The organism is Xenorhabdus poinarii G6 (genome assembly GCF_000968175.1).
Lineage (GTDB): Bacteria > Pseudomonadota > Gammaproteobacteria > Enterobacterales > Enterobacteriaceae > Xenorhabdus > Xenorhabdus poinarii.
Window position 1 is genome coordinate 2,940,677 of the sequence record NZ_FO704551.1, and the last position, 57,671, is coordinate 2,998,347.

Annotated in this window: 45 protein-coding genes, 2 tRNA genes and 3 rRNA genes (2 of these 50 running past the window's edge); 17 read left to right on the forward strand and 33 right to left on the reverse strand. The window is 45.8% G+C overall.

The window, feature by feature from the left end; all coding sequences use genetic code 11:
- Positions 1–1,551, reverse strand: the 5' portion of a protein-coding gene (gene ftsY / locus XPG1_RS13665; RefSeq protein WP_045959542.1) for a signal recognition particle-docking protein FtsY. The gene continues 225 nt to the left of window position 1, outside the view; the window shows 1,551 of its 1,776 coding nt (coding positions 1–1,551); the start codon lies at positions 1,549–1,551; its stop codon lies off the left edge, out of view.
- Between the two features lie 262 nt (positions 1,552–1,813).
- Between ftsY and rsmD the strand changes: the two genes are divergently transcribed.
- The 3 genes from rsmD (at position 1,814) to XPG1_RS13680 (ending at position 5,310) form a co-directional block, all read left to right on the forward strand.
- Positions 1,814–2,392 (forward strand): 16S rRNA (guanine(966)-N(2))-methyltransferase, encoded by a 579-nt coding sequence (gene rsmD, locus XPG1_RS13670; RefSeq protein ID WP_045959543.1) that lies wholly within the window; start codon positions 1,814–1,816, stop codon positions 2,390–2,392.
- Between the two features lie 41 nt (positions 2,393–2,433).
- Positions 2,434–2,715 (forward strand): DUF1145 family protein, encoded by a 282-nt coding sequence (locus XPG1_RS13675; RefSeq protein ID WP_045959544.1) that lies wholly within the window; start codon positions 2,434–2,436, stop codon positions 2,713–2,715.
- Between the two features lie 270 nt (positions 2,716–2,985).
- Positions 2,986–5,310, forward strand: coding sequence for a zinc/cadmium/mercury/lead-transporting ATPase (locus XPG1_RS13680; protein WP_045959545.1), 2,325 nt, complete (start codon positions 2,986–2,988; stop codon positions 5,308–5,310).
- Positions 5,311–5,559: 249 nt separating this feature from the next.
- Here XPG1_RS13680 and tusA read toward each other — a convergent pair whose 3' ends face one another.
- Positions 5,560–5,814 (reverse strand): sulfurtransferase TusA, encoded by a 255-nt coding sequence (gene tusA, locus XPG1_RS13685; RefSeq protein ID WP_045959546.1) that lies wholly within the window; start codon positions 5,812–5,814, stop codon positions 5,560–5,562.
- 186 nt (positions 5,815–6,000) lie between these two features.
- Here tusA and XPG1_RS13690 point away from each other — a divergent pair, with 186 nt between their 5' ends.
- Positions 6,001–6,666 (forward strand): 7-cyano-7-deazaguanine/7-aminomethyl-7-deazaguanine transporter, encoded by a 666-nt coding sequence (locus XPG1_RS13690; protein WP_045959547.1) that lies wholly within the window; start codon positions 6,001–6,003, stop codon positions 6,664–6,666.
- A gap of 269 nt (positions 6,667–6,935) precedes the next feature.
- Positions 6,936–8,036 (forward strand): glycerol dehydrogenase, encoded by a 1,101-nt coding sequence (locus XPG1_RS13700; protein WP_045959549.1) that lies wholly within the window; start codon positions 6,936–6,938, stop codon positions 8,034–8,036.
- An 88-nt stretch (positions 8,037–8,124) separates the two neighbouring features.
- Here the strand turns inward: XPG1_RS13700 and XPG1_RS13705 are convergent, their stop codons facing one another.
- Complete coding sequence (locus tag XPG1_RS13705) at positions 8,125–11,292, reverse strand: amino acid adenylation domain-containing protein (protein ID WP_084717361.1); 3,168 nt, start codon at positions 11,290–11,292, stop codon at positions 8,125–8,127.
- Between the two features lie 949 nt (positions 11,293–12,241).
- Here XPG1_RS13705 and glpT point away from each other — a divergent pair.
- Entirely contained in the window at positions 12,242–13,591 is a 1,350-nt protein-coding gene (gene glpT, locus XPG1_RS13710; RefSeq protein WP_045959551.1) for a glycerol-3-phosphate transporter, read from the forward strand.
- Between the two features lie 263 nt (positions 13,592–13,854).
- Positions 13,855–14,934, forward strand: a complete 1,080-nt coding sequence (gene glpQ / locus XPG1_RS13715; protein WP_045959552.1) for a glycerophosphodiester phosphodiesterase — start codon at positions 13,855–13,857, stop codon at positions 14,932–14,934.
- 77 nt (positions 14,935–15,011) lie between these two features.
- Here the strand turns inward: glpQ and epmA are convergent, their stop codons facing one another.
- Positions 15,012–15,989, reverse strand: a complete 978-nt coding sequence (epmA, locus tag XPG1_RS13720) for an elongation factor P--(R)-beta-lysine ligase (protein WP_045959553.1) — start codon at positions 15,987–15,989, stop codon at positions 15,012–15,014.
- 568 nt (positions 15,990–16,557) lie between these two features.
- Between epmA and frdA the strand changes: the two genes are divergently transcribed.
- The 4 genes from frdA to frdD are packed head-to-tail and all read left to right on the forward strand — an operon-like array spanning position 16,558 to position 19,861.
- Positions 16,558–18,354, forward strand: a complete 1,797-nt coding sequence (gene frdA, locus XPG1_RS13725) for a fumarate reductase (quinol) flavoprotein subunit (protein WP_045959554.1) — start codon at positions 16,558–16,560, stop codon at positions 18,352–18,354.
- Positions 18,347–19,081, forward strand: a complete 735-nt coding sequence (locus XPG1_RS13730; RefSeq protein WP_045959555.1) for a succinate dehydrogenase/fumarate reductase iron-sulfur subunit — start codon at positions 18,347–18,349, stop codon at positions 19,079–19,081. The genes frdA and XPG1_RS13730 overlap by 8 nt, the downstream gene beginning before the upstream one ends.
- A 14-nt stretch (positions 19,082–19,095) precedes the next feature.
- The gene (frdC, locus tag XPG1_RS13735; protein WP_045959556.1) at positions 19,096–19,491 is read left to right on the forward strand and encodes a fumarate reductase subunit FrdC; all 396 of its coding nucleotides are present in this window, start codon (positions 19,096–19,098) and stop codon (positions 19,489–19,491) included.
- Between the two features lie 13 nt (positions 19,492–19,504).
- The gene (gene frdD, locus XPG1_RS13740) at positions 19,505–19,861 is read left to right on the forward strand and encodes a fumarate reductase subunit FrdD (protein ID WP_231853098.1); all 357 of its coding nucleotides are present in this window, start codon (positions 19,505–19,507) and stop codon (positions 19,859–19,861) included.
- Positions 19,862–19,956: 95 nt separating this feature from the next.
- Here the strand turns inward: frdD and XPG1_RS13745 are convergent, their stop codons facing one another.
- The 5 genes from XPG1_RS13745 to XPG1_RS13765 all read right to left on the reverse strand — a co-directional run bounded on the left by XPG1_RS13745 (position 19,957) and on the right by XPG1_RS13765 (position 27,655).
- Positions 19,957–22,029: a TonB-dependent receptor domain-containing protein gene (locus XPG1_RS13745; RefSeq protein WP_045959558.1), complete on the reverse strand. Its 2,073-nt coding sequence runs from the start codon at positions 22,027–22,029 to the stop codon at positions 19,957–19,959.
- A 160-nt stretch (positions 22,030–22,189) separates the two neighbouring features.
- Positions 22,190–23,974, reverse strand: coding sequence for an ATP-binding protein (locus XPG1_RS13750; protein ID WP_045960770.1), 1,785 nt, complete (start codon positions 23,972–23,974; stop codon positions 22,190–22,192).
- Positions 23,955–25,583, reverse strand: coding sequence for a 5-oxoprolinase subunit B/C family protein (locus XPG1_RS13755; RefSeq protein WP_045959559.1), 1,629 nt, complete (start codon positions 25,581–25,583; stop codon positions 23,955–23,957). The genes XPG1_RS13750 and XPG1_RS13755 overlap by 20 nt, the downstream gene beginning before the upstream one ends.
- A 43-nt stretch (positions 25,584–25,626) precedes the next feature.
- Entirely contained in the window at positions 25,627–26,394 is a 768-nt protein-coding gene (locus XPG1_RS13760; protein WP_045959560.1) for a LamB/YcsF family protein, read from the reverse strand.
- A gap of 10 nt (positions 26,395–26,404) precedes the next feature.
- A complete protein-coding gene (locus tag XPG1_RS13765; RefSeq protein WP_045959561.1) occupies positions 26,405–27,655 on the reverse strand; it encodes an NRAMP family divalent metal transporter in 1,251 nt (416 codons plus the stop codon).
- A 371-nt stretch (positions 27,656–28,026) separates the two neighbouring features.
- On the opposite strand from XPG1_RS13765, the gene XPG1_RS13770 reads away from it, so the two are divergent.
- Complete coding sequence (locus tag XPG1_RS13770) at positions 28,027–28,692, forward strand: GntR family transcriptional regulator (protein ID WP_045959562.1); 666 nt, start codon at positions 28,027–28,029, stop codon at positions 28,690–28,692.
- A gap of 106 nt (positions 28,693–28,798) precedes the next feature.
- On the opposite strand, the gene rrf is transcribed toward XPG1_RS13770, so the two are convergent.
- The 9 genes from rrf to pepQ all read right to left on the reverse strand — a co-directional run bounded on the left by rrf (position 28,799) and on the right by pepQ (position 38,296).
- Positions 28,799–28,914: ribosomal RNA gene (gene rrf / locus XPG1_RS13775) — 5S ribosomal RNA — on the reverse strand.
- A 79-nt stretch (positions 28,915–28,993) separates the two neighbouring features.
- A 23S ribosomal RNA gene (locus XPG1_RS13780) occupies positions 28,994–31,900 on the reverse strand.
- A gap of 168 nt (positions 31,901–32,068) precedes the next feature.
- Positions 32,069–32,144, reverse strand: a tRNA-Ala gene (locus tag XPG1_RS13785).
- A 42-nt stretch (positions 32,145–32,186) separates the two neighbouring features.
- A tRNA-Ile gene (locus XPG1_RS13790) sits at positions 32,187–32,263 on the reverse strand.
- A 71-nt stretch (positions 32,264–32,334) separates the two neighbouring features.
- Positions 32,335–33,877: ribosomal RNA gene (locus XPG1_RS13795) — 16S ribosomal RNA — on the reverse strand.
- The 16S, 23S and 5S rRNA genes sit together here with 2 tRNA genes alongside, the layout of an rRNA operon.
- Positions 33,878–34,262: 385 nt before the next feature.
- On the reverse strand, positions 34,263–34,811 hold the full coding sequence (gene hemG, locus XPG1_RS13800; protein ID WP_045959563.1) for a menaquinone-dependent protoporphyrinogen IX dehydrogenase: 549 nt from the start codon (positions 34,809–34,811) through the stop codon (positions 34,263–34,265).
- Positions 34,812–34,861: 50 nt separating this feature from the next.
- Positions 34,862–36,313 carry a Trk system potassium transporter TrkH gene (gene trkH, locus XPG1_RS13805; RefSeq protein ID WP_045959564.1) on the reverse strand — a complete coding sequence of 484 codons (1,452 nt, stop codon included), beginning with the start codon at positions 36,311–36,313 and terminating at the stop codon, positions 34,862–34,864.
- A gap of 34 nt (positions 36,314–36,347) precedes the next feature.
- Positions 36,348–36,962: an IMPACT family protein gene (locus tag XPG1_RS13810; RefSeq protein WP_045959565.1), complete on the reverse strand. Its 615-nt coding sequence runs from the start codon at positions 36,960–36,962 to the stop codon at positions 36,348–36,350.
- Positions 36,962–38,296 carry a Xaa-Pro dipeptidase gene (gene pepQ, locus XPG1_RS13815; protein ID WP_045959566.1) on the reverse strand — a complete coding sequence of 445 codons (1,335 nt, stop codon included), beginning with the start codon at positions 38,294–38,296 and terminating at the stop codon, positions 36,962–36,964. The genes XPG1_RS13810 and pepQ overlap by 1 nt, the downstream gene beginning before the upstream one ends.
- Positions 38,297–38,568: 272 nt before the next feature.
- On the opposite strand from pepQ, the gene fadB reads away from it, so the two are divergent.
- Both fadB and fadA read left to right on the forward strand, forming a co-directional pair.
- On the forward strand, positions 38,569–40,755 hold the full coding sequence (fadB, locus tag XPG1_RS13820; RefSeq protein WP_045959567.1) for a fatty acid oxidation complex subunit alpha FadB: 2,187 nt from the start codon (positions 38,569–38,571) through the stop codon (positions 40,753–40,755).
- Between the two features lie 11 nt (positions 40,756–40,766).
- Positions 40,767–41,930 (forward strand): acetyl-CoA C-acyltransferase FadA, encoded by a 1,164-nt coding sequence (fadA, locus tag XPG1_RS13825; RefSeq protein ID WP_045960771.1) that lies wholly within the window; start codon positions 40,767–40,769, stop codon positions 41,928–41,930.
- Between the two features lie 73 nt (positions 41,931–42,003).
- Here fadA and fre read toward each other — a convergent pair whose 3' ends face one another.
- A complete protein-coding gene (gene fre / locus XPG1_RS13830) occupies positions 42,004–42,705 on the reverse strand; it encodes an NAD(P)H-flavin reductase (RefSeq protein ID WP_045959568.1) in 702 nt (233 codons plus the stop codon).
- A 10-nt stretch (positions 42,706–42,715) separates the two neighbouring features.
- Positions 42,716–44,188 carry a 4-hydroxy-3-polyprenylbenzoate decarboxylase gene (gene ubiD / locus XPG1_RS13835; protein WP_045959569.1) on the reverse strand — a complete coding sequence of 491 codons (1,473 nt, stop codon included), beginning with the start codon at positions 44,186–44,188 and terminating at the stop codon, positions 42,716–42,718.
- 430 nt (positions 44,189–44,618) lie between these two features.
- On the opposite strand from ubiD, the gene rfaH reads away from it, so the two are divergent.
- Entirely contained in the window at positions 44,619–45,107 is a 489-nt protein-coding gene (rfaH, locus tag XPG1_RS13840; RefSeq protein ID WP_045959570.1) for a transcription/translation regulatory transformer protein RfaH, read from the forward strand.
- Positions 45,108–45,221: 114 nt separating this feature from the next.
- Here rfaH and hemB read toward each other — a convergent pair whose 3' ends face one another.
- The 12 genes from hemB to XPG1_RS13900 all read right to left on the reverse strand — a co-directional run bounded on the left by hemB (position 45,222) and on the right by XPG1_RS13900 (position 56,691).
- Entirely contained in the window at positions 45,222–46,238 is a 1,017-nt protein-coding gene (gene hemB, locus XPG1_RS13845) for a porphobilinogen synthase (RefSeq protein ID WP_045959571.1), read from the reverse strand.
- 124 nt (positions 46,239–46,362) lie between these two features.
- Positions 46,363–47,148 carry a Sec-independent protein translocase subunit TatC gene (gene tatC / locus XPG1_RS13850; RefSeq protein ID WP_045959572.1) on the reverse strand — a complete coding sequence of 262 codons (786 nt, stop codon included), beginning with the start codon at positions 47,146–47,148 and terminating at the stop codon, positions 46,363–46,365.
- A gap of 3 nt (positions 47,149–47,151) precedes the next feature.
- Complete coding sequence (gene tatB / locus XPG1_RS13855) at positions 47,152–47,640, reverse strand: Sec-independent protein translocase protein TatB (RefSeq protein WP_045959573.1); 489 nt, start codon at positions 47,638–47,640, stop codon at positions 47,152–47,154.
- 3 nt (positions 47,641–47,643) lie between these two features.
- Positions 47,644–47,907 carry a Sec-independent protein translocase subunit TatA gene (gene tatA / locus XPG1_RS13860; protein ID WP_045959574.1) on the reverse strand — a complete coding sequence of 88 codons (264 nt, stop codon included), beginning with the start codon at positions 47,905–47,907 and terminating at the stop codon, positions 47,644–47,646.
- A gap of 124 nt (positions 47,908–48,031) precedes the next feature.
- Positions 48,032–49,666, reverse strand: a complete 1,635-nt coding sequence (ubiB, locus tag XPG1_RS13865) for a ubiquinone biosynthesis regulatory protein kinase UbiB (protein ID WP_045959575.1) — start codon at positions 49,664–49,666, stop codon at positions 48,032–48,034.
- A complete protein-coding gene (locus tag XPG1_RS13870) occupies positions 49,653–50,327 on the reverse strand; it encodes a ubiquinone biosynthesis accessory factor UbiJ (RefSeq protein WP_084717319.1) in 675 nt (224 codons plus the stop codon). The genes ubiB and XPG1_RS13870 overlap by 14 nt, the downstream gene beginning before the upstream one ends.
- A 1-nt stretch (position 50,328) precedes the next feature.
- Entirely contained in the window at positions 50,329–51,084 is a 756-nt protein-coding gene (ubiE, locus tag XPG1_RS13875) for a bifunctional demethylmenaquinone methyltransferase/2-methoxy-6-polyprenyl-1,4-benzoquinol methylase UbiE (RefSeq protein ID WP_045959576.1), read from the reverse strand.
- Between the two features lie 75 nt (positions 51,085–51,159).
- Positions 51,160–52,515, reverse strand: coding sequence for a DNA recombination protein RmuC (gene rmuC / locus XPG1_RS13880; protein ID WP_173425876.1), 1,356 nt, complete (start codon positions 52,513–52,515; stop codon positions 51,160–51,162).
- 154 nt (positions 52,516–52,669) lie between these two features.
- Positions 52,670–53,206: a DedA family protein gene (locus XPG1_RS13885; protein WP_436286832.1), complete on the reverse strand. Its 537-nt coding sequence runs from the start codon at positions 53,204–53,206 to the stop codon at positions 52,670–52,672.
- 69 nt (positions 53,207–53,275) lie between these two features.
- Positions 53,276–54,058 carry a tyrosine-protein phosphatase gene (locus XPG1_RS13890; RefSeq protein ID WP_045959577.1) on the reverse strand — a complete coding sequence of 261 codons (783 nt, stop codon included), beginning with the start codon at positions 54,056–54,058 and terminating at the stop codon, positions 53,276–53,278.
- 234 nt (positions 54,059–54,292) lie between these two features.
- Positions 54,293–55,048 carry a uridine phosphorylase gene (gene udp, locus XPG1_RS13895; RefSeq protein ID WP_045959578.1) on the reverse strand — a complete coding sequence of 252 codons (756 nt, stop codon included), beginning with the start codon at positions 55,046–55,048 and terminating at the stop codon, positions 54,293–54,295.
- 257 nt (positions 55,049–55,305) lie between these two features.
- Positions 55,306–56,691, reverse strand: coding sequence for a GntP family permease (locus XPG1_RS13900; RefSeq protein WP_045960776.1), 1,386 nt, complete (start codon positions 56,689–56,691; stop codon positions 55,306–55,308).
- 252 nt (positions 56,692–56,943) lie between these two features.
- Here XPG1_RS13900 and XPG1_RS19035 point away from each other — a divergent pair, with 252 nt between their 5' ends.
- Entirely contained in the window at positions 56,944–57,204 is a 261-nt protein-coding gene (locus XPG1_RS19035; protein WP_045959579.1) for a hypothetical protein, read from the forward strand.
- Positions 57,182–57,538, forward strand: coding sequence for a hypothetical protein (locus XPG1_RS13910; RefSeq protein WP_045959580.1), 357 nt, complete (start codon positions 57,182–57,184; stop codon positions 57,536–57,538). The genes XPG1_RS19035 and XPG1_RS13910 overlap by 23 nt, the downstream gene beginning before the upstream one ends.
- Positions 57,539–57,553: 15 nt before the next feature.
- On the opposite strand, the gene XPG1_RS13915 is transcribed toward XPG1_RS13910, so the two are convergent.
- Positions 57,554–57,671, reverse strand: partial view of a type II toxin-antitoxin system RelE/ParE family toxin gene (locus XPG1_RS13915; RefSeq protein ID WP_045959581.1) — the 3' portion only. 179 nt of this gene lie beyond the right edge of the window; 118 of the gene's 297 nt are visible here — the last part of the coding sequence; its start codon lies beyond the right edge, outside the window — the gene reads right to left on this strand; its stop codon occupies positions 57,554–57,556.

Consider the following 57,671-nt stretch of genomic DNA (forward strand, 5'->3'; position numbering starts at 1 on the left):
TGTACTTGCATCCAGCGTCAGCATAATTTCATGAGGGGCTTCTTCGTCCAGTTTTTTCATCACCCGAACGATTTTTTTCAACTCTTCCATAAGATGGGATTTATTCTGCAAACGTCCGGCAGTATCTGCGATCAAAATATCAACACCTTTCGCCTTAGCTGACTGGATGGCATCAAAAATCACTGAGGCCGGATCTGCCCCCGTATGTTGCGCAATGACAGGGATTTTGTTGCGATCGCCCCAAACCTGTAGTTGTTCTACCGCTGCCGCACGGAAAGTATCCCCGGCTGCCAGCATGACGGATTTACCCTGAGATTGATATTGACGTGCCAATTTACCAATTGTGGTGGTTTTACCAACGCCATTGACGCCCACCATCAGAATGACATAAGGGGATTTACCTTCAATTTCCAGTGGCTTGTCAACTTTCGCCAAAATGCCCGACATCTCTTCTTTCAGTTTAGCGTAAAGCGCTTCTGCATCTTTTAATTCCTTACGGCTGGCATGAGCGGTCAGGTTAGTAATGATCTTACGGGTTGTTTCAACACCGACATCTGCAATCAGTAACTGTTCTTCCAGTTCTTCAAACAGGTCATCATCAATTTTCTTACCACGAAACAGCCCTAAAAAGCCGGAGCCAAGATTTTGGCGGGTTTTCCCCAAGCTACGTTTCAGACGAGCAAAAAAACCTTCTTTAGTCGGTCGTTCTTGCTCCTTCGTCGGAACTGCTTGTGCCTCTGCCTGACGAGCCGCTTCTTCCGCTAAACGTTGCTGTTCTGCCTCTTCTGCGGCGCGACGAGCCACTTCTTCCGCTAAACGCTGCTGTTCTGCCTCTTCCGCGGCACGACGAGCGGCTTGTTCCACCAAACGTTGCTGTTCTGCTTCTTCTGCGGCACGACGGGCTGCTTCTTCCGCCAAACGTTGCTGTTCTGCCTCTTCTGCGACGCGATGAGCCGCTTCTTCCGCCAAACGCTGCTGTTCTGCCTCTTCCGCGGCACGACGAGCGGCTTGTTCCACCAAACGTTGCTGTTCTGCTTCTTCTGCGGCGCGACGAGCCGTTTCTTCCGCTAAACGCTGCTGTTCTGCCTCTTCTGCGGCACGACGAGCCGTTTCTTCCGCTAAACGCTGCTGTTCTGCCTCTTCTGCGACACGACAAGCCGTTTCTTCTGCTAAACGTTGCTGCTCTTCCTCTTCTGCGGCACGACGAGCCGCTTCTTCCGCCAGACGTTGCTGCTCTGCCTCTTCTGCGGCACGACGAGCCGCTTCTTCCGCTAAACGTTGCTGTTCTGCTTCTTCTGCGGCACGACGGGCTGCTTCTTCCGCCAAACGTTGCTGTTCTGCTTCTTCTGCGACGCGACGAGCCGCTTCTTCCGCTAAACGTTGCTGTTCTGCCTCTTCCGCGGCGCGACGAGCCGTTTCTTCCGCTAAACGCTGCTGTTCTGCCTCTTCTGCAACGATCTTCTCTTGTTCGGCTTGTTCTTCTTGCTGTTTCTTATCTTGACGACCAAGTCCAAACCAAGAGAAGAAACCTTTTTTTTTCTCTTTTGCCATCGGCCACTACACTCCTCGCGGTTAATTATGGCGTTACAACAGCCTATCCCAATGACGACCTTGCTCTCCAACAAATATATCCACTGAAACAGGTTCTAACGGTGATAAAATCCAGTCTAACATTTTCATCACATCACAACACATATCTATAGCGGATTTCATGGTAAATTAATCAATGGATTTCTTCATTTTCACTCACTTTTTGTCTCCGCCAGATATTATCGAATCGCACTGGATGACAAATGCTTAAGTTATGTAAATTATGACCAAAAAACCACAACGCGCGTCTTTGGGACAAATCCGTATTATTGGCGGAAAATGGCGCGGCAGAAAATTACCTGTTCTTGATCGTGACGGCCTGCGCCCAACAACCGATCGCGTCCGGGAGACGCTTTTTAACTGGCTTATGCCGAAAATCCAGGGAGCCCGTTGTCTGGATTGTTTTTCTGGCAGCGGGGCACTCGGATTTGAGGCGCTATCACGTTATGCAAGTCACGCGACCTTAATTGAATACGATCGCCATGTGGCAAAACAGCTGTCGACTAACCTCACCTTACTGAATGCTGAAAATGTCGATGTCGTACAAGGTAATGCACTACAATACCTTAACAGCACCGGCACCCCCTTTGATGTGGTTTTCCTCGATCCACCATTCCGTAAGGGCATGTTGGCGGAAACAATCCATTTATTGGAAACGCATAGCTGGCTGGCTGAAGAAAGTTGGATTTATGTTGAGGCAGAAGCAGAATCGGCTGCGGCAGAGGTGCCTCATCATTGGCAGCTACACCGGGAAAAAATCGCCGGTCAAGTCGCTTACCGGTTATATATTCGTCAACAATAATCGCGCAACAGAACAGCTTAAACACAATTTTGGAGTCAATGATGTTTATTCAGTTAGGAAGGGGGCTCATGATCTTAGTTTGGAGTATCATGATCTTCAATGTGTTTCACCCATTCCCAAAACCATTGAAATATTTTATGGATATCGCAATGGTGTTTACGATAATCATGCATGCTTTTCAGTTGCTGCTACTAAAAAGCTCCCAACCTAAAGATCAGAAATTATCTGCCCTGCTACAGACCAAAATTTTCTTTTTCGGCGTCTTTGAGCTATTGGCCTGGCAGAAAAAACAACAAAAAGAAAGAAAACAAGCGCAAAAGTAACGTCCCATACCCGATATTCCATTCTGTTTTCTTTCTGTTAGAGAGACACCGGCAATCGTCAATGAGTCATTTGCGTAATCACTCATTGACGCTCTTTGTGTTTGATCAAGACGAATACCTATTGATGATGAAAATTCACACTAAATAGCACAAATCATCAAAAAAATGCGACTTATTGGATTTGACTCTGGAGTTAACTCCAAAGTGTAGAGTGAATGTAAACGCATTTTGCATTAACTCGTTGCATTAACTCTGTCTGAGAGGACGCCTATGTTACCCACGTCTAAAAAACATAAGCAGCTACAGCATAATGCCTTAGCTTCCCAAAAGGAAAAGCATCAAGGTATTGCTAATGATGAACATCTTCATGCACATCAATGTCATGACCATTCCCATCGCGGCCATGAACATTCTCATCAACATGCATCTGAGCATAGCGATGCACACTGTGCACATGATCATGCACATACTACACAGGATAGCTCTCTCGTCGAATTAACTGCAGGACAACGTTTTCACTGGATTATCCAAGGCATGGATTGCCCAAGCTGCGCCGGAAAAATCGAAAATGCCGTCAAGAAGCTCCCCGCCGTCAGACAGGTCAAAGTTCTGTTTACGACGGAAAAGCTGGTCGTTGATGCTGATATTGATATTCGTGCCTCCGTAGAACAAGCCGTAAAACAGGCCGGTTTTGCAATCAAAGAGGTGGATTCAGCATCCAAACGACTCCCGACAGACAATCATTGGAAGACCTTCGCCCCAATTCTGATTCTGGCGGCCTTCATGCTCGTCAGTTGGGGAGTCGCAAAAATTAACGCTCCCGCAGGGCAGATTGCTTTTATCATCACGACACTCATTGGGTTATATCCGGTGGCAACCAAAGCGCTCAAACTGATCCGTTCTGGCACGCCCTTCGCCATTGAGACGTTGATGAGTGTTGCGGCCATTGGTGCCCTATTCATTGATGCCACAGCAGAAGCGGCGATGGTTATCCTCCTGTTCAAACTCGGGGAGATCCTGGAATCTTACGCGGCCGGACGCGCACGCCGTGGCGTTAGTGCCCTGATGGCCTTAGTACCCGATCAAGCCTTGCTGATCAAAGAGGGAAAAAAGAAAACGATACCCGCAGCGGATTTACGACCGGGAGATATCATTGAAATCGCACCGGGGGCGCGTTTACCCACCGATGCCGAGCTACTCAGTCCATTTGCCAGTTTCGATGAAAGTGCGCTGACCGGTGAATCTGTTCCGGTTGAACGGCAACAAGGGGAAAAAGTTGCCGCTGGCTGCCTTTCTGTCGATCGTGCTGTACAGATGAAAGTCATCTCTGAACCCGGCCACAACGCCATTGATCGCATTCTTCAACTGATTGAAGAAGCTGAAGAACGCCGTGCGCCGATTGAACGCTTTATTGATCGGTTCAGCCGCATCTACACACCGTTAATTATCTTATTCTCAGCGCTGGTTGTCCTGATCCCACCGCTCTTTTTGGCCGGTTCATGGGAAACGTGGATTTACCGTGGACTTACCCTGCTGTTGATTGGCTGCCCTTGTGCACTGGTCATCTCAACGCCTGCCGCAATAACTTCCGCGCTGGCCGCCGCTACTCGTCGTGGCGCCCTCATCAAAGGTGGTGCAGCATTGGAACAACTTGGTGCTGTGACCACAATTGCGCTGGATAAAACCGGGACATTAACCGAAGGAAAACCACAGGTGACGGAAATTGAGCCCGTGGAAAATATCAGTACAGAAACCCTGCTGACACTGGCAGGGGCAGTAGAAAGTGGCTCTCATCATCCATTAGCAAAAGCGATTTTGCAGGCGGCAGAAAGCAAAAACGTGACCGTTGTCGAAGCTGAACATCGCAAGGCACTGGCAGGAATCGGCGTTGAAGGGCAATTGGCAGGCCAAAAAATTCTCGTCGCAGCCCCGGGAAGATTACCGGAAAATACGCTGTCCGAGAAATGGATACAGCGAGTGACTGAACTGGAAGAGGCAGGAAAAACAGCGGTAGCCGTCACTCAGAATGGGCAATTTATCGGATTGATTGCGATGCAAGATACATTGCGTCAGGACGCTATAGCCGCTATCCGTCTCCTGAAAAAACAAGGCGTCGACGCCGTGATGCTGACCGGTGATAATCCGCGCGCCGCAGCCGCCATTGCCGGACAGTTAGGCATTGATTACCGCGCGAGTTTACTGCCTGAAGATAAAGTCACCGCCGTGACCGCATTGAATAAAAAGCATTGCACCATGATGGTCGGCGATGGCATCAACGATGCCCCGGCGATGAAAGCCGCCAGCATCGGTGTTGCTATGGGCAGTGGTACTGACGTCGCACTAGAAACTGCCGATGCCGCTCTGACACATAATCGATTGACAGGCTTAGCGGAAATTATCGCCCTGTCCCGAACAACTCATTATAACATCCGACAAAATATCACGATTGCGTTGGGTCTGAAGGCGATATTTCTTATCACCAGCCTATTGGGGATCACCGGGCTATGGATGGCGGTTCTGGCCGATTCAGGCGCTACTGCGCTAGTCACAGCGAACGCAGTTCGGTTATTGCGCGTCAAATCGCAGAAGCCATAATGAAATGTCACAAAAGGAATAAATAAACGAAAAGGTGCAGGTTAATACGATGCACCTTTTCAAAATGACCACTGCATAAGCAATGCCAAATGCTATTAAAGGAAAAAGGAAGTATGGCATCCAGCGAGGTGATAATGAACTCAATGCCATATTTCAAGCGTAGCACAGTTTCTTTTTTCTGCCAGCAAGTCCACCCCCATTCTTGAGAAGCGGTCAAAATGACGTCTTTCTATCGGTTAAACGGCGCGATTAGGCAGACGCTTCATTTTTTCTGAGCAGGTAGCGATAAGGGGCTTGCCCTGTTTCCTTAGCGATCAGGGCATGATCCATAAAACGACAAAACCCCGGAATATCACGGGTTGTTGCCGGATCATCGGCAATAATCAACAATGTCTGACCAGCAGCCATATGGCGGACGGTTTTGCGCACCATCATTACTGGCTCCGGGCAGCGTAGCCCCAACGTATCAAGCGTTTTGTCAGGGTTGGCAAAAACATCGGACATAACAATCTCTGTAGCTTCAAACAATACGATGGGGATGAATTATATTACAAACTATCGCCAATCACTGTACTTTACTTTTATTCATCAACGCGCGTATGATCTAACCATCTGATTTTCAGGTGCATTAATCGTTTAACTACGTTGATTTTTTGGGTTCCCTCACCCCATCCACCAAAAAGGTACAATATGTTTCAATTGACTGCGCAACAGCGAGCGGCAGCCTTAATTTGGCTTTCACTTTTCCATATTCTGATCATCACTTCCAGTAACTATTTGGTGCAACTCCCCATCTCCATTTTTGGTTTTCATACCACTTGGGGAGCATTTACATTTCCCTTTATCTTTTTAGCTACTGATCTGACGGTGCGTATTTATGGTGCGCCTTTGGCTCGCCGGATCATCCTTTCTGTTATGCTACCCGCATTGTTGATCTCTTATCTGATTTCGGCGCTGTTTTTCCAGGGGACATGGCAGGGGTTCGCAATATTGGCAACCTTTAATGTCTTTGTCGCCCGGATTGCGACCGCCAGTTTTATGGCTTACGTGCTCGGCCAGATATTGGATGTCGGTGTCTTCAATCGTCTGCGCCAAAAAAGCCGCTGGTGGATAGCACCGGCTGCCGCCATGTTTTTTGGCAACATGCTTGATACGATGGCTTTTTTCTTTATCGCGTTTTATCACAGCACTGATGTCTTCATGGCGACGCATTGGGTAGAAATTGCTTGTGTGGATTATGCTTTCAAGTTATTCATCTGCATGCTTTTCTTCCTGCCTGCTTATGGCATTCTGCTGAATTTAATTCTGAAATTTTTTTTCCATCAGACAACAGCGAAAACGCTGGCCAAAATTTAATGCTGATTCCCCCTGCTTAGGGGGAATTTTCTCTCTCTTGTCCTTTCACTGACCAATTTGGCACCATTTGTGCTACTTCCTGATCTTTCCCTTCTCGAATCACCTAATTCCTGCTTTTGCTCATAATTTATCAACCTATTTTGCCGTATAGTGTTGACGGGCAGGTAGGCACAGACTTGAGTATGAAAACGGTCTGTCACCTGCGCCATGCCAGTATCCAGTATTGTGACACTCCATGCCTAGTATCCAGTGAAGAAGGAATATCTCTTATGCTAAAAGTGATCCAGTCTCCATCCAAATATATTCAGGGGCCCGGTGCGTTATCTCACATTGGCCAATATACCAAAATGCTTGCGGACCATGTCTTCGTGATCGCTGATAATTTTGTCATGAACCTGATTGGGGATACCGTTAGTAAAAGCTTAGACGAGCACGATGTGACGAGTTATTTTGAACTGTTCAACGGTGAATGCAGCCGCAATGAGATCCATCGCTTATCGGCCATTCTATTGGAGCATCAATGCCAGGCCGTTATCGGGATCGGAGGCGGAAAAACACTTGATACGGCCAAAGCTGTTGCACACGATGCCAAAATCCCGGTGATTATTTCACCTACCCTCGCCTCAACAGATGCACCAATCAGTGCCCTGTCTGTCCTCTACACTGAACTCGGTGAATTCGACAGTTATCAATTTTTCCCGCAAAACCCCGATATCGTGCTGATGGATACCAATATCATTGCCAAGGCGCCGGTTCGTCTGTTTGTCGCAGGTATGGGGGATGCCCTCGCGACCTATTTTGAAGCACGGGCTAGCAGTATCGCTCATAAACCTACCATGGCTGGCGGGGCAACCTCCACCACCGGTTTAGCGCTGGCAAAACTGTGTTATGAGACTTTACTGGCAGAAGGTTACAAAGCAAAACTGGCCGTCGAAGCGGACGTCAGTACACCCGCAGTGGAAAATATTGTTGAGGCAAATACTTATCTCAGTGGTATCGGTTTTGAAAGTGCGGGCTTGGCGGCAGCCCACGCCATCCACAATGGCTTTACCGTACTGGAAGAGTGCCATCACCTCTACCATGGTGAAAAAGTGGCCTTTGGGACGCTGGCACAATTGATCTTGGAAAATAGCGCCAGTGAAGAATTGGAAACGGTGCTCGATTTCTGTGTCCAAGTCGGTTTGCCTGTCACACTGGAGCAATTGGGTTTACGTGATAATGAAAAACTGAATCAAAAAATCATGCAAGTTGCCATCGCAAGCTGTGCCGAAGGTGAAACCATACATAATATGCCATTTGCTGTCACACCTGAGCAAGTTTACGCCGCCATTTTAGCCGCCGATCGCATAGGCAAAGATTGGCTGTATTAAACAGCCGAAAGATGGGCATGTCCCACCGGAACATGCCCAGCATTTACTTGACAATATCAGCCAGCAATCTCTCGCTGGTTGGTTTCAGTTAGCTGTTCCAGCCTACCACCTGCTGCTTAAAACGTTCTGAAAGCGCAGCCGGTAAGAACCCGGTCCGAATCAGATAGCGTAATACCTGATGAATATACTCAGCGGTCATTGCCGGGCAACGGATACCGCTTCCCGCTAATCCCGCCAGCGTATTTTTCAGTTCCAGTTCAGGCTGGATTTCATCAAGATAAGCCGGATCGAGCGCACGATAAGGTCTTTCTGTCATCTCCCTGATCAGGGGGCTCAAGGGATACAATGGATGCGTATCATCCAGCGCCAGGATCTTATCTTTCCCCTCATCGAAGGGGACAGGATCAAGGATATAACCAAAATCCCGTACCCAGTCGAAAAATTGCCGGATAGTGATTGGCTCAGGGTTAAACAGGTTAAAGTATTTTCCATTGGACGCCGGTTGCTTAGAGAGATGCACCAGTGAAGCCGCCACATAATCAACCGGTGTAATATCAAGTAATAGCGCATGGTCAGGGTAAAACCCCATGGCTAAATACCCCTTAAGGGAGGCAAGCAGATAATCATTCCTCTGTGCCGCACCTGTTCGGGTATGCCCGAGGATCAACCCTGGCCGATAAATGCTCACGGGCACACCTCTGTGACGGGCAAGATTAATGATCCCCTCCGAAACCCATTTGCTGCCCGAATAACCGGAAGGATCACGTATCGGCTCACTCATGGCGCGATCATCTTCCAGATAGGGACGAGGTGATTCGGTAGCAAACAGCGCGTTCACGGAAGAGACATAGTGAACATGTTTCAAACGCGCAGTACACGCCAGCGCCAGAACGGTCCGAGTTCCCTCAACGTTAGTGCGTTTCAGGGCGCTATAAGGATAGATGAAATTAACCCATGCCCCATTGTGGTAAATAACATCAATCTGTTCGGCCAATTGTGCCCACGCGCCCGGCAATAACCCAAAATGCGGTTGTCCCAAATCACCAATAACAAAATCGACGCGATCAAGGCGGTTACCGACGTCAATCTGGTAATGTTTAAGTCCGGCCTTGATCCTTTCACGAGCATGCTCTTCATCCGGTGCACGGCATAAGCAAATCACTCTGGCGGACGTTTGTTTCAATAATTGCTCCAGTAAATGCAACCCAAGATATCCCGTCGCACCTGTCAGTAATACGTTGTCTGGCTGATACCAATGGGCATGAGCTAACCCATCAGAACGTATCTCATCTTGCAGATAAACCTCTTTTCTGAGTGTCTCAGCATGCTGACGAATTAAGACTTCACTGTGATATGTGCCTACCGGCTGCGCAGAGTTTGCCGGGCTTACAGTCATCATTTCATCCAAAATGGCGGCGATTCTGGCCACTGTCGGCTCTACATAGATAGCAGAAATCGGCAGCCTCATTGCAAACGCGTTTTCAATCTGTTCTACCATACGAGTCACCAGAAGAGAGTGCCCCCCGATGTGGAAGAAATCGTCCGTGATACCAAATGCATCCGTCGCCAGTAAACCACACCAAATCTGATAAACGCATTTTTCTGTTTCAGTGTGTGGGTGTACCACGGCGTAGCTGGCCTTTAATCGTTCCGCCACGTCTTCCAATCGCTTTTTATCTCTTTTGCCACTGCTTGTCTGCGGAATATAAGGAATACGGTAATATTCAGTCGGTATCCAGGCTTCATGCAGGACGTCCCTGAGAGCAATCCGAGTCTGATGCACCCAATCCTCCGGCACCACCCGATTTGGATTAAACAAGACAAATGCTTGGATCTTGGCAACATCACCACGGCCAGCAACCCGGGTAATGGCATCCTGTACACCATTTTGTTTTCTCAATGCAATTTCTATCTCACCTAATTCGATGCGATATCCCCGCACTTTCACCTGATCATCTTGTCTCCCCATGTAAATAAGGGAGCCGTCTTCAAGCATACACCCCATATCCCCTGTCAGATAAGCTCTTTTCCCTTTTTGCGTCACATCGGGGACGTACCTTTTGGCGGTTTCCGTTGGGTTATTACGATAACCGGCGGTGACCCCCAATCCACCGATGAGAATTTCTCCCACGGTTCCTTTGGAAACCGGCTTCAGATGTTTATCCACAATCGTAATACTGGTGCCTGGAATTGGCTCACCCAACTGGACCTTATCGCCTTTTTTCATGCGGAAGGCGGTTGACCAGATAGTCGTTTCCGTTGGGCCATAGACATTCCATAGTGTGCTGCCCGTGGCGGTCAGTCGGTCTGCCAAATCCTGTGACAACGCTTCACCTCCGCACAGCATGACCAGCGTTGGACGTGGCGTCCAGCCAGCGTTCAGTGCCATTGACCAGGTCACCGGTGTTGCCTGGACGTAAGTGAATTGTGGATCGTCCAGGATTTCAGACAATGCCATTGCGTCACGCTGAGTATCAATTGAAGCAATGTAGATACTTCCGCCATGAACGATGGTCAGCAGCAGTTCCAAAACAGAGATATCAAACGAGAACGTCGTCAACGCCAACATATGGTCACGCTGACGGATTGACAACAACTGGCCAAACGCGCACAGACAAGCGGTTAGATTATCATGCTGTACTTGTACCGCTTTCGGCAATCCTGTGGAGCCTGATGTAAACATCACATAAGCAGGGTGATCCCCCAACGCCGGGATATCAATATCTTCTGCGACTTCCACCTGAACGGCCTGATTCAGGAGCGTCCCCATAGGAATGTATGTTGATGCCTGTAGCCTCGCCGACACAGTATCATCAGAAACCAAAATACTTTCCGGCAGGCTGGCGAGAATATCATTCAGCCGTTTTTCCGGCATCAGGGTATTCAAAGGGATATATACCGCGCCAATTCGCCAGATTGCCTGCATAGTGACAAACCATGAGATACCCCGCTGAGCCGCAATCGCCACATTGCTGCCCATTGTGACTCCGTGATGGCGTAAAACCTGTGCCGCACGCTTTATGCGCTGATCCAATTCACCAAACGTCAACGTCTCATATGGATCAGAGACAGCAACGTCATTGGGTATACTTTTTGCCACCTCCGATAGCCGGGCCGGGACGTTCTTAAACCACGGTTCTAACGTTGCTGTTATCTGACTGATATGACTATTAAATTCAGTGTCCACAGTCGGAGAGTTTTTTTGCCCAGTCGTCAATGCTGTGTGTAATATTGCCTTGTGTGTGTCAGTATTCATAATGATGTTCTCATTCTGAGCCTGATGTATTTCATCACTTTTTATGATGAATAGAGGCATCAGTGCGGGTAGTCGTTATCTTTCAGTTGTTGCCTACACGCAGTATGTTCAAATACCTTATGTTGACATTCACTGAATCAGAAAAGTAAATTGCAGAAAAATTGCGAATTTAATAAAGATATTAATGAGTAATTTTTTATTAATTAAACGTTCAACTTATATAATATATTGAGTTATTCATTGGAAGACAGAGAGTATTACGCCAATACAATCCACAACAAAAACTCAATATACTGATATTATTGTATTTTTTAGCAAAATGGTCATCCATCCTACTTGAAGACTGCGGTCAGAGCACGAATAACCATTTGTAGTAAAATCTATTATTTTTAAATTTAATTTCAAACACTTTATTTATAGCTTCGTTATAAAAAACGCCAAGCAGGTAAATAAAAATAAATTCATATTAATAACTTTAAATATTATTTTCAATAATACTATCAGAGAAATGACACAACCTGTTGAAAATAGCGGGCAGCAAGCCATCCCACCATTGGTTAAATTATATTTAATATATTAATATTTATATCAGTCACATTTATATCGCGCTATAGTAACGATATCAGCCAAATATCCCCAAAATGAATGCGCTTTTGTTCGTTAAAAAACATAAAGTAAATTTAAATAAACGACAGGCAAAGACAGTTATTGTGATATATATCACATTAATACCATCAAATTATATTTTAAAAAAGCCCCGGATCACTCAGAATCACCGACCTAAGAGATTATCGCTATTATGCCGGCGATATTGCTCAATAATATAAGGCTGTTTTAGCCGATTCTATATAAAAAATAAACAATCCATTCTTTTCGTTAATTACACGTACATTCACTGTGTAATCTCAGTGATGTACTCATACAGACAGAAGTCACGTGGAGAAAAAACATGTTAAGCATTTTTAAGCCGTCGCCTCATCAGGCTCGGTTGCCCGCACCAGAAATAGATCCACTCTATCGTCGTTTACGCTGGCAAATTTTTATGGGGATATTCTTTGGCTACGCAGCTTACTACCTGGTCAGAAAAAACTTTGCGCTGGCTATCCCGGCTCTAATCGATCAGGGGTTTTCTAAAGGGGATCTTGGTTTCGCGCTATCCGGTATTTCAATTGCTTACGGATTTTCGAAATTCATTATGGGGTCCGTTTCTGATCGCTCGAATCCACGCGTTTTCTTGCCCGCGGGTTTGCTGATGGCAGCGGCAGTGATGCTATTTATGGGGTTTGTGCCGTGGGCTACGTCCAGCATTGCCATTATGTTTGTTATGCTGTTCCTCTGCGGTTGGTTTCAGGGAATGGGCTGGCCTCCTTGTGGCCGAACCATGGTTCACTGGTGGTCACAGAAAGAACGCGGTCAAATTGTCTCTATCTGGAACTGTGCCCATAACGTTGGCGGAGGCGTTCCTCCATTACTGTTCATGTTGGGGATGGCCTGGTTCAATGACTGGAAAGCCGCGTTCTATATGCCGGCATTTGCCGCGATCCTGGTGGCCATCATCGTTTTCGCCTTAATGCGTGATACACCTCAATCGTGTGGTTTACCGCCAATTGAAGAATACAAAAATGACTATCCACCTGATTATTCGGAAAAAAATGAAAAAGAACTGACGGCAAAAGAAATTTTCATGCAGTACATTTTGCCCAATAAATTGCTGTGGATGATCGCTCTTGCCAACGTATTTGTCTACTTGCTGCGCTACGGTATTCTTGATTGGTCACCCACTTACCTGAAAGAAGTCAAACACTTTGCCATAAATAAATCGTCCTGGGCTTACTTCCTCTATGAATATGCCGGTATTCCGGGCACGCTATTGTGCGGCTGGATGTCTGACAAAGTGTTCAAAGGCAATCGTGGTGCAACCGGCGTATTCTTTATGGTACTCGTCACTATCGCAACGATTGTCTTCTGGTTGAACCCGGCGGGTAACCCGAATATCGATATGCTCTGTATGCTGGTCATCGGTTTCCTGATTTATGGTCCAGTTATGCTGATTGGCCTGCATGCTCTGGAGCTGGCACCGAAAAAAGCGGCAGGCACAGCAGCAGGTTTTACCGGGCTGTTCGGCTATCTGGGCGGCTCGGTGGCGGCCAGCATTATTGTCGGTTACACCGTTGACTTTTTGGGTTGGGATGGCGGTTTTGCGGTCATGATCGGCGGTAGTATCCTCTCGGTTATTTTGCTTCTGTTTGTTATGTTAAGTGAAAAGAAACACAAGCAAAAAATGATTCATTCAAGCTAATAATGATCTGAAAACGTCATTAAAAAACCTATTAATTGCAGTGTAATAACAGTTGCACTGCAATTCATTAATATGATTTTCAATCGCGATCTGGATTTTTTAAAAGCTGAATCATCAACGCGATTTAATTATTTTATTCATTTAATCACCGAGCGTATTAAACGAAGTATAGATAGCGTTTAAAGAAAAATATTTATGTCATAAAACTGTGATATATCACTGGTAAAATTCATTTCCAAGATTGAATTACATGGAGAATCCCAATGCAGCCCCCCATTAAAGCAATGATGGCCGGTATTCTGTTAGCATCATCAATGTCAGGAATTGCCCAGGCAGCTGAGAATAAAATTGACATCGCACATCGTGGCGCCAGCGGTTATTTGCCTGAACATACCTTACCGGCTAAAGCAATGGCCTATGCACAAGGTGCTGATTATCTTGAGCAAGACTTGGTCATGACGAAAGACGACCAGCTTATTGTCTTGCACGATCACTATCTCGATCGCGTCACCGATGTCGCAGAACGTTTTCCAGACCGCGCCCGTCGTGACGGTCGCTATTATGCCATCGATTTTACCTTACCTGAAATTAAGTCACTGAAATTCACCGAAGGTTTTGATATCAAGGATGGCAAAAAAGTCCAAAGCTACCCCGGCCGTTTTCCAATGGGACAATCAGATTTCCACATTCATACCTTTCAGGAAGAGATTGAATTTATACAAGGGATGAATAAATCCACAGGTAAAAACATAGGGATCTATCCTGAAATTAAAGCGCCGTGGTTTCATCGTCAGGAAGGCAAAGATATCACAAGCAAGGTGCTGGAAGTCCTGAAAAAATATGGCTATACCAAAAAGAGCGATAACGTTTATCTGCAATGTTTTGATGCCAATGAACTCAAACGCATCAAAAATGAGTTAGAACCGAAACTGGGCATGGATCTGAAACTGGTTCAGCTTATCGCTTACACTGACTGGCAGGAAACTTACGAACAAAAACCAGACGGTCAATGGCAGAATTACAGCTATGAATGGATGTTTAAACCAGGTGCGATGAAAGAAGTGGCAAAATATGCCGATGGCATTGGCCCTGATTATCACATGCTTATCGCCAGTAATTCTACCCCAAACCACATCAAGTTGACCGGGATGGTCAAAGAAGCTCACGCTAACCATCTGGTGGTTCATCCCTATACGATCCGTATCGATCAATTACCCCAATATGCCACCAGCGGCGACCAATTGTTCGATATTGTTTTCGACAAAGCGAATGTCGATGGCGCATTCACCGATTTCCCTGATTTGGCTGTGAAGTTCCTGAAAAAACATCACGAGCACAAATAGTCAGGACGGATATTGACAAAAATAAAGGGGCAGTCCGAGACGACCCCTTTATTGCTAACGGCATTGAGTATAAATTGTCATGCATTCCCGACCGGAAACGCGATGACTTCACTAATCCGCTGCGCCTTCAACGCCAGCATAACCAGACGATCCACGCCCATTGCGACCCCCGAACATTCGGGTATCCCGTCAGCAAGGGCAGCAAGCAGGTGTTCATCAATAGGCAGAACAGGCATTCCCTTCGCTTCACGTTTACGGTTATCCTGTTCGAAACGGAGACGCTGTTCATGGCTGTCAGTCAGTTCACGAAAGCCATTCGCCAGCTCCATGCCTTTAAAATAGACCTCAAAACGCTCTGCTACCCGGTGATCTTCCTTGCTAATCTCGGCCAATGAAGCCTGAGAAGCAGGAAAATGATAAATAAATGCCGGTTTTTCAAGGCCAATCTGGGTTTCTACTCCCACGGCAAAAAGCAGTTGCAATAACGTATCTCGATCCTCTTCCTGATCAGCGATATTACTGAGATCCAGTTTTGCCGCCACTTCACGTAATTTTTCTTTACTCGCGGTCAGCGGATCGATATCCAGATACCGAATGAAAGCCTGTTGGTAAGAAAGCGATTCCGCACTCTCGCAATCCAAGATCTGTTGCAACAAATCATCCACTTCATTCATTAAACAATACATATCGTAGTGCGGCCGATACCACTCCAGCATGGTGAACTCAGGATTATGATGACGACCGGCTTCTTCATTACGGAAACTTTTCCCCATCTGAAAAATGGGGCCACTTCCGGCGGCTAACAGTCGCTTCATATGAAATTCAGGGCTGGTTATCAGATACAACGTCAAGCCATCTGCCGCGCCTGGCCCAACGAACTGTGTCTGAAAAGAGGCCAAATGAGCGTCGGTGATCGTTGCCTGACTCATCGCCGGCGTTTCGACTTCCAATACGCCCCGCTCTGAGAAAAAGCGCCGTATTTCTGTTAGAATTTCCGCCCTTTTCAATAAATTGGCGATAGGTGCACTTGGCTGCCAATTCGCGACTTCATTCATATTGCTATGACTCCAAATAAAACAAAAGGCGCAGTTTACTCATATCAACGCCGCCAGACAAATTTTCAACATTAAATGGGGGAAAACCGCTATTTTCCACAATAACAGCAACAGCCTCTTTCCCTCTATTTATGGAAAATAGTCAGACATAAAAAATAAATTTTTGGGCAAAATTCTCTCTCAGTGAGATAATGATTTTTGATATGTTAAAAAGCGTTAAAATCACGGCGTATTCATTCAATCACACAATGCATATTAACAAAATAAAATATCCCACACATTTTACTTTATATTCTCGTTTACCAACTTCACCGATGATATTTAACCACGGTATATCCTCAGAATATAAATTTGCTAAATGATTTGTTACGAACGATGGCATATAGCACGCCAGATAGATAAAAAAAACCTCTCAAATCCCGTTTTAGCGGAAAAATCCCACAAAATACGCATTCATATCAAATTTACCTCCGATACTCTTCGCTATAATTAAACCTGATAAAAAGTAACGAAGAGTAAATCATCACGCAACTTCGATTGCCCCCCACTTGAACAATGGAGAAGAGCAGTGCAAACCTTCAATGTTGACCTCGCGATTATCGGTGCCGGTGGCGCAGGGCTACGCGCAGCCATCGCCGCTGCGGAAGCCAATCCCCAATGCAAAATCGCTTTGCTCTCAAAAGTTTATCCTATGCGCAGCCATACTGTCGCCGCCGAAGGTGGATCAGCCGCAGTCACTCAGTCGCACGATTCCTACGACTTTCACTTCAAAGACACCGTATCCGGTGGTGACTGGTTGTGTGAACAAGATGTGGTTGAGTATTTCGTCAAACATTGTCCGACAGAAATGATCCAACTGGAACAATGGGGCTGCCCGTGGAGTCGCAAGGACGATGGCTCTGTCAATGTGCGTCGTTTTGGCGGTATGAACATTGAACGCACCTGGTTTGCTGCCGATAAAACCGGCTTTCATATGCTCCATACATTGTTCCAAACTTCACTCAAGTACCCACAAATCCAGCGTTTTGATGAACATTTTGTCCTCGATATTTTGGTTGATGAAGGACACGCACGCGGATTGGTTGCGCTAAATATGATGGAGGGTACCAAAGTTCAGATCCGTGCCGATGCGGTCATTATGGCGACTGGCGGAGCCGGGCGCGTATACCGTTATAACACGAATGGCGGTATTGTCACTGGTGATGGAATGGGGATCGCCTACCGTCACGGTGTGCCATTGCGTGATATGGAATTTGTGCAGTATCACCCAACGGGTCTGCCCGGTTCCGGTATTTTGATGACCGAAGGCTGCCGCGGTGAAGGTGGAATTTTGGTGAATAAAGATGGCTATCGTTATCTACAGGATTATGGTTTAGGGCCAGAAACGCCCCTCGGACAACCTGAAAATAAATATATGGAATTAGGCCCACGCGATAAAGTCTCCCAGGCCTTCTGGCATGAATGGCGAGCTGGCCGCACCATTACTACCTCGCGCGGGGATGTGGTACATCTGGATTTACGCCATTTGGGTGAAAAGAAATTGCTCGAACGTCTGCCGTTTATCTGTGAGCTGGCAAAAGCCTATGTCGGCGTTGATCCGGTCAAAGAGCCGATCCCTGTCCGCCCAACCGCCCATTACACCATGGGAGGAATCGAAACGAATCAACAGTGTGAAACCCGCATCAAAGGACTATTTGCAATTGGAGAATGTGCGTCTGTTGGTTTACACGGTGCCAACCGCCTCGGTTCCAATTCACTGGCTGAACTGGTCGTATTTGGTCGTCTGGCAGGTGAAAACGCGATCAAACATATTCAGGCTGTGAAACCCGCCAACCATCGTATGCTGGATGCCCAAGCTCGTGATGTGGAAGAAAAACTCAATAAACTGCTGAACCAGAAAGGCAGTGAAAACTGGGCGCAAATCCGTGATGAGCTGGGGGAGTCAATGGAAGAGGGATGCGGAATTTACCGTACACCCGCATTGATGCAAAAAACCATCGATAAAATTGCGGCATTGAAAGAACGTTTTAAACAGATCAGCATTCGCGATCACAGCAGCGTCTTTAATACCGACCTGCTCTATACCATTGAGTTAGGATTTGGTTTGGATGTCGCTGAATGTATGGCTCATTCCGCCATTAACCGCAAAGAATCACGGGGTGCCCACCAGCGTCTTGATGACGGTTGCACTGAACGTGACGATAAGAATTTCTTGAAACATACGCTGGCCTTCTACAACCCCGAAGGTGCTCCTCGTCTGGCATACAGTGATGTGAAAATCACTCAATCTCAGCCGCAGAAGCGGGTCTATGGCGGTGAAGCAGCGGCACAAGAGAAAAAACAGAAGGAGCAAGCGAATGGCTGAGATGAAACGCCTGAAAATGGCGGTCATGCGCTATAACCCGGAGACGGACAGCGAACCTCACTTCGTCACTTATGACGTGCCTTATGATGAGCAAACTTCATTGCTGGATGCGTTGGGTTACATCAAAGACAATCTGGCACCTGACCTTTCCTATCGCTGGTCTTGCCGTATGGCCATTTGTGGTTCCTGCGGCATGATGGTAAACCGTGTACCGAAATTAGCCTGTAAGACGTTCCTGCGCGATTACGCCTCGGGAATGAAAGTCGAGGCGTTAGGTAATTTCCCAATTGAACGGGACTTGGTTGTGGATATGACTCACTTTATTGAGAGTCTGGAAGCCATCAAACCCTATATTATCGGTAATGATCGCCAACCCGCGGATGGCCCGCATATGCAGACGCCGGCTCAGATGGCGAAATACCACCAATTTTCAGGCTGTATCAACTGTGGCCTGTGCTATGCGGCCTGCCCCCAATTTGGCCTAAATCCTGAGTTTATTGGACCTGCTGCGATCACATTGGCACACCGCTATAACCTGGATAACCGTGACCACGGCAAGAAAGAACGTATGCCACATATCAACAGTGACCATGGTGTCTGGTCCTGTACTTTCGTGGGTTACTGTTCTGAAGTGTGCCCGAAACAGGTTGATCCCGCGGGTGCTATCCAACAAAGCAAAGCCGAAAGTGCTAAAGATTTCATTATCTCTATGCTGAAACCACAATAAGGGAGGAAAGAGTGATGACAACAAAACGTAAACCTTATGTGCGGGGTATGGACACACATTGGTGGCAGAAGCTGGGATTTTATCGCTTTTATATGTTGCGCGAAGGCACATCTGTTCCGACGGTTTGGTTCAGCTTACTAGTGCTGCACGGCGTGTTCGCCCTGAAAAATGGCCCGGAAAATTGGGCGGAATTTGTCTCTTTCTTGCAGCATCCGGCGGTGTTGCTGATTAACATCATCACCCTGCTGGCAACGCTATTGCATACAAAAACGTGGTTTGAGCTGGCGCCAAAAGCGCTCAACATCATTGTCAGAAATGAGAAAATGTCCCCGGGGCCGATTATCACACTGCTGTGGACAACCACCATTATTGCTACCGCCGTGATCCTCGGCGCGGCGCTATTTTTCTGACCCTAAGGAGGATCTGATGAATCAAGTACCTAAGCGTTCCGATGAACCGATTTTCTGGGGGTTGTTTGGTGCCGGCGGCATGTGGAGTGCTATTATCAGCCCGGCCATGATCCTACTGTTGGGTATTCTGATACCCCTCGGTCTGGCATCAGAGGCACTTTCTTATGAGCGTATTCTGGCTTTCTGCCAGAGTGTTATTGGTCGCACATTTTTGCTATTGATGATCTGTCTGCCGTTGTGGTGCGGAATGCACCGTATCCATCACGGTATGCATGATCTGCAAATCCCTATTCCCGCCAGTAAATGGGTATTTTATGGCGCGGCAGCTATTTTTAGTGTGGTTGCTTTGATTGGCGTTGCGACGCTGTAATCGCGATAATTGACAATTTATATCAGTAACAAGTCTGCGGATAAACCGCAGACTGATTACTCAGATTATATCTTGAAATATTTAAGATATCTTGATTAGAACTTATAAGAAATTGTCGCTTTATATGTGCGACCTCTTTCGTCTTGTCCCGGAGAAGTCTTCAAATAGTAAGAGTGTTCGTTATAACGTTTATCGAAGATATTATCGATACCAAGCTGGATTTCCGTATTTTTAAATGAGCCCGCTTTCGGTGCCCAAGAAATATACATATTGCTTACACCATATCCAGGTTTGTGGATACCGACAATATTTCCGCCGTCTACTCCCTTAGAATCTTTTGCCAGCGCAAATCGAGAATTCCAGCCGAATTCAATGTCAGATTTGTCGAACAGGTAACTCCCTCCCACAGTGATGGTATCACCTACTGATGGCATAAACTCTGTGCCTTTATCAAATAACGTACTACCTTTAATAATCTTGTCATTGACTTTGGCATAGCTGGCTTTTAAAGATAAGTTATCTAGTTTATAGCCAGTCGCTAATTCAAACCCTTCTAGTCTTGATTTTGGAATATTGTTTAACTCTCCCTTAGCCAAGGTTGTAGCCAGGTTTTTGAAATGAGTTTGGAATACCTTACCTGAGACAATCAAAGTGTCATTTTTAGCAAAAATGCTAGGATAAGAACCTACCAATCCTGTTTCTAAGTTGTAACCCGTTGTGGCTTGTAAGTTATTGCTATGCCCAGATAGTCCCATAGCAATCTCTTTACCCAATGGGCCTCTAAAGAGTTCGGTGTAATTAGCAAATAATGTTGTGGATGCCCCAAGCTCGTATTTCAAGCCGAGTGCTTTAGAGAGCTGAGCATAGGTTCGCTCAAAGGGTGCTTTTTGTTTATTAATCGTATGGTATTTATAATGATCCCATCTAATACCCGGTATAACATGGAAATCAGCGAATTGAATATCATCTTCTAAATAAACAGATGAAGCATTTGCTTTCTCTATTTCGCTATTATATTTATTTTCTGATACATCAGTATATCTCATATTAGTATCAAAATATTCATATCCATAGGTTAAATCATGAGCTAATTTCTGAGTATCAAAACTAGAGGTATTACGAACCTTAATACCCTGAGTTTCAACAATACTATCAAATCCTTTCCCACTTCCATTTGCAGGTTTCATATGGGTAGAGGTTTGTTCAGTATGATAAGCGGATATTTTTAGATCAATAAGGTCATTATTAGCAGGTGCATACCCATAAATAACATTATGGGCGTTGCGATCAATGACATATTTCGCTTTTTTCCCGTTATTTACTTGAAGACTTATATTGTTACCAAAGTTTAATCTATGGTTAGTTACCGCATCATTTTTATAATGTTCTTTTGATACATTAATATACTGCTCATCGGTCAGATTAAATTTAGCTTTTAATAAGTAATTAAATAATCTTCCATCTGTCGGGATTGAATCCCGCCCGCGATTATCTCTGCCCGATTCAGAATCGTGCATATTGCGATGGGTAAAATAACCTAATAAATCGGCAGCACCCAATCTACCATATGCCGCTAAAGATTGTTGGAATTCAGAACCATTACTTGAGTAGTTTAATTTTCCCTTGGCACCAAATAATTGCCCTGGTGACAACAAATCACCTGCATCAACTGTCTCAAATTTTAAGGCACCACCAATAGCACCAGTATCATAAGTGATGCTGTTACTACCAACCTTGATATCAACTTGCTTTAACATTTCAGGATCGATACCGTAACTTCCTGAATGGTGGAAGTGATACCCTTCTTGCCTTGCTCCATCGATCGTCACGTTGATGAATTGATCATCCATACCACGAATTTTGAAGCGCTGTCCTAAAGCGCTAGGATGACCCGCTTGGACACCCGGTACATTCTTCAAAATCTCACCGACACTTTGTGCCTGTCTGACTTTTATTTCGTGACGGTTGACTTCGCCGCTATCTTGTTTTGCATTGTTATCTGCAATAACCACAAGTGTATCGCGAGTATCAGTCGATTTTTTAGTTGTATTTTCAGCACTTGCAAATGCGCTGGTAGAGATAGCGACTGTCAGCATAGATGCGGACATCAGAGGAACACACAGGCCACTTTTAGCCAGGCTAGCGTAAATTTTGGTAATTTTAGTCATGTTTATTCAAAGATAGATACTGTTGAGAATTGTTATTATTTACATTTCTATAGTAAATGTAAATAACTTTAAAGCCGAATGGGGGATATATCTGGATGTGAAAGGCAGGATCAACAGATCCTGCTGGTTTAAGTAATATCACTACTCTATCTTTACGACACTACGCTATATTAGCCAGAATCGTCTCGGCATTCTGATAATCCCCGACTTGGACACAGAATGTGATTTTTCCTGAACGATGAGCATGGATCTGCACTTCCATTTTCATAGCTTCCATAACGGCAATCACATCACCTTCATTGACTTGCTCACCTTCTTTCACCATCCAGGCATGCAGGATACCGGAAATAGGCGCTTTGACCTGACGAGGATCTTCCGGCTGTTTTTTCTTTACGGCAGGTACAACAGACGAAGATAATTGTTGTTCACCCATCGGGGTTAAGTGCGCCAATCCCGCCAATAAATCCGATGGCAATCCTAATTCATGCCGACGGCCATCGATCTCAATAAAAGTGCGGGTAATCTTGTTATCCTCCATCGGAAATTGGCGTAGCGAAGCCGCGAGTTCATTCACAAAATCCGTTTCAATCCAGCGAGTATGGACATTGAATTTATCACCAGAAATAAAATCAGGATGCGTCATGACTGCCTGATGGAAGGGCAAAACGGAGGCGACACCACTAATCTTAAACTCTTTCAATGCCCGCCGGGCACGAATAATGGCCTGTTCCCGGTTCGCCCCCGTGACAATTAATTTTGCCATGAGTGAATCAAAGGTGGCCGGAATAATAGAGCCACTGGTTACACCAGAGTCGAAGCGAATACCGGGGCCAGAAGGTGGGAGAAATTCGGTGATGGTACCGGATGTTGGTAGGAAACCTTTCGCGGCGTCTTCCGCATTAATGCGAAATTCAAACGCATGCCCTCTTGGTACTGGTGTTTCCTGAATGCTTAACGGATAACCTTCGGCTACTCGCAACTGCTCAATCACCAGATCAATGCCCGTTGTCTCCTCTGTGACCGGATGTTCTACTTGTAAGCGAGTATTTACTTCTAAGAAAGAAAGTGAGCCATCTGCACTGAGTAAAAATTCGACTGTACCGGCTCCCACATAATTAGCTTCTGCACAAATGGCTTTTGCGGATTGATGAATATGTTCTCGTTGTTCTGGCGTTAAAAATGGTGCGGGTGCTTCTTCGACCAACTTCTGGTTACGCCGCTGTAAGGAACAATCTCTGGTTCCTAAAACCACAACATTACCATGCTTGTCTGCTATCACTTGCGCTTCTATATGTCGGGGTTTATCCAAAAATTGTTCAATAAAACACTCACCCCGGCCAAAAGCAGCTATCGCCTCACGGACTGCCGAATGGTAAAGCTCGGCCACTTCATCCAGCCGCCAGGCGACTTTCAGCCCTCGACCACCGCCACCGAATGCAGCTTTGATAGCAATCGGTAAGCCATATTGTTCCGCAAACGCAATCACTTCCTGCACATCTTTGACAGGTTCTGATGTCCCGACAACTAAAGGCGCGCCCACTTTCTGAGCGATTTTACGCGCTTTAACCTTATCCCCCAGTTCATCAATCGTATCAGGATTAGGGCCAATCCAAATGAAACCCGCATCAATCACTGCTCTGGCAAATTCCGCCCGTTCAGACAAGAAACCATAACCAGGGTGCACCATTGTTGCCTCGGATTGTTTTGCCACATCCAGTAAACGAGGAATATTGAGATAAGTTTCTGCCGGGTTATTTCCCCCCAAAGCATAAGCCTCATCAGCCAATTGAACATGCTGTGCATTAATATCAACATCCGCATAAACAGCCACTGTCGGTATTCCATAATCACGGCAAGCCCGGATAATTCGAACAGCAATCTCACCACGGTTAGCAATCAGCACTTTCTTCAGCTGGTTATTAAAATTATCTACAGTTTGATTCATGGCAATCATGACTCCCTTGAATTTCATGGAATTGACCGATGGGATTAAAGCGGATTCTGGCTGTCACGGGGATCTGCCCAGCGAGATCGAGGTGATACTCTGCGACTGAAGCAATCACGGGATATCCTCCTGTCACTGGATGATCAGCCAAGAAGAGCACAGGTTGCCCACTGGCAGGAATTTGTATCGCTCCTGCACATGTTCCTTCGCTGGGTAATTCTTGTGGCTGACTTCTCGATAGTGAGCACTCACCATTTAGTCTTAACCCAATTCGGTTAGACTGAGGAGTCACCTGCCAAAGCTGCTTACTCAATAAATCGACGGACTCTGCTGTGAACCAATCGGTGCGAGGGCCAAAGATAATATCCAATACCACGATGTCATCTTTCTTTGGCATATCAAAAGCAGATGTTTCAGAAAAAGAGACTGCTGCGCAATGAGATGTTTCACCGACAACTAATTTATCATTTATTTTCAACGGAACAGGGCCGATATTGGACAGAGTATCGAACGCATAGCTGGACAGGACGGCCGGAATAATGAAACCCCCGCGCACGGCTAAATAAGAACGCATACCCGCGACAGGCATACCCAATGAAATTTCGTCACCCTCGTTTAAATCAATAGGTTTGTAAGTGCTTACATGGAATATTTCACCCGATGAAGTTTTTATTTCTATTGGGCATGACGCCCCCGTAATGGCAATCAGTACTTGTCCATGTGCGATTGCTTTAAATCCTCCCTGCACAATTTCCAGACAAGCCTGGTCAGAGGCATTCCCAACAAGACGGTTTGCACTGCGTAAAGCACTTTTGTCCATTGCCCCCGATTCCGGTATCCCTAATTTTGCCTGACCAACACGTCCTAAATCTTGAAATAAGGTTTGTAGTCCTACGGACAAGATTTCCAGATCATAAGCAGCCGCTGAGGCAGGCACTTTGTTATTGATAGCTGTTTCAGGCAAACTCTTTTCAGGCAAATGGATAGTGGCAGGCTGATATCCTGCATCACGAAAGTTAACACGGTAACCCGGTTGTAATAAGGCGGGAGAGGGTCGGGAAAGATCCCACATCCGTTCGGTTGTAATACCGATAATTTGCCATCCTCCGGGACTGACCTGCGGATAAATGCTACTGAATTCCCCCGCCAGAGCTACAGCTCCTGCCGGAATGCGTGTTCTAGGGGTTTTTCGGCGGGGTATATTCCATCGCAAGGTTTTCGAGACCATATATGCAAAGCCAGGTGAAAACCCCGTGAAAGCAACGGTATATTCATTTTCAGTGTGTTGACGAATAACTTCCTGAACAGTACACCCTAATATTTCTGCAACCAGTGCAAGATCTTCGCCATTGTAATGCACCGGAATGGTTATCTGTTTTCCCGTTGCATGACCACGTTCCCGTAAATCCCGCTGACTGATTGCTGTCGCCAATTGTTGAGGTGCTATTTTTGTCGGCCGGAAACGAATCATCAACGTTTTCGCAGCCGGTATCACTTCTTCAACACCAAAAATGGGTGACATTGCCAGTGAATCAAGTAAGGCCAGTGTTTCTGTCAATCCACTCAATTCAACCATGATGGTATTGCAATTAACAGGTAAAAAACGCAAGGCTATCTCCCTAAATCATTAACCGTATCAACGCGATCCAGGCTCATGAATGAATAAATGGTCGAATAGTTATTCCCGCCTGTTGCAAAATTGCTTTGATCCGTTTTGCCATTTCCAGTGCTCCCGGGCTATCACCATGCACGCAAATCGAATCAGCTTGGATAGGGGTGAATTTGCCATCAATTGACGCAATTCCCCCTTCTGTTACGAGTTGCAACATCCGTTGCGCCACACGATCTGCATCATGCAAAACAGAACCAATTTCACGCCGGGAAACTAATTCGCCTTGTGAGGTATATGCACGATCAGCAAATGCTTCTGCTATCGTCCGCAACCCTTTTTCCTGAGCTAACTTGAGAATATTTGATCCTGCTAAACCAACCAATGCCAGGTTAGGATCTATGGCGAGAATGCCTTCAATAACAGCAAGTCCTTGATATTCATCATTCGCAATGGTGTTATAAAGCGCACCATGAGGTTTGACGTAACTCACTTTACTGCCTGCTGCGGCAGCTAATCCTTGCAAGGCACCAATCTGGTAAATCACATCTGCTGTCAGTTCATGATTGGCTATCTCCATTTTACGTCGTCCAAAGCCAACCAAATCGGGATAAGAAACATGAGCACCTATCGCTACATCATTTTTCTGCGCCAATTTCAATGTCTGCAAAATCCCTACCGGGTCTCCCGCATGAAAACCACAGGCAATATTCGCGCTACTGATAACGCCTAATATTTCTTCATCTTCTCCCATGCGCCACTGACCAAAACTCTCACCGAGATCACTATTTAAATCGATCGTGTTTATCATGCTGGTTTCCTTAAGCTGCCTTCAAAAACTCAAAGATTGAATTGATAGACATGGCACCCATGTACCATGTCAGAACACAAGTCATCATCCCTGACCACAGTAACCAACGTGGATAGCGATATCCCTCCATCAAATCAGCGCGTTTCCAGCCAACATAAACAAAAATAGTCAACCCAAGAGGAAGGATAAGCCCGTTAAATCCGCCGGCAAAAACCAATAATGCGGCGGGTGGTGTGGCCATTAATAGATAAACGGCCAAAGATACGGCGATAAAAAATAACGTTGCAATATTGCGCTGACGCTCAGGAAAGTGTTTTCGAAAGACACTACAAAAGGAAATAGAAGTATAGGCAGCCCCAATAATACTGGTCATTGCAGCTGCCCACATGATTAAACCAAAAATACGCAATCCAAATTCACCGACCGAGATCTGAAAGGCTTGCGAGGCAGGGTTTGCTGTTTTACTGGCAACATCCAGTGTTACGCCACTGGCAACAACACCTAATATGGCAAGAAATAACAGATATCGCATCAAGCCGACGACCAAGATCCCCTTGGTCGCTGCACGGGAAACCACGTTGATATTTTCAATGCCCACTGCCCCCTTATCCAGCAAACGATGGGCGCCCGCATAGCAGATATATCCCCCCACCGTTCCCCCCACAATCGTCGTTATCGTTGCAAAATTAATTTCATCAGGCAATACGGTTTGTTGTAAGGCTTCTCCCACCGGGGGATTAGAAACTATCGCAACAAATAAGGTCATTCCTATCATGATTAACCCTAATATCACGATAACACGATCAAGAGCGACACCGGCTTTACGGGAGGTAAAGAGACAAATAGCCATCAATGCACTGAATAATCCGCCCCATTTTGGGTCGAGTCCCATCAAAGAATTAAGTCCCAATCCAGCTCCCGCAATATTACCGACGTTAAAGACTAATCCACCCAAAATCACCAAAATAGCTAACAAATAACCACTTCCAGGGATCGCAGCATTAGCAATATCGGCTGATTGCATTCGGGTTAATGTGACAATTTGCCAAATATTCTGCTGAACCACAAAATCAATCAAAACAGAGGCTAAAATGCCAAAAGCAAAAGTTGCTCCCATTGTTGCCGTGAAAGTCGCAGTCTGAGTGATAAAGCCTGGCCCAATCGCTGATGTCGCCATCAAAAAAACCGCTGCAATCAAAGAAGAACGCCGATTTGATACAAAATTTACGGCGTCTTGTTTGACTGTTTTTTGCATAGCCATAGCTATTCTCCCCTGTCATCTTTATATTGTATTTACTGTTTTCTAAGCAAGACCCATACCATTGTGGAACCAAATAAATAAACTGTTTGGCTAAAGTGAATTCATTGTTGAACAATAAATAAGATTTGATGAGAAAATAAGCAACCAAAATTGTGTTATCGATCCTTAAAATCCAATAAAGATCACTTTATTTACATTTTTCATTCAATCGATCATAAAAATGCACAATTTAGATGCAATAGGCGTAATGAGAATGCCTCATATTGGTTCAAGAGTTGTAATTTGCTGGTTATCGGGGAATATGTGAAGATTCGTTCTTATGTGTTTCGAAAATCTTTGTTATCAGCCTTTAAAGCTAACGACGGATGACTATGAAAAAAAACCATTCGCCCCAGATTTTGAGCAAAAAAATTGCCGAAATCATCAGAAATAAAGTGGTTGTTGGGGAGTTGTTGCCTGGACAGCGGCTATCAGAAGCAACGCTCAGTGAACAACTTGAGATATCACGAAATACGCTACGTGAAGTGTTCCGCCTTTTAACACAAGAGGGATTACTGAAACATGAACCTAATCGAGGTGTATTTGTCGCCACCCCCGATATTGCATCCATTATGGATATCTATCGAGTTCGACAACTCATTGAATGCCAGGCTTTGGCTCAGGCTTATCCGATGCATCCCAGTATTAGCAAAATGAAACAAGCTGTTGAAGCCGCCCGACAATGCCGCGAGAAACAAGATTGGGTTGGCGCTGGCACGGAAAATATGCGCTTTCATGCCGCAATTGTGGAATTAACTGATAGCGAAAGGTTAATTGCTTTCTATTACAATATTTCCGCAGAACTCCGTCTGGCTTTTGGCATTTTAAATGATCCTAAACTTTTATATGCGCCTTATATTGATAAAAACGCACATATTCTGGAATTACTTAATTCAGGAGAAAATGAACTCGCGGTTAAAAAAATGAAGGATTATTTAGCCTTATCAGAAAGAGCGATACTGGCCGCTTATACACGTAAAAATAACCCCATACTATAAAAAATGTAACGTGGGCCTAATTTCGTTGATATTTTACCCTAAAAAATAAAAATCCCCCAACGCAAAAAAGCCATCCGGTGACGGATGGCTTCTCTGACTAATGAATGTCTGGCAGTGTCCTACTCTCACATGGGGAGACCCCACACTACCATCGGCGCTACGGCGTTTCACTGCTGAGTTCGGCATGGGGTCAGGTGGGACCACCGCGCTATTGCCGCCAGACAAATCCGGTTTTCAATCTCGAACAAGCTATTTCTCTCTGAAACTCTCTCTCTGCCCACTAAAACACCTTCGGTGTTGTCAGGTTAAGCCTCTCGGTTCATTAGTACTGGTTAGCTCAACGTATCGCTACGCTTACACACCCAGCCTATCCACGTCTTCGTCTTAAACGTTCCTTCAGGACCCTCTAAGGGTCAGGGAAGACTCATCTTAAGGCAAGTTTCCCGCTTAGATGCTTTCAGCGGTTATCTCTTCCGCACTTAGCTACCGGGCAATGCCATTGGCATGACAACCCGAACACCAGTGGTGCGTCCACTCCGGTCCTCTCGTACTAGGAGCAGCCCCTTGCAATCTTCCAACGCCCACGGCAGATAGGGACCGAACTGTCTCACGACGTTCTAAACCCAGCTCGCGTACCACTTTAAATGGCGAACAGCCATACCCTTGGGACCTACTTCAGCCCCAGGATGTGATGAGCCGACATCGAGGTGCCAAACACCGCCGTCGATATGAACTCTTGGGCGGTATCAGCCTGTTATCCCCGGAGTACCTTTTATCCGTTGAGCGATGGCCCTTCCATGCAGAACCACCGGATCACTAAGACCTACTTTCGTACCTGCTCGCGCCGTCACGCTCGCAGTCAAGCTAGCTTATGCCTTTGCACTAACCTCACGATGTCCGACCGTGATTAGCTAACCTTCGTGCTCCTCCGTTACGCTTTGGGAGGAGACCGCCCCAGTCAAACTACCCACCAGACACTGTCCGCAACCCGGATGACGGGTCCACGTTAGAACATCAAACATTCAAGGGTGGTATTTCAAGGATGGCTCCATGCAGACTGGCGTCCACACTTCTAAGCCTCCCACCTATCCTACACATCAAGGCTCCATGTTCAGTGTCAAGCTATAGTAAAGGTTCACGGGGTCTTTCCGTCTTGCCGCGGGTACACTGCATCTTCACAGCGAGTTCAATTTCACTGAGTCTCGGGTGGAGACAGCCTGGCCATCATTACGCCATTCGTGCAGGTCGGAACTTACCCGACAAGGAATTTCGCTACCTTAGGACCGTTATAGTTACGGCCGCCGTTTACTGGGGCTTCGATCAAGAGCTTCGCCTTGCGGCTAACCCCATCAATTAACCTTCCAGCACCGGGCAGGCGTCACACCGTATACGTCCACTTACGTGTTTGCACAGTGCTGTGTTTTTATTAAACAGTTGCAGCCAGCTGGTCTCTGCGACTGGCCTCAGCTCCGGACGCGCGGTCCTTCACCTAGCGCCAGCGTGCCTTCTCCCGAAGTTACGGCACCATTTTGCCTAGTTCCTTCACCCGAGTTCTCTCAAGCGCCTGAGTATTCTCTACCTGACCACCTGTGTCGGTTTGGGGTACGATTAATGATAATCTGGAGCTTAGAGGCTTTTCCTGGAAGCAGGGCATCAGCAACTTCGCCACCGTAGTGACTCGTCATCAGACCTCAGTGTCATGGTCAGCCGGATTTACCTGGCTCACCCACCTACATCCTTAAACCGGGACAACCGTCGCCCGGCCTGCCTAGCCTTCTCCGTCCCCCCATCGCAATTATCACCAGTACAGGAATATTAACCTGTTGCCCATCGACTACGCTTTTCAGCCTCGCCTTAGGGGTCGACTCACCCTGCCCCGATTAACGTTGGACAGGAACCCTTGGTCTTCCGGCGAGCGGGTTTTTCACCCGCTTTATCGTTACTTATGTCAGCATTCGCACTTCTGATACCTCCAGCAGACCTCACAGTCCCCCTTCAACGGCTTACAGAACGCTCCCCTACCCAACAACACCTAAATGTCGCTGCCGCAGCTTCGGTGCATGGTTTAGCCCCGTTACATCTTCCGCGCAGGCCGACTCGACCAGTGAGCTATTACGCTTTCTTTAAATGATGGCTGCTTCTAAGCCAACATCCTGGCTGTCTGAGCCTTCCCACTTCGTTTCCCACTTAACCATGACTTCGGGACCTTAGCTGGCGGTCTGGGTTGTTTCCCTCTTCACGACGGACGTTAGCACCCGCCGTGTGTCTCCCGTGATAACATTCTTCGGTATTCGCAGTTTGCATCGGGTTGGTAAGTCGGGATGACCCCCTAGCCGAAACAGTGCTCTACCCCCGAAGATGAATTCACGAGGCGCTACCTAAATAGCTTTCGGGGAGAACCAGCTATCTCCCGGTTTGATTGGCCTTTCACCCCCAGCCACAAGTCATCCGCTAATTTTTCAACATTAGTCGGTTCGGTCCTCCAGTTAGTGTTACCCAACCTTCAACCTGCCCATGGCTAGATCACCGGGTTTCGGGTCTATACCCTGCAACTTAACGCCCAGTTAAGACTCGGTTTCCCTGCGGCTCCCCTATACGGTTAACCTTGCTACAGAATATAAGTCGCTGACCCATTATACAAAAGGTACGCAGTCACACCCTAAAGGGTGCTCCCACTGCTTGTACGTACACGGTTTCAGGTTCTCTTTCACTCCCCTCGCCGGGGTTCTTTTCGCCTTTCCCTCACGGTACTGGTTCACTATCGGTCAGTCAGGAGTATTTAGCCTTGGAGGATGGTCCCCCCACATTCAGACAGGATACCACGTGTCCCGTCCTACTCATCGAGCTCACACTGCCAACGCCTTCGGATACGGGGCTATCACCCTTTACTGCCGGCCTTTCCAGACCGTTCTCCTGACGCTGACACTGCTGATGGCTCTGGGCTGCTCCCCGTTCGCTCGCCGCTACTGGGGGAATCTCGGTTGATTTCTTTTCCTCGGGGTACTGAGATGTTTCAGTTCCCCCGGTTCGCCTCATTAACCTATGAATTCAGTTAATGATAGTGTGACAAGTCACACTGGGTTTCCCCATTCGGACATCGCCGGCTATCACGGTTCATATCACCTTACCGGCGCTTATCGCAGATTAGCACGTCCTTCATCGCCTCTGACTGCCTAGGCATCCACCGTGTACGCTTATTCGCTTAACCTCACAACCCGAAGGTGTCTTCGGAGATGCGGGTTGAGAGACGCCTCAATACTGTCTTAACAGCACTGAGTGTTTCAAATTTTCAGCTTGTTCCAGATTGTTAAAGAGCAAAAATTTCACAACACACGCCGTGCCTGTGTTCTGAAATGGTTTTATTCATCGAAGAGGATGGTGGAGCTAAGCGGGATCGAACCGCTGACCTCCTGCGTGCAAGGCAGGCGCTCTCCCAGCTGAGCTATAGCCCCATTAAGATACCGTGCGCCTTCACCGTCTGCCGGGTCTGGACTTGGTAGGCCTGAGTGGACTTGAACCACCGACCTCACCCTTATCAGGGGTGCGCTCTAACCACCTGAGCTACAAGCCTATGCCGATACCGTCTCTTCATTTTCATCAGACAATCTGTGTGAGCACTGCAACAATAACCTATCTTCGGTTTAAGGAGGTGATCCAACCGCAGGTTCCCCTACGGTTACCTTGTTACGACTTCACCCCAGTCATGAATCACAAAGTGGTAAGCGCCCCCCCGAAGGTTAAGCTACCTACTTCTTTTGCAACCCACTCCCATGGTGTGACGGGCGGTGTGTACAAGGCCCGGGAACGTATTCACCGTAGCATTCTGATCTACGATTACTAGCGATTCCGACTTCATGGAGTCGAGTTGCAGACTCCAATCCGGACTACGACAGACTTTATGAGGTCCGCTTGCTCTCGCGAGGTCGCTTCTCTTTGTATCTGCCATTGTAGCACGTGTGTAGCCCTACTCGTAAGGGCCATGATGACTTGACGTCATCCCCACCTTCCTCCGGTTTATCACCGGCAGTCTCCCTTGAGTTCCCACCATCACGTGCTGGCAACAAAGGATAAGGGTTGCGCTCGTTGCGGGACTTAACCCAACATTTCACAACACGAGCTGACGACAGCCATGCAGCACCTGTCTCACGGTTCCCGAAGGCACTTTCGCATCTCTGCAAAATTCCGTGGATGTCAAGAGTAGGTAAGGTTCTTCGCGTTGCATCGAATTAAACCACATGCTCCACCGCTTGTGCGGGCCCCCGTCAATTCATTTGAGTTTTAACCTTGCGGCCGTACTCCCCAGGCGGTCGATTTAACGCGTTAGCTCCGGAAGCCACAGCTCTAGGCCACAACCTCCAAATCGACATCGTTTACAGCGTGGACTACCAGGGTATCTAATCCTGTTTGCTCCCCACGCTTTCGCACCTGAGCGTCAGTCTTCGTCCAGGGGGCCGCCTTCGCCACCGGTATTCCTCCACATCTCTACGCATTTCACCGCTACACGTGGAATTCTACCCCCCTCTACGAGACTCTAGCCAACCAGTCTTAGATGCCGTTCCCAGGTTAAGCCCGGGGATTTCACATCTAACTTAATTGACCGCCTGCGTGCGCTTTACGCCCAGTAATTCCGATTAACGCTTGCACCCTCCGTATTACCGCGGCTGCTGGCACGGAGTTAGCCGGTGCTTCTTCTGCGGGTAACGTCAAACGCCAACCTTATTCAGGTTCACGCCTTCCTCCCCGCTGAAAGTACTTTACAACCCGAAGGCCTTCTTCATACACGCGGCATGGCTGCATCAGGCTTGCGCCCATTGTGCAATATTCCCCACTGCTGCCTCCCGTAGGAGTCTGGGCCGTGTCTCAGTCCCAGTGTGGCTGGTCATCCTCTCAGACCAGCTAGGGATCGTCGCCTAGGTGAGCCTTTACCCCACCTACTAGCTAATCCCATCTGGGTTCATCCGATGGCGTGAGGCCCGAAGGTCCCCCACTTTGCTCCACAGAGATTATGCGGTATTAGCCACCGTTTCCAGTGGTTATCCCCCGCCATCGGGCAGATCCCCAGACATTACTCACCCGTCCGCCGCTCGCCGGCAAGAAAGCACGCTTTCTCCCGCTGCCGCTCGACTTGCATGTGTTAGGCCTGCCGCCAGCGTTCAATCTGAGCCATGATCAAACTCTTCAATTAAAAGTCTGATGCTCAAAGAATTAAACGGTTTATTCATAATGAATTCACTGTTAGTCACTCTTTAAGACTTTAATCTTTTTTCGCCTTTCGGCGTTGCGATAGTGTCTTGCGAGTGCCCACACAGATTGTCTGATTACGTTGTTAAAGAGCGTGTCAACCGGGCATTGCTGCCGGGTTGCGAGGCTGCGTATTTTACGCTTTTCGCCCCGAGAGTCAAGCGTTTATTTTCGCTTTCTTCTCCCTGCCCGGCGCGGCCTGTGTCAGCGTAGCGTCGGTCAGTGGTGGCGCATTATAGGGACTTTTACGGCGCTGGCAATCGTTTTTTTGCATTTTCTTTCCGTTCGTATTTTTTTTACCCAAAGCGATGCAATAACCAGCAAAAAAGCTATTTTTGAGACGATTTAACACACGACATTTGCAAAAACGTCTCAGAAAAACCCACAACCTGTTCCCAATCCGTGTATTCAATTTCTTTTGTTGTATCGGTTTCTCCTCCGGTCATACGCATAATGAACTGAATCATAATGCGATCTAACCAGCAATAACGTGGATACAGTAAGGCTCCAGCAAAGACTTCGCATAAATCAGGCTGCCACGGACTTTGGATTAAAAATTTGCGTACATAAGCATTCGTTTCTGGTGTTCTTTTTTCCGGCTTTCTCGCTGTTAAATTGACACCAAAGAATGCTGTTGGCATTTGGTTCAATTGTTTTTGGTGCTTGCTGATAAAATTATTCAATACAGAATTGAAGCGACCATAGCGTATTGATGCGCCTATCATGATTTTTTGGTAAGGCATCAAATTGATCTGCTTGATTGTTGCAAGATCTCTTAAATCACACCCAACACCAGCACGACGGAGATTCTCTGCAATACGCATAATAATTTTTTTGGTTTGTCCATCCCGAGTGGAATAGAGCAATAAATAACTCATAGCTACGCCCCTATTAAATAACGGATCACAGATAAAAATTGACTCATTCACTATTCGCGCCAAAACGTCGGTGTAAACAAGACTAATAATGTGAACACTTCCAAACGTCCAAATAACATGGTGACAATCAACACCCATTTAGCTTCAGGCTGCATAAATACAAAGTTCTCAGCAAAGTTTCCCAACCCTGGCCCCAAATTATTCAAGGTTGCCGCGATGGCAGAAAAAGCAGAGAACTCGTCAACACCTGTTGCAATCAGTAGCAACATACTAATAAAGAAGACAAGCGCATAAGCTGAAAAAAATCCCCATACCGCTTCTATAATTCTTTCCGGCAAGGCTCGCCGCCCTAATTTGATGGTATATACCGCATTCGGATGCACTAAACGTTTTAATTCGCGGGAACCTTGCAAGAACAACAACAAAATACGGATAACTTTGAGTCCCCCACCAGTCGAACCGGCACATCCCCCGATGAAGGCAGAAGTTAACAGCAATAAAGGTAAAAACAGGGGCCATTCGTGAAATTTTATCGTTGTAAATCCGGCCGTTGTCGCCATAGAGACTACTTGGAAAAAAGCGTGGTTCAATGCATCCAATTCTGATTGATAAAAGGAATGTTGCCATAATATCAGCACACAGATTGCCAACAATGCCAACTGAATCGTAATGAACATGCGAAATTCTGGATCACGCCAATACACTTTCAAGCTGCGTCCAGAAAGGACGGCAAAATGCAGGCCAAAATTACAGCCTGAAATCAATAAGAAAATAGCAATGATGATATTGATCGTCTGACTATTGAAAAAGCCGATACTGGCATCGTGAGTGGAAAACCCACCAATAGCAATAGTAGAAAAGCTATGTGAAATCGCATCGAATACCGACATCCCGGCAGCCCACAATGCTATTGCACAGGCGACAGTTAACAAGACATAAATCAGCCAAAGCGTTTTTGCTGTTTCTGCGATACGGGGGCGCATTTTATTATCTTTTAATGGCCCCGGCATTTCTGCCCGATAAAGCTGCATACCCCCAACACCGAGGAGAGGTAAGATCGCGACAGCCAAGACGATGATCCCCATTCCTCCCAACCATTGCAACATTTGCCGATAGAACAAGATCGCTTTAGGGAGGTTATCAAGGCCAACAAGCGTTGTTGCCCCTGTTGTTGTCAAACCCGAAAATGATTCAAAAAAGGCATCAGTGATGGAAAGGTTAGGTTTTTCAGCGAAAATAAACGGCAATGCCCCTAAACTTCCCAATACAGTCCAAAAGAGGACAACGATCAAAAAACCCTCTTTCGGTTTCAGATCAGCTTTTTGCTCACGATTAGGTATCCACAACATTAAACCAATGATAAGGGCAAAGATGAATGTTTCGCTAAATGCACTCCCTGCACCATCGCGATAAATTAATGCTACCAGCCCCGGAATAGCCATCGTGAAAGAGAAAAGAATGACAAGAAGTCCAACAATACGGGTTATGGCACGAAAATGCATTCGGCGGGTTCCTTAGAAATCCGGTATGACGAAATCATGGTGATTTTGGTGTTAAAAACAGAGCCCCACGGCTCAAATTCCGCAATTTATCACCGATTTCCCCTGCAAGGGTAGCGGGCAGTGAAACTTGCAATGTGACATTTTCGGCGTAATCACTGGCGATCACTTGTCCAGCGAATTGATGTAATAGCTGTTCTACCATTGAAATATGCGAGTATTCGCATTGTAACTGAAATAATTTCTGCGGTACTTTATATTCAGTTTGCAGCAGTTTCAGGGCTTGCTGTACACCATTACCATAGGCTTTGACTAGTCCCCCTGTCCCAAGTTTTATGCCGCCAAAATAGCGAACAGATACCGCAGTAATTTCTCCCAAACCACTCCCTATTAATTGCGCAATCATGGGCTTACCGGCAGTTCCGGTGGGTTCGCCATCATCAGAAAACCCTAACTGTTGGGAGTCGTCTGGTGCACCGGCCACAAAAGCCCAACAATGATGCCGCGCATCAGGATATTGTGCTTTGATAGTCTGGATAAAGGATTTAGCTTCATCCACCCCACTGGTGTGCTCCAGCAGGGTAATGAAACGACTCTTTTTTATTTCTTCAGTAAAGCTGACTGAAGCCACCGGGATCAAATAAGGCTTCATTACGATAATTGTAAGTCTCTGGTCATGTTTTCAATTTTTCCATCGTGAATCACGATGTTATCTTCAATGCGAATACCACCATAAGATTTTAACATGTCGATTTTTTTCCAATCGAAATGTTGACTGTCTTCGCTTTCACGCCACTGAGCTAATAAGGTTTCAATGAAATAGATCCCCGGCTCAATGGTCAAAACCATTCTTGGCTCCAAGATACGGGTGCAACGCAAATAAGGATGCGTTACCGGGGCGGCCAGATGGGTTCCGCTATCATCTTGCATAAACCCGGCAACGTCATGTACCTGTAAACCCAGGGGATGACCAAGCCCATGTGGAAAAAAGGGGATTGTCAATCCTTTCTCAACCACCCCCTCTTCACTGATCCCATGAATAATATCATGTTTTTTCAGTATCCTGGCGATGCGTCTATGCATATTAAGATGATAATCGCTATATCGGGTTCCTACTTTAATTGTACCGATTATCGCCTGTTGTTCTTCGTTCAAATCCTTTATCAGTGAGGCGAAATCGTTATTGGATTTTGCTGAGTAAGTTCTAGTAATATCCGCAGCATAGCCATTATATTCCGCTCCGGCATCAATTAAGAAGCTGCGTATTTCAGAGGGAGTTTTCTGGCGTAATGTATTGTAATGCAACACCGCTGCATTCTCATTTAAGGCGATAATATTATCATAAGGAACATCGGTATCACGATGGCCGGTTGCCATCAGATAAAACAGATTAATTTCGAATTCACTGACGCCAGACAAAAATGCCTCGTAAGCGGCTTGATGGCCGTTAACAGCCGTTTTCTGCGCTTCACGCATACACGCTAATTCATAGTCTGTTTTATATGAACGATGGTAATTCAAATAATCCAGGACAACTTTTGAATTGATATTGTGATCAAGAATACCCAAAGATTTGGCACGTTCCGCTTGTTCACCAATATAAGCCACATTCTGTTTTGGTAATCCATTCAGTTTTGTACTGATATCTTCAGCGTTCGCCAAATGAATCATGGCTATTTCATCAGTCCAGTAGCCATTGGGCAGGGGTTCAACACTATGCCAGTAATCTACTGGCGAATAGAACCAAAGCTTAGGTTTATTGACGCCATCAATCCACAGCCAACAATTCGGCACTTTAGTGACAGGTACCCAAGCCTTAAAATGTGCATTGACCTTAAATGGATAATAACCATCATCAAGAAAAATCCGTAATGATTCACCGGAATGAATAAGCAGTGCGTCAAGCTGAGTCCGTGCCAAAATTTCGCGGGCGCGTTTTTGCAAGGTTTTGATATGTTCGCGGTACAGAGGTGCCAACTTTTCCATCTTCATTAACCTCTTGATTTTTTTGCAGAGGCTTAAATATTACCACAATTCATTATTGTGAAAGCTATCATGTGAAAGGCCACGTTCCAAAAACAAAACTGCTATTTTTATATTTTTCAAAAAATTAACAAAATATATTGTCCTCCATCATAAATCTTACCTGTGATCGAACCTACAAAAATTAATCATTAGTTTGCATTAAATTAACACAGTAATCACAATTACCCTCATCTGGTCATACCAGATGGTATGCACTCATTGAGGAGAATGACATGCTCTACCTAAGTGAAACTATTCAAGTAAAATGGCTAAAAGATGGCATTGCTGAACTGATCTTTAATGCACCCGCTGCGATTAATAAATTAGATACCAAAACGGTTGCTTCACTGGATAAAGCTATTTCTATCCTTGAGCAACAACCTGAATTAAAAGGGCTACTATTACGTTCTGAAAAACAAGCCTTTATTGTCGGTGCAGACATCACAGAGTTTTTATCACTGTTTAATGCCCCCGTCGAAAAACTGCGTGACCTGCTTGATTTCGTCAACCGCATTTTTAATCGTATCGAAGATCTCCCCGTTCCGACGGTTTCCGCCATTAATGGCTATACCCTTGGTGGTGGGTGTGAGTTGGCACTTACAACAGATTTTCGTGTTGCATCACCAGATCTTCGCATCGGATTACCAGAAACTAAATTGGGCATTATGCCGGGGTTCGGAGGATCTGTTCGTCTGCCACGCTTGATTGGCACAGATAATGCCCTAGAAATTATCTCCGCAGGAAAAGATATTAACGCTGAAGCAGCACTGAAAAATGGCCTGGTTGATGCCGTCGTTTCTGCTGAGAAACGGGTTGATTCTGCCGTTTCAATTCTGGAACAAGCCATTCGTGGCGATTTGGATTGGGCAGCAGCCCGTCAGCTTAAATTGCTGCCACTCAATCTCAATGAGATCGAACGTACCATGAGTTTTACTGTAGCAAAAGGGATGGTAATGAAAGCCGCTGGCCCTCATTATCCAGCGCCAATCACTGCGGTAAAAACCATTGAAAAAGCAGCGACACAAGGTCGCGATGAAGCCTTGAAACTGGAATCTGCCAGTTTTGTCTCATTAGCACACACTTCCGTTGCCCGTGCTTTAGTCGGCATCTTCCTGAATGACCAATATGTTAAAGGGCTGGCGAAAAAACACCTGCAAACCGTCACAACCCCAGAACATGCAGCGGTATTGGGGGCGGGGATCATGGGTGGCGGTATCGCCTACCAGTCAGCGCGCAAAGGTATTCCTGTCTTGATGAAAGACATCAATCAAAAAGCGCTGGATTTAGGCATCAATGAAGCAGCGAAACTGCTGCATAAACAATTTGAACGTGGCCGCTTAGATGCCATGAAGATGGCCAAAATTCTGTCATCCATTCAACCGACACTTAACTATGCCGGGATTGAACAATCCCAGATCGTTGTTGAAGCTGTCGTTGAAAATCCGAAGATTAAAGCGGCCGTGCTGGCTGAAACAGAATCACATATCAGCGATCACTGTATTCTGGCGTCTAATACCTCCACGATCCCCATCACTGAATTAGCGAAATCACTAAAACGCCCAGAAAACTTCTGTGGGATGCATTTCTTTAACCCGGTACATCGTATGCCGTTGGTTGAAATTATTCGCGGAGAGAAAACGTCAGATCAGACAATTTCAAGCGTTGTCGCGTATGCCACAAAAATGGGGAAAACCCCTATTGTTGTCAATGATTGCCCTGGTTTCTTTGTAAACCGTGTTCTGTTTCCCTATTTGGCTGGTTTTGGCATGTTGCTGCGTGATGGCGGTGATTTTCGTCAAATCGACAAAATCATGGAAAAAGAATTCGGCTGGCCAATGGGCCCGGCTTATCTTCTTGATGTGGTTGGCATCGATACGGCTCACCACGCACAAGCGGTTATGGCGGTGGGATTCCCGGATCGTATGAACCGCGATTATCGGGATGCCATTGATGTATTGTTTGAAAATCAACGTTATGGTCAGAAAAATGGCGTTGGTTTCTATCAATACACACCAGATAAAAAAGGCAAACCGAAAAAAGAGCCAGACGAGACGACGGATCAGTTACTGGCAGGCATCAGCAAACCAAAACAGGTTTTCTCTGGCGAAGAGATCATTGCCCGGACGATGATCCCAATGATTAACGAAGTCGTTCGTTGCTTAGAAGAAGGCATCATTGCCAGCCCGGCAGAAGCCGATATCGCACTGATTTATGGCCTGGGTTTCCCGCCATTCCACGGTGGTGTTTTCCGTTATCTGGATACACTGGGAACCGCCGCCTACGTGAAGATGGCAGAAAGTTATGCTCACTTGGGCGCACTCTATCACGTACCCGCTGGCCTGAAAGCAAAATCCGAAAGCAATGAAAGTTACTATCCTGCACCCGCAGAGCTTGCTGTTAATCCAGGTGAAAAAGTGTGAGGTCTGAAAACATGGAAAACGTAGTTATTATTGATGGTATCCGTACCCCAATGGGGCGCTCGAAAGGTGGTGTATTCCGTCAGGTTCGTGCCGAAGATCTCTCCGCACATCTGATGACATCAATACTCAAGCGCAATCCTGCTGTTAAGCCTGAAGAGATTGATGATATCTCTTGGGGATGTGTGCAACAAACCCTTGAACAAGGATTTAATATTGCACGTAACGCTGCTTTGCTGGCAGGAATACCTCACACGGTTCCCGCCGTGACTGTCAACCGTCTTTGTGGTTCTTCAATGCAATCACTGCACGACGGCGCCCGCCAGATCATGACTGGCGATGCCAATATTGTGATGGTGGGTGGTGTTGAGCATATGGGGCACGTACCCATGACGCACGGTGTCGATTTTCACCTCAAATTAAGTCGAAATGTTGCCAAAGCAGCAGGTGTGATGGGACTGACGGCAGAAATGTTGGCCAAAATGCACAATATTAGCCGTGAAATGCAGGATGAATTTGCCCTACGCTCTCATCAGCGGGCAGCTCAAGCAACCGAATCACAAGCTTTTACCAACGAGATCGTGCCTCTATATGGGCATGATCCTGACGGGAATATAAAACTCGTCACTTTTGATGAAGTTATCCGCCAAGATACGAGCCTAAAAGATTTAGCGGCACTGCGTCCTGTCTTTGATCCCATCACCGGCAGTGTGACTGCGGGTAATTCCTCCGCACTTTCCGATGGTGCTTCTGCCATGCTGATCATGGGCGAAAGCAAAGCCAGGGAATTAGGGTTACAGCCCCGTGCTCGTATCCGTTCAATGGCGGTTGTTGGATGTGATCCTTCCATCATGGGTTATGGTCCTGTACCTGCAACCCAAAAGGCGTTGAAAAAAGCCGGATTAAGTCTGACAGATATTGATGTAATGGAATTCAACGAAGCATTCGCGGCACAATCGTTGGCTTGCATGAAAGGGCTGAATCTACTGGATAGTATCGATGACAAAATCAACTTGAATGGTGGTGCAATTTCCCTTGGTCACCCGTTAGGATGCTCTGGTACTCGCATTACAACCACCCTTCTTAATTTAATGGAACGCAAAGATGCTCAATTCGGGCTATCAACCATGTGTATTGGCCTAGGACAAGGTATTGCCACGATTATTGAAAGAATATAAATTGTTACCGCAGTTTCCCGCCTGTCAGGGGCGGGTTTTTTATTTTTATCATGTTATTTTGCTGGCAAGCAGATTAAATAAACTCAAAGGCATCGCCATACATGCGATCGATAGATGCGTCACGTTCACTGCAAAACCGTTCTCGGGCGATTTTAGCCATCTCAAAGCGACCGGCGATGTAGATATCATGGTTTGCCAAACTGCCAAAATCTTCCAAAACCGCACTTAATACCGTGCCTGTTCGACCAGCCCACTGTTCATCAACTTGTTCAACGACAGGAACAACCGTCAAATTGGGATAAGACTGACGCAATAATAGCAACGATTCCAAATCATACAGATGTTGCAATTCTCGGCCTCCCCAATAGATAGCAATTTCTCGGTTAGGGTTTTTCTCCAGTGCCGCCAATAAGATAGAACGTGCATATGAAAATCCTGTTCCTCCAGCGATCAATAACATGGGATTTTCACTGTCTTCGCGAAACCATGCCTGGCCATGTGGCATATCAATATCAATGACTTTCTGATCCAAAATTCTATCCATAACAGCCATCGCATAGAGATTTAATTCAGAAGCCCCAATATGTAACTCAATGAGCTGTTTTTCTGATGGTGGTGATGCCATGGAAAAAGGGCGCTTATCCCTTTCATCCATCACCACCATTAAATATTGCCCTGCTCGGAAAGAAAAAGGCGAATCAGGTAATAAACGAACCCGATAAACTGTATCTGTAATGGAGTCAACCGATGTTACTTTACAACTCAATATTGTCATGCGTTCCCTCTTATCGCTTCAAAATATCTAATTGATCCCAGATTTCATCGACACGGGACCGAATTTCATCGCTCATCACTATCGGACGCCCCCATTCCCTTTGTGTCTCTCCTGGCCATTTATTCGTTGCATCTAACCCCATTTTTGAACCCAGTCCAGAAACAGGCGAGGCAAAATCGAGATAGTCAATGGGCGTATTTTCCATTAAGACCGTATCTCTTTGCGGATCCATTCGCGTTGTTATCGCCCAGATGACATCATTCCAATCTCGCGCATTGATATCATCATCACAAACGATAACAAATTTTGTATACATAAATTGCCTCAGATATGACCAGACTCCCATCATGACTCGCTTGGCATGGCCTGCATATTGTTTTTTTATGGTCACGACAGCAAGTCGATAAGAGCAGCCTTCTGGTGGCAAATAAAAATCGACAATTTCAGGGTATTGTTTTTGCAGTATGGGAACCAGAACCTCATTCAACGCAACACCCAGCACCGCAGGCTCATCCGGTGGACGGCCAGTGTATGTGGAATGATAGATAGCATCACTGCGTTGGGTAATATGAGTCACTGTAAATACCGGGAACAGATCTACTTCATTATAATAACCGGTATGATCACCATATGGTCCTTCTGGTGCCATTTCGCCAGGTTCAATGTAACCTTCAAGGATAATTTCAGCACTGGCAGGGACTTCCAGATCATTAGAGATACATTTAACGACTTCTGTTTTATGTCCACGCAATAATCCAGCAAACGCATATTCAGATAAAGTATCCGGTACGGGAGTCACAGCCCCTAATATTGTGGCAGGATCGGCGCCCAATGCAACGGACACCGGGAAACGCTCGCCCGGATGAGCCTGACACCACTCCTGAAAGTCCAGAGCGCCCCCACGATGTGATAACCAGCGCATAATCAGCTTATTTTTACCCAATACTTGCTGGCGGTAAATCCCCAGGTTCTGACGCTCTTTATTAGGCCCCTTCGTCACCGTCAATCCCCATGAAATCAATGGTGCGGCATCTTCTGGCCAACAATGCATCACGGGAATACGACTGAGATCGACGTCTTCCCCTGCCCAAATCTGTTCCTGACAAGGCGCAGAACTGAGGCGTTTAGTTGGCATGTTCAAAACCTGTTTAAATTTAGGCAGCTTATCAACCAAATCACGAAAGCCTTTTGGTGGCTCAGGCTCTTTCAGGAAAGCCAATAATTTACCGACTTCATGCAAAGCTTTAACATCATCTTGCCCCATTCCCATCGCAACACGTTTAGCTGTTCCAAACAAATTGCACAACACAGGCATTGAATATCCCTTAGGATTTTCAAATAATAAGGCTGGACCACCGGCACGAAGAGTACGATCTGCGATTTCAGTCATTTCCAGATAGGGATCAACTTCCACACGAATTCGTTTTAATTCACCTGATTGTTCCAACAAGGAAAGAAAGTCTCTTAGATCGCGATATTTCATTTTGTTCATTTGTGTCGATTTTAAGGAGGGAAAGCCATTATAAGCCCTTCCATGAGGGTTACAAGGTAAACGCATAACTTGCCAAAAAGCAATGGACTTAGGGCAATCTTGTGGAATAGATTGCTCAGATGCCGCGAAATAACACAAAACTCAGCCATTCTTTCATCGCCGATTTCGCCCCTGCCCCTATGAAGATGATATATTCATATCTCTTATCATTAATCATCTTTTTCCACGACGCCTGTCGCACGTCAAAATACAGGCGAAGTTCATAGGATAGATAACGCCATCCATCTATTTTGATTGAAAATAAGCGCTGTAGACTATAGAAAAATACCGTTTACACTTAAAATAACGTGTACCTTTATTAATGACCCTTTAGTGCTAGTTTTGTTATGCTAGACGTTCTATGCCATGGAGTCGAAATATTATGGAAAAGTGGTATCTTCTTTACTGTAAACGTGGACAAATCTTTCGAGCAATAGAGAACTTAGAAAGACAAAACGTTACTTGCCTGACCCCCACTGCCAAAATTGAAAAAATCGTTCGAGGTAAACGAACCACTGTTACTGAGCCACTGTTTCCCAATTATCTGTTTGTTTGTTTTGATGAAAATGTCATTCATACCACAACCATTAGTTCAACACGCGGTGTCAATAATTTCGTTCGGTTTAATACTGAACCTGCTGTCGTACCACAGAAATTAATTGATGAGTTAATGTCTATCACAGAGCAAGAATATATTGCACCAGAGACTCCCGTTGCTGGCGATACCGTCTTAATCACTGAGGGCGTTTTCGAAGGTATTCAGGCTATTTATAAAGAGCCGGATGGAGAAGCCCGATCCATTCTCTTCCTGAAAATCCTCAATAAAGAAGTTCCTAAGGCTTTAGATAACAAACACTTCACGAAAATTTAATCAAAAAATGGGCAATTTTGCCCATTTTCATTCTTGGTTATCTGTATTATCCCGATGGATCATATTGCCGTTATTATTGGTACGTCGATATACCCCACCATTTTTCGACGGCGTTTAGCCCTTTTGTTCATGTAACCACTGCGCGACACGTTTAGCAAAATAAGTCAGAACGCCATCAGCGCCTGCCCGTTTAAAACACAGCAATGATTCCATAATCGCGGGTTGCTCTTGCAGCCAACCGTTTTGAATAGCCGCCATATGCATGGCATATTCACCCGAAACCTGATAAGCAAATGTTGGCACACCAAACGTATCTTTTACTCGACGAATCACATCCAAATAGGGCATACCCGGTTTAACCATGACGCTATCAGCCCCTTCCTGCAAATCTTGTGCGATTTCCTGCAAGGCTTCATCACTGTTTGCCGGATCCATCTGATAGGTCATTTTATTTCCCCCTTTCAGATTACCGCTAGAACCAATAGCATCTCTAAATGGCCCATAGTAACAAGAAGCATATTTGGCAGAATAAGCCATAATCTGAGTATTGACATGATTATCGGTTTCAAGCTGCTCACGAATAGCACCGATACGGCCATCCATCATATCACTGGGTGCAATAATCTCAGCGCCGGCTTCCGCATGGGACAGAGCCTGCTTCACCAGAATATCTTTGGTAATGTCATTGATCACATAACCCCTTTGATCAATCACACCATCCTGTCCATGGGTTGTGAACGGATCGAGCGCAACATCCGTCAAGAGACCTAATTCAGGAACCGTATTTTTCAAAGCACGTACTGAACGTTGGATCAAACCATCAGGATTGTAGGCTTCTTTGGCATCCAATGATTTTTTGTCTGCTTCGATAACGGGAAACAGAGATAAAACAGGAATACCCAGTCGGGCAATCTCTTCTGCTTCTTTCAGCAAAAGATCGATTGTCAGACGATACACTCCTGGCATGGAAGGGACTTCCTGACGCCGATTTGTTCCTTCCATAACAAAGACAGGGTAAATCAGGTCATTAACGGTAAGTTGATTTTCAGCAACTAAGCGGCGGGAAAAATCATGACTGCGTACACGGCGCATACGACGACCGGGAAAAACGCCCGGAAATACATAGCTCATACTGTTCTCCTAATATAAAACCCAGCGGCAAAGCACTGGGTTAACCACCTTCGCTTGGTGGCAATGATGTTAACATCATCAATCAATTAGCGGTAATCATGAATAATTAGGATTGGGTTATTTTTTAATGATCATGGGTATCATTTCCTGACTCATCCTCTGCCTTGGCGGATTTACGCCTCCCTTTACCTGATTGACCCACATAGAATTGCGACAACACGATCCCCAATTCAAATAACAAATACATGGGGACAGCCAGCAACGTTTGGGAGAAAACATCGGGTGGCGTTAGTAACATACCCACCACGAACGCCCCGACCAAAATATAAGGACGTTTCCTTTTCAACGATTCCGGTGTTACCACGCCACTCCAACACAGCAGAATAATGGCAATGGGTATTTCGAAGGAAACACCAAAGGCCATAAAGAGTGCCATGACAAAGCTTAAATAATTGCTGATATCCGTCGAGATCACAACGCCGGTCGGTACGGTCTTGATAAAGAAACCAAATACAATGGGGAATACGACAAAGTATGCAAACGCCATTCCCAGATAAAACAATACACTACTGGAAAACAGCAGAGGCATAATCAAACGCCGTTCATGCTTATACAGTGCCGGGGCAATAAATGCCCATACTTGATAAAGGATCATGGGTGCCGACACAAAGATAGCCACCATAACGGTCAATTTAATCGGGGTAAAAAAAGGCGATGCAACATCTGTTGCAATCATATTTGCGCCTTTAGGTAATTGTTCCATTAAGGGCGCGGCAACAAGCTGATAAATGTCATTGGAAAAATAAACCAATGCCAGAAACACGATCAGCACAGTCATTAAGCTATTTAAAATCCGCTTACGCAGTTCAATCAGATGACTGATTAGGGGTTGAGTATCATCCGCAGACATGTTTCAGTGTTCGCCATTTGCTTGTTCAGAGGATTTTTTTTTCTGTTGTGCTAGGTTAGCACTCGATTTTTCTGACATTACCGATTCTGAACTTAATTGTTGTTGTTCCGAATGAGCGTGTCTTGCAGCCGATTGCGGCGCAGAAGCATGAAAATGAGTCTCATCTTCCTCCAATTCCTTCATTTCATCCGGTTTTAATTGATAGGTATTTTTCAATGATTCAGCCGCTTCCTTTAGCTCCTCCATTGATGCCTTCAATTCTGGCGACAACAATTGTAGATCCGCCTTTTCCTCCATTTTTTTCAGCGTGTCCTGAAGTTCTTGCAATTTCAATGCCTGAGCAAGTTCATTCTGGACATTAGCCGCCAAAGAGCGTAATCCCCGGATCCACCCCACCACCGTTTTAACCGCAATAGGTAAACGTTCAGGCCCCAGAACAACCAAGCCAATAATCATTACCAACAGCAGTTCACTAAAACCAATGTCAAACACGGTTTATACCTGCTCTTTATCTTTACTTTTACTCTCTGATTTTTCAGATTGTGCAATTGTAGACTTTTCGGTCAAGTTTTTTGTTTCGAAATCAGCATCCCGGCTCGCTTCTCCCGATTGATCTGGTTTTTCATCATCACTCATGGCCTTTTTGAAGCCTTTAATTGATGCCCCTAAGTCTGATCCCAAAGTACGAAGCTTATTCGTGCCAAACAACAGAACGACGATGACGGCAATAATGAGCAATTGCCAAATACTTATCCCCATACTGATCTACCTCTCATCAGAATATTACCAGTGATTAAATTATAAACCTTATGTTTAAAAATAACGCAACAATACCCAGGATCGTAGCAAAATGCTTTTTACTTACAGTTAACGCTCATGACGACTAACGTTTACTTAAATGACGCCAACCTAATCCCCATGATGCAATGCCAGCGCCGATCATTCCCCAGGCCAGATGCTTCTGATCTATGGTGAGAAACAAACTACCGCAGATAAAAAGGGTGGCACCAACGCCCAGTAAATAAAGAGACTTGCGTTGCTTAAGCTGCTGATCCCTGAATTGTTTCGATATCTGATTAATGCTGGTCTGCAAACGTTGGTGCTGTTGTAACGTGCCATACACCAGTTCCGGCAGCTCTGGTAGTTTTTCCGCCCAATAGGGCGCCTTTTCTTTAAAGGCACGTATAATGGCAGGAAGTCCAACCTGATCATGCAGCCAATCTTCCAGAAAAGGTTTTGCGGTTTTCCACAGATCAAGCTGAGGATAGAGTTGACGTCCCAGTCCTTCAACATACAACAGTGTTTTTTGCAGCAGAACCAGTTGGGGCTGAACTGTCATATTAAAACGACGGGCAGTATTGAACAGGTTCAGAAGAACATGCCCGAATGAGATCTCAGCCAAAGGTTTTTCAAAAACTGGCTCGCAGACGGTACGGATGGCAAATTCAAAATCTTCCACATTCGTATCTGCCGGCACCCAACCAGAATCGACATGTAATTCCGCGACCCGACGATAATCACGGTTAAAGAAAGCAATAAAATTTTCGGCCAGATAGCGTTTATCCTCTTTATTCAAAGAACCCACAATCCCGTAATCAATGCCGATGTAGGTAGGGTCTTCCGGCTTTTCATAACTGACAAAAATATTACCGGGATGCATATCCGCATGGAAAAAACTATCGCGGAAAACTTGGGTAAAGAACACCTGAACTCCACGCTCAGCCAATAATTTCATATTGGTACCCTGCGCTTCCAGCGCGGCAATATCTGAAACCGGAATGCCATAAATACGCTCCATCACCAATACATTCTCCCGACAATAATCAGGATACACTTCTGGTACATAGAGCATCGAGCTATCGTCAAAATTACGACGCAACTGGATTGCGCTTGCAGCTTCACGTAATAAATTCAGCTCATCAAGCAACGTTTTTTCATATTCGCGCACAACTTCACGGGGGCGAAGACGCCGGCCATCAGGTAAAAAAGGAAGCAGATTTGCCAAACGATACATTAACTTCACATCCGCTTTAATGACTGGCAGAATATCTGGGCGTATAACCTTCAAGACAACTTCTTTACCATTTTCTTTCAAACGGGCAGTATGCACCTGAGCGATGGAAGCTGAAGCTAATGGCTGTGGGTCAAACCCGTCAAACCATGTTTCCAAAGGACCTTCCAGGGCGGTTTCAATCGATTTTCGTGCGACTGCACCATCAAAGGAAATCACCCGATCTTGCAGCATCGAGAGCTGATCTGCGATCGCCGTCGGGAACAAATCACGGCGAGTAGAAAGCATCTGCCCCAATTTAATCCACACGGGACCAAGTTCTTGTAATGCTAAACGTAAACGTTCGCCGAGGGGTTTATCCTTGTGCTTATTCGGTATCCAAAACAGTAAATAACGCCCAAAACGCAACGGCCACGTCAAACGAATAGTGGGAATAAGCTCATCCAATCCGTAGGAAAGAAAAACCCGGATGATAAAATACAGTCGCTTAATTTCACTGGGTGTCATGCTTTCCCTCCAGTGCTGCCAGCCGTTTTTCTAGCTGGTTTATCTTATTGGCAACGGCATTAACTTCTTCACTGAAATAGGCCACTTCCAACGCACTGGGCGCCAGTTTCCACTCTTCTGTCAATGATTCAATGAAGTCTTTTTTCTTGCTTGCCATGGTATTGCCGACAAATTCAACGCTTTTCTTCATCATCCGGCTGACACCTTCTGCGGCAATATCACCAACATAAGGGGAAAGATAATGAGCGGGGTCCCACTCTGACATATCCAGTAAAGCTGACCATTGTTGAATAACCTGCATATCCCCTTCGATGACTATTTCACCACTGTTAATCAGGGCGGAAAGACACTGACGATCCCGTAGCTTGAGTAACGCCGGTATCGTCGCTTTCATTGAGCAATCGGCCAGCCCTGAGCATTGGCTCAAAACATCCACCTGCCTTTCGCTGAATATCAGTACAAATGGGGTTCCAATTTCTTTCAACGTGATAGACAGGATCTTACCGGACAGTCTTAAACGGGCAGGTTTTAATACCGTTTCGCGGTATAATAAATGATTCAGCGTTGTTTCCAGAAAAGCGCTCAATATGGTCAACAACGCGTTATTATTGAATAGCCTAGGCGCAGAACTGACGCTATGGCTTAATCGGGGTGTTTCCATTTCAGAATTTGAACCCTTTATGCAGTGCAACAATGCCACCCGTCATATTAGTATAAGAAACCTGGTCAAAACCGGCCTCTTCCATCATGCTTTTTAAGGTGTCCTGATCAGGATGCATGCGAATAGACTCCGTCAGATAACGGTAACTGTCCGCATCCTTCACAACCATCTGACCAATTCGCGGCAAAATATGGAATGAATAAGCATCATAAACCTTGCTTAGCGGAGCCAATACCGGTTTGGAGAATTCCAGTACTAAGAGGCGCCCACCCGGCTTAAGCACCCGGTACATGGAACGCAAGGCTTTTTCTTTATCCGTGACATTACGTAGGCCAAAGGAAATGGTAATACAATCAAAATAATTATCCGGGAAAGGCAATTCTTCCGCGTTAGCCTGGACATAATTGACATTGCCGACAATACCGGTGTCTCGTAATTTTTCGCGCCCAACTTTCAACATTGAATCGTTAATATCGGCCAGAATAACTTGACCTTTTTCGCCAACAATTCGGGAAAATTTCGCGGTTAGATCACCCGTTCCTCCGGCGAGATCAAGCACCTTATGACCACGGCGAACACCACTTGCTTCGATAGTGAAACGTTTCCAGATACGATGAATGCCAAATGACATCAAATCATTCATCAGATCATATTTCGAGGCCACAGAGTGAAACACCTCTGCCACCATATCTTTTTTCTCTTCTTTGGCTACGGAGCGGAAACCAAAATCAGTGGTTTCTTTCGATTGATCTGCCATGTTATTTGTCCGCTTTTTATTCAAAAAAATTTATAGCAAGTGTATCAGCCTTTCCAATAAAACCCTATCCAGACTTCACTCATTCACCTGCAACGATTGGAAGGACTTATCAATAAACTGTGAATCAATGGGGCGTTTCACCTCTACGCCTAAATCACGAAATCCTTCAGCCTGACTAATCAAGTTCCCTCGACCTTCAACGAGTTTTTTCATTGCAAGATGATAACTCGCTTGTGCTTTGTTGAGGCTGTGCCCCAATCCTTGCATATCATCCACAAACAGCCGCATTTTGTCATACATTCTGGCGGCTTTATCCGCAATCAAACGGGCATTTTGGCTTTGATATTCATAACGCCACAAGTTATTGATCGTACGAATAGCCACCAACAGCGTCGATGGGCTAACCAGCATAATATTATGTTTTAATGCTTCATCAAGTAGCTCTGGTGCGTGATTGAGTGCCACCAAATAAGCTGGCTCTACCGGAATAAACATCAAGACATAATCCAACGATCGCAATCCGGGTAACTGTTGATAATCTTTTCGGCTCAGACCACGAATGTGCCCTTTGATCGAATGAATATGCGCCTGTAATGCCTGTGCCCGTTGCTCCTCGTTATCACTATTAAAATAACGCTCATAGGCAACCAGCGACATTTTGGCATCAATCACAACATCTTTCCCCTGTGGCAGATGCACAATGACATCGGGCTGAAAACGTCCACTGTTTTCAGTTTTAATGTTGACCTGTGTCTCGAATTCATACCCTTCACGCAAGCCAGAAGCCGCCAAAACACGCGCCAATACTATCTCTCCCCAATTCCCCTGCATTTTATTGTCTCCTTTCAGAGCCTGGGTGAGATTAATAGCCTCTTTTGCCATTTGTGCATTGAGTTGCTGAAGATGACGGATTTCGTGGGTCAAAGTGTGGCGTTCACGCGCTTCCTGCCCAAAGCTGTCTTGTACCTGCCGGCGGAATCCTTCTAGCTGTTCACGAAATGGTATCAGTAGATTACTGAGATTTTGGCGAGTGTATTCGTCGGTACGGTGTCGATTCTGCTCAAAAATACGGTTAGCGAGATTTTCAAACTGGATGCTCAATCGCTGCTCGCTATTGATCAATAAATGCTGTTTCTCCTCCGCCGCTAATTTGTTTTCTTCAAGCCGAGTGCTCAATTCCCGCAACTCGGCTTCCTGCACCCGATTAACTTCACGTTGAGCCAAGAGTGCCTGATTTAATTGATCGCATTCAGCATGCCAATAGTGGGATTGTTCCAGCTTTTCATGACTGACGGCCAATTGGCTATATAATTCGCGCAGCGCCTGCTCTTTTTGCTGGATTTTCTGATGGACAGAGAGCCAGACGAAGATCCCGCCGCCCAATAATCCACTTAAGCTACCAATCAACATATATAACCATTGGATATCCACCAGTACACCCTCACTAACACCATTGCAGCCAAACTTCGGTTAACGTCTCAGGTTCACTCGCCTCAATGTAAGTTAAATAGATGCTGTATAGATGTCCAGAATATTCACGCGCTTTCTTTCAGTTTGCAAAGCAGCTCGCAATGGCGCCATCAACTTATCCCATCCATTCCGCCAGCCAACGCAAGCCAAATGCACCTGGTGCTAAAATACCAAATGCCCAAATTAATGCAGAAGTAAAATTAGCTAGCTGAAAATGACGTTTTGGCATGGCACAGATTCCGGCCACCAGTGGTACAACGGCTCTCAATGGGCCAAAAAAACGCCCAATGAAAACGCCCCATACTCCCCATCGTTCAAAAAAACGATGGCCGCGAACTAACGTTTGCGGATGACGAGAAAGTGGCCACATTTTACCGACATTCTCTTGATAATGGGCACCAAACCAGTAAGAAATCCAGTCACCAAAGAATGCGCCAGCAGCAGCAGCAGCCCATATTGGCCAGAAAGTTAAATCACTTTCACCAATCAATGCCCCTAATCCCAATAAAATGATCGTTGCTGGCAATAATAAGGAGATAAATGCCAACGATTCACCCAATGCAAGAAGGAAAATGATGGGAATTGCCCAGGCCTCATGGGCCTTTACAAAGTTTGTCACTAATTCGATGATTTCATGCAGACTCACATTCATCTTTCCTGTGTTATTCGTCATACATCATGGGTTAGCACTGTACAACCAAACCAATGCTAACCAACTGTTTTATTCAAGAAAATACGCTTTTAGCTTTTCACGCGCGGCGGCATTAAGTCCGATATCTTTTTCCAGCCAAATGTCCACGCAGCCATAACATCGATTAATACTGTCAAGGGCTGTCAGTAAAAATTCTTCCCGCACTGAATAAACATAGGCAAATTTTTCCACGACACTGTCGCCCATAATCTTGGCGTGTTCACTCAATAAATAGTCTCGATACGGCGCCAACGTCACATCCGTCAGTAAATAATCTTCCATTACCGTATCCAGATCCGCACCCAATGCGAGTAAAACCAGTGCAGAACCCACTCCAGTCCTGTCTTTACCCACTGCGCAGTGTTGTACAATTCCACCTTTCTCGGGTTGCAGCAATAATGTGGCTAATGTTTTATAAGCAGGATTGTTAATGGGCAACAATTCGTATAAGCGTGACATAAATACTTTGGCATCAAATTGCGCCAGTATCTCCTGATCTAACTTATCCAGATTAGCACTCACTTCTTTGGCTAGAGGATTAGCAGGTGCATGATGGTAATGCGCGCCATGCCATATTTGATCCGGTCTATCTATGATTTCACTACTATCGCGATAATCGATGATCTGAAAAAGATTTTGCTTTATCAGAAAAGCCTGATCATTTTCTGTCAGCCTGTCCAGTGAACCGGCACGAAAGAGTAAACCTGACTTAATTCTGGCGCCATCATGCAGCGTCTTATTACCTAAATCACGGAAATTAATGCCACCATTCAGAGGAAGTAGCGAAGGGTGAGGTAGAAATGTTGTGGTCATAGTCACTCTTATTGAAATTAAAAGATATCCTTTACCTTCCAAGCCACTGTTTTACTAGTGATAACTTGGAAATGATGGGGAACAACGCCTTTGAAACCTAATGAACTGATGCTACCGATTATTATTCATCGTTATTAATACAATCCGCGATGACATTATCAGATTTTGCAATGAAAGGACGTCCAGATCGCATAAACAACAGGGTCAGCCTGTTCTGACCCTTGATAAAAAGTTTTACAGCAAGCGGCGGGCTGCTTCAACAACAATCCCCAATGCATTACTTTCCGTTTTTTTCAGCAACTCAACATCTGGGATTTCCTGTTGGGTACGGTTAACGATAACCCCTGCAATCATACCCGCGCGTAATCCCTGACTTGCACACATCGTCAGCAATGTTGCGGATTCCATTTCGAAGTTCATTACGCCCATTTCTTGCCACTCTTTCATCGAACCCTGGAAACGACGAACGACACGGCCGGAATAGGTATCGTAACGCTCTTGTCCCGGATAGAAAGTATCGGAAGAAGCCGTAACCCCCACATGAGTAACAGAACCTGATGCTTTTGCTGCTTCGTACAGTACATTGGTACATGTAAAATCAGCAACCGCCGGAAACTCCATTGGTGCAAAGTGCAAGCTGGCACCGTCCAAACGAACCGCAGCGGTGGTCACTAAGACATCCCCCACATTAATATGTGGCTGGATCGCCCCTGTTGTTCCAATACGCAGGAAAGTACGGATACCCAATTGTGCTAGCTCTTCTACAGCAATTGATGTTGAAGGGCCACCAATACCGGTAGAACAGACGACAACCGCCTTACCATCAATTTCTGCCCGCCAGGTTGTGAATTCACGGAGGGAAGCCAAATATACTGGGTTATCCATGAGTCGCGCAATTTTTTCAACACGCTTAGGATCGCCAGGCACAATCGCCAGCGTTGCACCTTGTAGGTCGCTTTTGGTGATACCTAAGTGAAAGACATCAGACATATCAGACTCCTCAACGGACATGATTCAAAATACAGATACCTAAATCTAGTCAATACTCTGACATTTTTTAGTGATTAAAATCACTTTTAATTGAACAAAAAAAGAAATGATTTCATATATTTGTGACAAAAATCACACTTAAAAAGAAATAAAGACGATGCGTAAAGCGCCCTCACACGGGCGCTATCACTCTTGACATAACATTTGCATGTGACATCACAATTGGATGAAAAACCACATCAGACGACATGATCAAACTACATGATCAGGTTGAGAAGCAATACACCACATAATCCAATGCCCCATGCAATGGTGGTCGGAATCGACCAGATAACAACCTGTTGTCGTACATTTTTAATGCCCATCATCCGGTTCACTACCCAGAAAAAACAATCATTAAAATAACTAAAAAACAGTGTCCCTACCATGGCAGCCTGAGCAGCAACCAACATATTCACATCCGGTATCTGTTTGATCACCGGTGCCGAAATAGAAGCCGCGGTTATCATGGCAACTGTCCCTGAGCCTTGAATGACACGAATCAACGTTGCAATGATAAATGGAATTAAAACGGGTGTTATCGGCAACTTGGCAATATATTGCGCCAGTATTGTTCCTGTCGAACTTTCATTCAGCACGGCGCCTAAAGCCCCCCCAGCGCCTGATACCAACAAAATAATGCCTACGCTTTTTAACCCGGTTTCCAAATGTTCAATCACGTCATACTTACTGACGTTTGGCACAAGCGTATAAACTGCCAGTAATACACTGATTGCCAATGCAATAATGGGGGAACCCAGAAAATTAAAAATCTGAAAATAGAAATCGTTTTCCTTTCCTGCAAATTCATCCGATTTCAGTAATACCGCATTCATGACACCAATTAAAATAAGCACAATCGGCACAACGATAGGCAAAAGGGAAAGAAACAGACTCGGCAGCGATTTTTGCTCTTTTTCTGCCATATACTGTTGATGCACTTGTTGCAAGTTTTCCGCCGGTTCTTCCATATCATTGAGCTGATACTCAGGATATTTCTTTTCCAGCCATTTTGCATAACACGTCATACCAATAACACACGGAACAGCCAGTATCATGCCCGTCAACATCATTGAGCCTATGCTCACGCCGAATATACCGGCGACACCAAGAGGACCTGGGGTCGGGGGAACAATATGGTGAGTCACCACCAGCCCTCCCGCCAATGAAACCCCTAATGTCAGGACATTACGTTGACCTTTTTTGGCCAATGCCTTTACCAGTGGATAAAGGATCACAAAAGCTGAATTCACAAATATAGGGATACTGACAATATAACCGGTAATCGCCAGAGCCCACTCTTCACGCCTTTTACCCAGACACTTAATCAAACTATAAGCGATTTGTTCAGTCGCGCCAGAAACCTCCAATATGCGTCCCATCATGCATCCCAGCCCAATCACAATACCGATATTTCCCAGGGTTGTTCCAAACCCTTTGGTAATCACATCAACAACACCACTCATCGTTAAGCCACCCGATATACCAGCGATGATCGCAGCAATGAGCATAGCTATCAGTACATGAACGCGGGTGCGTAAGACCAGAAAAATCAGCGTAAAAACCGCCACCCCCAATCCAATAATTGGAATGTAAAACTCCATCAAAAACCTCATTTCAATTTGTATTACTCGCGATAAATACACGAATGGCGTTGGTAAGGCCTCAGCTCCGGGGCGATTCAGCTCCTGATGATTTTTAAGCATTCTTTCGCCCCTTATACTTGCTTCGCAAGTCAAAACAGGAATATTAAGGGCTAGCTACGAGCAACAACAGCAGGCGTGGCAGGACAGTTACAGCAGCTTGCAACATATGTTCGAGACTATCTCACAGGAGCTGTATCGCAACAATAGGGTATGTCAGTACTTGAGCAGCAATGTCAGGCGGTTAATACTGCTCGTGAAGCAGCACGAACGCCAGCTGCATCTAGAAAACGAACACGCTATCACGATCAGAAAACCGGCGGGCTGCGCAAAATCAGACGTATTATCGTCGCTCAAACGGTAGATCCCTCCAGTAAAACCCAAGTGATAGCCGCGTTATTGGCGCAGAATTTCAATCTATCGGGTCGTCACCCGGACAAGATGTTATTTATTGGATGCCGGTTATTTCCATGACGAGGTGATTGCTGAGACGCAAAAACATCCGATCTTGCTGTTTTGTACAGAAAATTCAGACCGACAGCGTACACGAAAAATCTATCCCAAATCATTATTTGCTTATGATGCTGAACAAGACGGCTATATTTGCCCTGCCCATCATCAATTGCCCCAGCAAAGAACAGTGAAAGCCGCTGAAAGAACGAGAACCTATCGGGTTTATGGTGGTGCTCCTTGTAGTCAAGGTTCGCAAAAAATCGGCTGTACCAATGCCAAAGGGGGAAGAAAAATAAAACGTTATCAGGAAGATGTTAGAAAAAATGACCTTAACCTTTTGCGACACCCTCGATAGGGCGGGGAGCAGTCACTAAATATCCGGATAAAAGTGCTTCAATGGTTCCATTTGCTGATGAAGAATGCGGAGGACATAAATGCCATGAGGCTGTGAACGATAAAAAATTGCATGTTTAAGATGATCATGGCGT

Excerpts from the sequence above, each read along its gene's own strand:
- pepQ (WP_045959566.1), bottom strand. The coding sequence starts at position 38,296 with ATGGAAAAGTTGGCACCTCTGTACCGCGAACATATCAAAACCTTGCAA.
- XPG1_RS13885 (WP_436286832.1), bottom strand. The coding sequence starts at position 53,206 with ATGAATGTGAGTCTGCATGAAATCATCGAATTAGTGACAAACTTTGTA.
- XPG1_RS13745 (WP_045959558.1), bottom strand. The coding sequence starts at position 22,029 with ATGACTAAAATTACCAAAATTTACGCTAGCCTGGCTAAAAGTGGCCTG.
- hemB (WP_045959571.1), bottom strand. The coding sequence starts at position 46,238 with ATGAGCTATGTATTTCCGGGCGTTTTTCCCGGTCGTCGTATGCGCCGT.
- epmA (WP_045959553.1), bottom strand. The coding sequence starts at position 15,989 with ATGAATGAAGTCGCGAATTGGCAGCCAAGTGCACCTATCGCCAATTTA.
- trkH (WP_045959564.1), bottom strand. The coding sequence starts at position 36,313 with ATGCATTTTCGTGCCATAACCCGTATTGTTGGACTTCTTGTCATTCTT.
- glpQ (WP_045959552.1), top strand. The coding sequence starts at position 13,855 with ATGCAGCCCCCCATTAAAGCAATGATGGCCGGTATTCTGTTAGCATCA.
- tatC (WP_045959572.1), bottom strand. The coding sequence starts at position 47,148 with ATGTCTGCGGATGATACTCAACCCCTAATCAGTCATCTGATTGAACTG.
- XPG1_RS13765 (WP_045959561.1), bottom strand. The coding sequence starts at position 27,655 with ATGGCTATGCAAAAAACAGTCAAACAAGACGCCGTAAATTTTGTATCA.
- ubiD (WP_045959569.1), bottom strand. The coding sequence starts at position 44,188 with ATGAAATATCGCGATCTAAGAGACTTTCTTTCCTTGTTGGAACAATCA.
- XPG1_RS13870 (WP_084717319.1), bottom strand. The coding sequence starts at position 50,327 with ATGGAAACACCCCGATTAAGCCATAGCGTCAGTTCTGCGCCTAGGCTA.
- XPG1_RS13900 (WP_045960776.1), bottom strand. The coding sequence starts at position 56,691 with ATGGAGTTTTACATTCCAATTATTGGATTGGGGGTGGCGGTTTTTACG.
- ubiB (WP_045959575.1), bottom strand. The coding sequence starts at position 49,666 with ATGACACCCAGTGAAATTAAGCGACTGTATTTTATCATCCGGGTTTTT.
- glpT (WP_045959551.1), top strand. The coding sequence starts at position 12,242 with ATGTTAAGCATTTTTAAGCCGTCGCCTCATCAGGCTCGGTTGCCCGCA.
- hemG (WP_045959563.1), bottom strand. The coding sequence starts at position 34,811 with ATGAGTTATTTATTGCTCTATTCCACTCGGGATGGACAAACCAAAAAA.
- frdC (WP_045959556.1), top strand. The coding sequence starts at position 19,096 with ATGACAACAAAACGTAAACCTTATGTGCGGGGTATGGACACACATTGG.
- fadA (WP_045960771.1), top strand. The coding sequence starts at position 40,767 with ATGGAAAACGTAGTTATTATTGATGGTATCCGTACCCCAATGGGGCGC.
- XPG1_RS13675 (WP_045959544.1), top strand. The coding sequence starts at position 2,434 with ATGTTTATTCAGTTAGGAAGGGGGCTCATGATCTTAGTTTGGAGTATC.
- XPG1_RS13705 (WP_084717361.1), bottom strand. The coding sequence starts at position 11,292 with ATGAATACTGACACACACAAGGCAATATTACACACAGCATTGACGACT.
- rsmD (WP_045959543.1), top strand. The coding sequence starts at position 1,814 with ATGACCAAAAAACCACAACGCGCGTCTTTGGGACAAATCCGTATTATT.
- XPG1_RS13730 (WP_045959555.1), top strand. The coding sequence starts at position 18,347 with ATGGCTGAGATGAAACGCCTGAAAATGGCGGTCATGCGCTATAACCCG.
- ubiE (WP_045959576.1), bottom strand. The coding sequence starts at position 51,084 with ATGGCAGATCAATCGAAAGAAACCACTGATTTTGGTTTCCGCTCCGTA.
- XPG1_RS13750 (WP_045960770.1), bottom strand. The coding sequence starts at position 23,974 with ATGAATCAAACTGTAGATAATTTTAATAACCAGCTGAAGAAAGTGCTG.
- tusA (WP_045959546.1), bottom strand. The coding sequence starts at position 5,814 with ATGTCCGATGTTTTTGCCAACCCTGACAAAACGCTTGATACGTTGGGG.
- XPG1_RS19035 (WP_045959579.1), top strand. The coding sequence starts at position 56,944 with ATGTCAGTACTTGAGCAGCAATGTCAGGCGGTTAATACTGCTCGTGAA.
- XPG1_RS13810 (WP_045959565.1), bottom strand. The coding sequence starts at position 36,962 with ATGAAGCCTTATTTGATCCCGGTGGCTTCAGTCAGCTTTACTGAAGAA.
- XPG1_RS13690 (WP_045959547.1), top strand. The coding sequence starts at position 6,001 with ATGTTTCAATTGACTGCGCAACAGCGAGCGGCAGCCTTAATTTGGCTT.
- XPG1_RS13890 (WP_045959577.1), bottom strand. The coding sequence starts at position 54,058 with ATGACCACAACATTTCTACCTCACCCTTCGCTACTTCCTCTGAATGGT.
- udp (WP_045959578.1), bottom strand. The coding sequence starts at position 55,048 with ATGTCTGATGTCTTTCACTTAGGTATCACCAAAAGCGACCTACAAGGT.
- XPG1_RS13770 (WP_045959562.1), top strand. The coding sequence starts at position 28,027 with ATGAAAAAAAACCATTCGCCCCAGATTTTGAGCAAAAAAATTGCCGAA.
- XPG1_RS13700 (WP_045959549.1), top strand. The coding sequence starts at position 6,936 with ATGCTAAAAGTGATCCAGTCTCCATCCAAATATATTCAGGGGCCCGGT.
- fre (WP_045959568.1), bottom strand. The coding sequence starts at position 42,705 with ATGACAATATTGAGTTGTAAAGTAACATCGGTTGACTCCATTACAGAT.
- XPG1_RS13760 (WP_045959560.1), bottom strand. The coding sequence starts at position 26,394 with ATGATAAACACGATCGATTTAAATAGTGATCTCGGTGAGAGTTTTGGT.
- rfaH (WP_045959570.1), top strand. The coding sequence starts at position 44,619 with ATGGAAAAGTGGTATCTTCTTTACTGTAAACGTGGACAAATCTTTCGA.
- tatA (WP_045959574.1), bottom strand. The coding sequence starts at position 47,907 with ATGGGGATAAGTATTTGGCAATTGCTCATTATTGCCGTCATCGTCGTT.
- fadB (WP_045959567.1), top strand. The coding sequence starts at position 38,569 with ATGCTCTACCTAAGTGAAACTATTCAAGTAAAATGGCTAAAAGATGGC.
- XPG1_RS13680 (WP_045959545.1), top strand. The coding sequence starts at position 2,986 with ATGTTACCCACGTCTAAAAAACATAAGCAGCTACAGCATAATGCCTTA.